The 57,663-nt window shown below is 40.2% G+C and carries 38 protein-coding genes (1 of these 38 cut by a window edge); 11 read left to right on the top strand and 27 right to left on the bottom strand.

The window, feature by feature from the left end:
• Positions 1-193: 193 nt before the first annotated feature.
• Positions 194-6,736, top strand: coding sequence for a polyketide synthase (locus GO621_RS12710; RefSeq protein ID WP_157567584.1), 6,543 nt, complete (start codon positions 194-196; stop codon positions 6,734-6,736).
• A 2-nt stretch (positions 6,737-6,738) separates the two neighbouring features.
• Positions 6,739-10,779, top strand: coding sequence for a non-ribosomal peptide synthetase (locus GO621_RS12705; RefSeq protein ID WP_157567582.1), 4,041 nt, complete (start codon positions 6,739-6,741; stop codon positions 10,777-10,779).
• Positions 10,780-10,887: 108 nt separating this feature from the next.
• Here GO621_RS12705 and GO621_RS12700 read toward each other — a convergent pair whose 3' ends face one another.
• The 7 genes from GO621_RS12700 to GO621_RS12670 all read right to left on the bottom strand — a co-directional run bounded on the left by GO621_RS12700 (position 10,888) and on the right by GO621_RS12670 (position 21,689).
• On the bottom strand, positions 10,888-13,128 hold the full coding sequence (locus GO621_RS12700) for a xanthine dehydrogenase family protein molybdopterin-binding subunit (RefSeq protein WP_157567580.1): 2,241 nt from the start codon (positions 13,126-13,128) through the stop codon (positions 10,888-10,890).
• 4 nt (positions 13,129-13,132) lie between these two features.
• Positions 13,133-14,116 (bottom strand): FAD binding domain-containing protein, encoded by a 984-nt coding sequence (locus GO621_RS12695; RefSeq protein WP_157567578.1) that lies wholly within the window; start codon positions 14,114-14,116, stop codon positions 13,133-13,135.
• Positions 14,113-14,757 carry a (2Fe-2S)-binding protein gene (locus GO621_RS12690; RefSeq protein ID WP_157567576.1) on the bottom strand — a complete coding sequence of 215 codons (645 nt, stop codon included), beginning with the start codon at positions 14,755-14,757 and terminating at the stop codon, positions 14,113-14,115. Before GO621_RS12690 ends, GO621_RS12695 begins: the two co-directional genes overlap by 4 nt.
• Positions 14,758-14,850: 93 nt before the next feature.
• A complete protein-coding gene (locus GO621_RS12685; protein ID WP_157567574.1) occupies positions 14,851-15,660 on the bottom strand; it encodes a CheR family methyltransferase in 810 nt (269 codons plus the stop codon).
• A gap of 66 nt (positions 15,661-15,726) precedes the next feature.
• The gene (locus GO621_RS12680) at positions 15,727-19,332 is read right to left on the bottom strand and encodes a response regulator (RefSeq protein WP_157567573.1); all 3,606 of its coding nucleotides are present in this window, start codon (positions 19,330-19,332) and stop codon (positions 15,727-15,729) included.
• A 15-nt stretch (positions 19,333-19,347) separates the two neighbouring features.
• Positions 19,348-20,484 carry a sensor histidine kinase gene (locus GO621_RS12675; protein ID WP_157567571.1) on the bottom strand — a complete coding sequence of 379 codons (1,137 nt, stop codon included), beginning with the start codon at positions 20,482-20,484 and terminating at the stop codon, positions 19,348-19,350.
• Between the two features lie 425 nt (positions 20,485-20,909).
• A complete protein-coding gene (locus GO621_RS12670) occupies positions 20,910-21,689 on the bottom strand; it encodes a M90 family metallopeptidase (protein WP_157567569.1) in 780 nt (259 codons plus the stop codon).
• Between the two features lie 263 nt (positions 21,690-21,952).
• On the opposite strand from GO621_RS12670, the gene GO621_RS12665 reads away from it, so the two are divergent.
• Positions 21,953-22,693, top strand: coding sequence for a hypothetical protein (locus tag GO621_RS12665; RefSeq protein ID WP_157567567.1), 741 nt, complete (start codon positions 21,953-21,955; stop codon positions 22,691-22,693).
• Between the two features lie 72 nt (positions 22,694-22,765).
• Here GO621_RS12665 and GO621_RS12660 read toward each other — a convergent pair whose 3' ends face one another.
• From GO621_RS12660 to GO621_RS19230, 6 genes are all read right to left on the bottom strand, one after another.
• Positions 22,766-23,194, bottom strand: coding sequence for a VOC family protein (locus GO621_RS12660; protein ID WP_157567565.1), 429 nt, complete (start codon positions 23,192-23,194; stop codon positions 22,766-22,768).
• 1,194 nt (positions 23,195-24,388) lie between these two features.
• A complete protein-coding gene (locus GO621_RS12650; RefSeq protein ID WP_157567561.1) occupies positions 24,389-24,961 on the bottom strand; it encodes an STM3941 family protein in 573 nt (190 codons plus the stop codon).
• 1,042 nt (positions 24,962-26,003) lie between these two features.
• Positions 26,004-26,231 (bottom strand): hypothetical protein, encoded by a 228-nt coding sequence (locus GO621_RS12645; protein WP_157567560.1) that lies wholly within the window; start codon positions 26,229-26,231, stop codon positions 26,004-26,006.
• Positions 26,232-26,716: 485 nt separating this feature from the next.
• Positions 26,717-29,389, bottom strand: a complete 2,673-nt coding sequence (locus tag GO621_RS12640; RefSeq protein WP_157567552.1) for a DEAD/DEAH box helicase family protein — start codon at positions 29,387-29,389, stop codon at positions 26,717-26,719.
• 3 nt (positions 29,390-29,392) lie between these two features.
• Positions 29,393-30,937, bottom strand: a complete 1,545-nt coding sequence (locus tag GO621_RS12635; RefSeq protein WP_157567550.1) for an SIR2 family protein — start codon at positions 30,935-30,937, stop codon at positions 29,393-29,395.
• A 5-nt stretch (positions 30,938-30,942) separates the two neighbouring features.
• Entirely contained in the window at positions 30,943-33,165 is a 2,223-nt protein-coding gene (locus GO621_RS19230) for a site-specific DNA-methyltransferase (protein ID WP_157567548.1), read from the bottom strand.
• A 200-nt stretch (positions 33,166-33,365) separates the two neighbouring features.
• Here GO621_RS19230 and GO621_RS12625 point away from each other — a divergent pair, with 200 nt between their 5' ends.
• From GO621_RS12625 to GO621_RS12615, 3 genes are all read left to right on the top strand, one after another.
• On the top strand, positions 33,366-33,569 hold the full coding sequence (locus GO621_RS12625; RefSeq protein WP_157567546.1) for a hypothetical protein: 204 nt from the start codon (positions 33,366-33,368) through the stop codon (positions 33,567-33,569).
• A 660-nt stretch (positions 33,570-34,229) separates the two neighbouring features.
• Entirely contained in the window at positions 34,230-34,853 is a 624-nt protein-coding gene (locus GO621_RS12620; RefSeq protein WP_157567544.1) for a hypothetical protein, read from the top strand.
• A gap of 910 nt (positions 34,854-35,763) precedes the next feature.
• The gene (locus GO621_RS12615) at positions 35,764-37,752 is read left to right on the top strand and encodes an alpha-L-arabinofuranosidase C-terminal domain-containing protein (RefSeq protein ID WP_157567542.1); all 1,989 of its coding nucleotides are present in this window, start codon (positions 35,764-35,766) and stop codon (positions 37,750-37,752) included.
• Between the two features lie 73 nt (positions 37,753-37,825).
• On the opposite strand, the gene GO621_RS12610 is transcribed toward GO621_RS12615, so the two are convergent.
• Entirely contained in the window at positions 37,826-38,050 is a 225-nt protein-coding gene (locus GO621_RS12610) for a CDGSH iron-sulfur domain-containing protein (protein ID WP_157567541.1), read from the bottom strand.
• A 394-nt stretch (positions 38,051-38,444) separates the two neighbouring features.
• On the opposite strand from GO621_RS12610, the gene GO621_RS12605 reads away from it, so the two are divergent.
• On the top strand, positions 38,445-40,088 hold the full coding sequence (locus tag GO621_RS12605; RefSeq protein WP_157567539.1) for an ATP-binding protein: 1,644 nt from the start codon (positions 38,445-38,447) through the stop codon (positions 40,086-40,088).
• A 318-nt stretch (positions 40,089-40,406) separates the two neighbouring features.
• Here GO621_RS12605 and GO621_RS12600 read toward each other — a convergent pair whose 3' ends face one another.
• Positions 40,407-40,844, bottom strand: coding sequence for a VOC family protein (locus GO621_RS12600; protein ID WP_157567537.1), 438 nt, complete (start codon positions 40,842-40,844; stop codon positions 40,407-40,409).
• 410 nt (positions 40,845-41,254) lie between these two features.
• On the opposite strand from GO621_RS12600, the gene GO621_RS12595 reads away from it, so the two are divergent.
• Both GO621_RS12595 and GO621_RS12590 read left to right on the top strand, forming a co-directional pair.
• Positions 41,255-43,273, top strand: coding sequence for an ATP-binding protein (locus tag GO621_RS12595; protein ID WP_157567535.1), 2,019 nt, complete (start codon positions 41,255-41,257; stop codon positions 43,271-43,273).
• 281 nt (positions 43,274-43,554) lie between these two features.
• Positions 43,555-43,956, top strand: a complete 402-nt coding sequence (locus GO621_RS12590; protein WP_157567533.1) for a GlcG/HbpS family heme-binding protein — start codon at positions 43,555-43,557, stop codon at positions 43,954-43,956.
• 435 nt (positions 43,957-44,391) lie between these two features.
• On the opposite strand, the gene GO621_RS12585 is transcribed toward GO621_RS12590, so the two are convergent.
• Both GO621_RS12585 and GO621_RS12580 read right to left on the bottom strand, forming a co-directional pair.
• Entirely contained in the window at positions 44,392-44,760 is a 369-nt protein-coding gene (locus GO621_RS12585) for a single-stranded DNA-binding protein (protein ID WP_157567531.1), read from the bottom strand.
• A 92-nt stretch (positions 44,761-44,852) separates the two neighbouring features.
• Positions 44,853-45,254 (bottom strand): response regulator, encoded by a 402-nt coding sequence (locus GO621_RS12580; RefSeq protein ID WP_157567529.1) that lies wholly within the window; start codon positions 45,252-45,254, stop codon positions 44,853-44,855.
• A gap of 372 nt (positions 45,255-45,626) precedes the next feature.
• On the opposite strand from GO621_RS12580, the gene GO621_RS12575 reads away from it, so the two are divergent.
• Complete coding sequence (locus tag GO621_RS12575; protein WP_157567527.1) at positions 45,627-45,791, top strand: hypothetical protein; 165 nt, start codon at positions 45,627-45,629, stop codon at positions 45,789-45,791.
• Positions 45,792-45,952: 161 nt separating this feature from the next.
• Here the strand turns inward: GO621_RS12575 and GO621_RS12570 are convergent, their stop codons facing one another.
• A complete protein-coding gene (locus tag GO621_RS12570) occupies positions 45,953-46,606 on the bottom strand; it encodes a response regulator (RefSeq protein WP_157567526.1) in 654 nt (217 codons plus the stop codon).
• A 270-nt stretch (positions 46,607-46,876) separates the two neighbouring features.
• Between GO621_RS12570 and GO621_RS12565 the strand changes: the two genes are divergently transcribed.
• A complete protein-coding gene (locus GO621_RS12565; RefSeq protein ID WP_157567525.1) occupies positions 46,877-47,770 on the top strand; it encodes an alpha/beta hydrolase in 894 nt (297 codons plus the stop codon).
• A 73-nt stretch (positions 47,771-47,843) separates the two neighbouring features.
• Here GO621_RS12565 and GO621_RS12560 read toward each other — a convergent pair whose 3' ends face one another.
• From GO621_RS12560 to GO621_RS12520, 9 genes are all read right to left on the bottom strand, one after another.
• Entirely contained in the window at positions 47,844-49,364 is a 1,521-nt protein-coding gene (locus GO621_RS12560) for a TolB family protein (protein ID WP_157567524.1), read from the bottom strand.
• 223 nt (positions 49,365-49,587) lie between these two features.
• A complete protein-coding gene (locus GO621_RS12555; protein ID WP_157567523.1) occupies positions 49,588-50,472 on the bottom strand; it encodes a sugar phosphate isomerase/epimerase family protein in 885 nt (294 codons plus the stop codon).
• 141 nt (positions 50,473-50,613) lie between these two features.
• Entirely contained in the window at positions 50,614-51,405 is a 792-nt protein-coding gene (locus GO621_RS12550) for an NIPSNAP family protein (RefSeq protein ID WP_157567522.1), read from the bottom strand.
• A 58-nt stretch (positions 51,406-51,463) separates the two neighbouring features.
• Complete coding sequence (locus tag GO621_RS12545; RefSeq protein ID WP_157567521.1) at positions 51,464-53,182, bottom strand: GMC oxidoreductase; 1,719 nt, start codon at positions 53,180-53,182, stop codon at positions 51,464-51,466.
• Complete coding sequence (locus GO621_RS12540) at positions 53,175-53,732, bottom strand: gluconate 2-dehydrogenase subunit 3 family protein (protein WP_157567519.1); 558 nt, start codon at positions 53,730-53,732, stop codon at positions 53,175-53,177. The genes GO621_RS12545 and GO621_RS12540 overlap by 8 nt, the downstream gene beginning before the upstream one ends.
• Positions 53,733-53,835: 103 nt before the next feature.
• Positions 53,836-54,633 (bottom strand): 3-keto-disaccharide hydrolase, encoded by a 798-nt coding sequence (locus tag GO621_RS12535; RefSeq protein ID WP_232335650.1) that lies wholly within the window; start codon positions 54,631-54,633, stop codon positions 53,836-53,838.
• 9 nt (positions 54,634-54,642) lie between these two features.
• Positions 54,643-55,518 carry a sugar phosphate isomerase/epimerase family protein gene (locus GO621_RS12530; protein ID WP_157567517.1) on the bottom strand — a complete coding sequence of 292 codons (876 nt, stop codon included), beginning with the start codon at positions 55,516-55,518 and terminating at the stop codon, positions 54,643-54,645.
• Positions 55,519-55,554: 36 nt separating this feature from the next.
• Entirely contained in the window at positions 55,555-56,436 is an 882-nt protein-coding gene (locus tag GO621_RS12525; protein WP_157567515.1) for a hydroxypyruvate isomerase family protein, read from the bottom strand.
• Between the two features lie 11 nt (positions 56,437-56,447).
• On the bottom strand, positions 56,448-57,663 hold the 3' portion of the coding sequence (locus GO621_RS12520; RefSeq protein WP_157567513.1) for a nucleoside permease. 47 nt of this gene lie beyond the right edge of the window; the window shows 1,216 of its 1,263 coding nt (coding positions 48-1,263); its start codon lies off the right edge, out of view — the gene reads right to left on this strand; its stop codon occupies positions 56,448-56,450.

The raw sequence follows: 57,663 nt of genomic DNA, 5'->3' as shown, positions 1-57,663 counted from the left end.
TCAGCTTTTATTGGAAACCTAATTTCCCCCTAAATAAGTTTAAACAACCTCAATGTTTAAATGTTTCCCTCAACAATATCCAACTAAAAATAATAACCAAAAAAAGAAGCTGTACGTATAAGAAAACCTATAGGTGCATTAGTTGAAAACTAAATAGCATGGCCGGCAAAGCAATAATTTCGCTATAGCAATTATGGGTTATAAAAATATTCATTTTATTCATCAGCTTTTTCAGCAACAAGTACAACAAACACCAAATGCAGTTGCTGTTTCTATGGCTGGCAAACAGCTTACCTATCAGCAATTAGAGGAATCGTCTAATTTGCTGGCAGGCTTTATAGCTGAGCAGGCATTTTCTTCCGGCCTCATTTCCATCAGCACTACCCGTTCGCTGGAAATGATTGTTGGTGTTCTGGCTATTTTAAAAGCCGGAAAAGCCTATTTGCCTTTAGATCCGAATTACCCAAAAGACAGGTTACAACAACTTGTCTCAGATTCGGGAACACAGTTTTGCCTGGCACCAAAAAATGAAAAAGGTTTTTTTGAAAAACTCGGGCTTCGTTCTATTCAGCCCGAAGAAAAATCGGCAGTAAACTTATCTGATATTAATCCCGGCGATTTAGCTTATGTGCTTTACACTTCCGGTTCTACCGGTGCGCCAAAAGGTGTTTGTATGGGCCACGCTTCGCTGGTTAATTTAATTACCTGGCAAAAACAGCATTCGGTTGCCGCGGAAGATTCACGTACTTTACAATTTGCGCCTTTAAGTTTTGATGTTTCTTTTCAGGAGATTTTTGCTACGCTTTGTACTGGCGGGCATTTAGTGCTGTTGACAGATAACGAACGGCTTAATCCAAATTTACTGTTGCAATTCCTTCAGGACAAGCAAATAAACCGTCTGTTTTTACCTTTTGTTGCTTTACAATATTTAACGGAAGCTGCGGTTTCCGGCAAAATTTTTCCGCCTTTTTTACAGGAAGTGATGACTGCCGGAGAACAGTTAAAAATTACGCCGCAAATCAGGCAGTTTTTTAACTCTTTGCCCGGCTGTGTTTTGTTTAACCAGTACGGGCCAACAGAATGCCACGTGGTAACACAATTAAAGTTAGCCGAAGATCCGCAAAACTGGCCTTCTTTACCTTCTATCGGAACAGCTATTGACGAGGTAGAAGTTTTGATTCTGGATGAAGAATTAAATCAAGTTGCAGATGGCGAAACTGGCGAACTTTGTTTAAGTGGAAAATGCATTGCAGAAGGTTATCTCAATCAGCCAGAACTTAATCAGGAAAAATTTCCAATCATAAATCATCCGGTAAAAGAAGCATTGCGCATTTACCGTACCGGCGACCTGGCCAGAATTCAGCCGAACAAAGAGATTGAGTTTTTGGGACGGATAGACCATCAGATAAAAATTAGAGGTTACCGGATTGAGCCGGGAGAAATAGAAACACTGCTTAACCAATCAGCAGCAGTTAAACAATCGGTTGTGGTTGCGTGGGAAGATGTTCCGGGTTTAACCAGGTTAGTTGCTTATCTGGTTGCTTCCGGAAACCAGCAGGATACAACAGTTTTAAGGCAAATCATAGCCCAAAAACTTCCTGATTACATGATGCCTGCTGCTTTTATCTGGCTAAAAGAACTACCATTTACCAGCAGCGGTAAAGTTGATAAAAAGCTTTTGCCAAAACCAGATTTTAAACGGCCGGAACTAACATCATTTTACAAAGCACCTTCAACAGAAACCGAAAAAAGAATTGCAGCCAACTGGGAAGCTTTATTACAACTGAACGAAATAGGCACAGAAGATAGCTTTTTTGAACTTGGCGGAAACTCGTTACTGGCTTTAAAAAGCATTGCTGCTTTAAAAGAGCAATGGCAATACCAGTTGCCGGTAGCAAAACTTTATCAATTTCCAACCATCAGCGGCATTGCTAAATATTTTTCAGGTGGAGATACTTCCATCATAACACAAAAAAACACCGGTAAAAGAAGCATTGGCCGGGAGGTTGCTGTAATTGGAATGGCTTGCCGTTTTCCCGGGGCAAACAATATAGGTGAGTTTTGGGAGATTCTGAAAAACGGCAAAGAAACCACCAGTTTTTTTACGGATGATGAACTCGATCCGGCTATTCCTTCAACTTTAAAAAATAATCCTGATTATGTTAAAGCCAGAGGTTTAATTGATCATGCTGATGAGTTTGATGCTTCCTTTTTTGGCATCAACCCAAAAGCTGCTGAATTGATGGACCCGCAACAAAGGGTTTTCCTGGAATTAGCGCGCGAAGTGCTGGAAACAACCGGACATTTGCCGGAAAAATTTTCAGGAACAACTGGTGTTTTTGCAGGATCAGGAAACAACAGCTATTATCAAAATAACGTATTTACAAATACAGAAAAGGTTGAAAATGTAGGCACTTTCCAGGTAATGGCTTTGAACGAAAAAGATTACATTGCCAGCAGGACCGCTTACGAACTGAATTTAAAAGGACCGGCAGTTAGCGTTTATGCTGCCTGTTCTACTGGTTTGTTAGCGATAACACAGGCAGCAGAAAGTATCCGAAATGGTCAATGTTCTGTTGCTGTAGCCGGAGCATCTGCCATAACTTCTCCTTTAAAAAGCGGAAGTTTATATCAGGAAGGCGCGATGTTTAGCAAAGACGGACATTGTCGCCCTTTTGATGCTAACGCACAGGGAACCGTTTTTAGCGATGGCGCAGGCGTGGTACTTTTAAAAAGCCTGGAAGATGCAGAGCGTGACGGCGATACTATTTTTGCAGTGCTAAAAGGAGCAGGCGTAAATAACGATGGCTCCGGCAAAAGCAGTTTTACAGCACCAAGTGCAGAAGGACAGGCAAATGCAATTGCAATGGCATTGGCCAATGCACAAGTTGACGCAGCTTCTATTTCCTATATTGAAACACACGGAACAGCAACGCCAATTGGCGATCCGATAGAAATAGAAGGTTTAAAACTGGCTTTCGGAAAGCAAACTGATCTGCAATTTTGTGCAATTGGTTCTGTAAAAAGCAATTTTGGCCATTTAACGGCGGCTGCCGGCGTTGCTGGGTTTATCAAAACTGCTTTGGCTTTGCATTATCAGCAAATTCCGGCTTCTATTAATTATAATCGGCCTAACCCGAATATCGATTTTGAGCATAGTCCGTTTTTTGTAAATACAGAATTAAAAAATTGGCAGGTAAAAGAAGCACGCTTTGCAGGCATAAGTTCTTTTGGTGTTGGCGGAACAAATGTGCATGTAATTATGCAGGAATATCTGCAAACGCCAATTGAAGAAACAGCACCAAAACCAGCTTGTTTAATCACTTGGTCGGCCAAAACAGAAGACAGTTTACAAAATTATACAAAAAGTTTAATTGATTATATCGATAAGTATCCGGAAACTGCTGCTGCAGATATTGCTTACACGCTTCATCATACCCGGCAGGATTTTAATTTCCGTGATTTTTTAGTTGTTTCTGATGTACAGGATTTGCAGGAGAAACTGGAACTCGCAGCTGTAAAACCTGCACAAAAAAACCTTCAAAATAACCGGTTAAAAGTAGCATTTCTGTTTCCGGGACAAGGTTCTCAATCTGTTAACATGAACCTGGAATTATATCAGCAGGAAAGTGTTTTCCGGGATGCAGTTGATGAATGCGCCATTTGGCTGAAACAGGAATTAGGCGAAGATATCCGAAATATTATTTATCCTGATTCTTCCGGCCCTGCCTCCGCAGAAAAACTAAAACAAACTTTATATGCCCAGCCTGCTGTTTTTACCATGCAATATGCAATGGCTAAATTATGGTTAAGCTGGGGATTGCAGCCTGAAAGTGTAGCCGGGCACAGTTTGGGCGAGTTTATGGCAGCACATTTAGCAGGGGTTTTTAGCCTGGAAGATGCCTTAAAATTAGTAGTTGCACGTTGTAAACTAATGCAGGTTTTGCCTGGCGGAAGTATGCTTGCGGTCAAAATCTCCCAACAAAAACTGGAAAAAATTTTACCAGCAAGCCTATCTATCGCAGCAGTTAACAGCCGGGATATTATGGTTGTATCTGGGGAAGATGAAGCTATTGCTTCTTTTAGCACCCAATTAAATGAGCAGGAAATTCCGGGCCGATTGCTGGAAAACAAACATGCTTTCCACTCTGCCTTGATGAATCCGATCCTGAAACCGTTTGAAGCAGTGGTAAAAACCATCGCTTTAAATCCTCCTAAAACACCAATAGTTTCTACCGTTACCGGAACCTGGCTTAAACCGGAAGAAGCAACATCTGCAGGTTACTGGTCGGCTCATATCCGCAATACGGTTTTATTTGCTGATGCTGTAGATACTTTGCTCATTGATCAGCATAACTTCCTGATTGGCGTTGGTCCCGGCAATGCTTTAGCGCCTTTAGTTCGGCAGCAATGTGTAAACAAAAATGCAATGTTTGCCAGTGCAGTAGCACCAACCGGAGAAAAAGAATCTGTATACGCCGGAATGCTGAAAGTGCTTGGACAATTATGGGCAGAAGGTTTTAAACCAGATTGGAAAGCCTTTTACAGCGGGCAAATCAGAAGAAAGCTCCAGCTTCCGCCTTACGCTTACGATTATAAAAAGTGCTGGGCAAACCCAATTTCTACAGCATTTAAAACTGATGCTGGGCCATTATTACAACAGGAAAATATTAAAGCACAAAAAATTCAACCTGAACAACCTAAAGTAATGAAAATAAATAAGTTATCAGAACAAATTAAAACCATTCTTTATGATGCTTCGGGAATTGAACTGCAGGAAATGCAGCCGGATTGCACATTTATAGAAATGGGCTTTGATTCGCTTTTGCTTACACAAATCTCGCTTTCATTAACTAAAAAATTTAATGTACCTGTTTCTTTCCGTAATCTGAACGAGCAGTTTGATACGATAGAATTACTGGCTGCCTATTTAGAAACAAAGCTGCCAAAAGAAGCTTTTCAGGAAGAAGTAGTTCAGCAGATGCCAAGTTTTTCTGTTCCAATTCAATCCACAAATTCTGGCCAGGACAATTCTGTTTTAAACTTATTAGCTCAGCAAATCCAACTGATTTCCCAGCAAATAAATTTATTGCAGGATGATAAAAAAACAGGGATAAAAGAAGTATTTGTTGCTGCGGAACAGAAACCTGTTGAGCTGCAATTATCTGCAGAAGAAGCAGCAGAAATTAAAAAACCATTTGGCGCAACGGCACGCATCCAAAAAGAAAAAGAAGAACTTAGTGTGCTGCAACGGGATTTTTTAAAGAACCTCATCAAACAATACAATCAAAAAACAGCAAAAAGTAAAGCCCAAGCTCAGGAAAACCGTGCTTTTATGGCCGATCCGCGTGTTGTTTCCGGGTTTAGTCCTGCTACTAAAGAAATTGTTTATCCACTTGTAGTTAATAAATCCAAAGGTAGCCATTTATGGGATGTAGATGGCAATGAGTATATTGATGCTTTGAATGGTTTCGGCAGTAATTTTTTAGGTTATCAGCCTGATTTCGTCAAAAAAGCTTTACAGGAACAATTAGAAAACGGATATGAAATCGGTCCGCAACATCAACTTGCAGGAGAAGTAAGCCAGCTTATTTGCGAATTTACCGGTGCAGATCGTGCTGCTTTATGCAATACCGGTTCTGAAGCTGTTTTAGGTGCGATGCGTATTGCCCGGACCGTTACAGGCCGCCCGCTCATTGTTGCTTTTTCGGGTTCTTATCATGGGATTGTTGATGAAGTAATTGTTCGCGGAACAAAAAAACTGAAGTCTTTTCCGGCAGCACCAGGAATTATGCCGGAAGCAGTTCAAAACATGCTGATCCTGGATTACGGAACAGATGAATCTTTAAAAATTATTAAAGAAAGGGTACACGAACTGGCTGCTGTTTTGGTAGAACCGGTACAAAGCCGAAGGCCGGAATTTCAGCCAATAGAATTTTTAAAAGAACTACGGCAAATTACCGAAGAAGCAGGCACGCCATTAATTTTTGATGAGGTAATTACCGGTTTCCGGATGCATCCGGGCGGCGCGCAGGCTTTGTTTGGCATAAAAGCAGATTTGGGAACGTATGGAAAAGTAATTGGCGGCGGATTATCAATTGGTGTAATTGCAGGCAAAAAACTTTTAATGGATGCGCTTGACGGAGGTTTCTGGCAATACGGAGACGATTCTACACCCGAAGCCGGCGTTACTTATTTTGCCGGAACTTTTGTACGCCATCCGCTAACGCTGGCTGCTACTAAAGCCACTTTAAACTACTTAAAAGAACAAGGCCCGGACTTACAAAAAAAGATCAATGCCGAAACCAGCAGGCTGGCAGAAGCAATGAACAAAACTTGTAACGAACATCAGTTGCCCATCTACATTGCAAGTTTTGGTTCTTTATGGAAGATTAAATTTAAACACGAATACAAACATAACGAACTGCTGTTTACCCTGATGCGAATGAAAGGAATCCATATCTGGGATAATTTTCCTTGTTTTTTAACCCAGGCACATACAAAGGAAGAAGTAAACCGCATAGCTAAAATTTTTGAAGAAAGTGCATTAGAACTGGCGGCAGCAGGTTTTTTAGGATTTAACGAAACCAGGAACCAACTGCAAAAAAGTATGGTAAAAGAAGCACCGCCAATTCCGGGTGCAAGGCTTGGAAAAGATAAAAATGGAAACACGGCCTGGTTTATAGCACACCCGGAACATAAAGACAAATTTTTGCAGGTTAAACAAAATAATTGAATTTGAACACAGCTACAGAACCTTACTATTTAGAACCGGTTGATTTCGATCCTTTTTCAGGGCCCGAAATTGAATTGTCTATTCCCCTGGCAAAACCGCAGGAAGAAATCTGGCTTTCCTGCAAGCTTGGTGGTGATGATGCCAACCGTTGTTATAACGAATCTGTTTCTTTAAACGTGAAAGGCTGCCTGGACCAAAACTCACTGCAGCTTGCTTTACAGGATTTGATCCTTCGGCACCAATCTTTACGCAGTAATTTTAAAAGCGATGGAACTGAAATTTTAATTTACAGAAGCTATCCTTTAAATCTTATTTACAAGGATTTATCCAATCAAAAAGAGCAAGAACAGCAAGTATTTATAAAACAGTTTTTGCAGCAGGAAGCCCAACAGGTTTACGATTTAGAAAACGGTCCGCTGTTTCGTACTACGCTTTTCAAACTTGCTCCGCAGGAACATTATTTTACGTTTAGTGCGCACCATATTATTTGTGATGGCTGGTCGTTAGGGATTCTGTTACAGGATTTAAGCAAACTTTACGTTGCTTACCAGCAAGGGCGAGAACCCAAATTGACGGAAGTGCCGCAAATGAGCAACTACATTAACGAACAGTTGCAGTTTTCGGGATCCAAAGCTTATCAGCAAACCAAACAGTTTTGGTTAAACCAATTTGACGGAAAAATACCTGTTACAGAATTACCGACAGATTATCCCCGGCCTGCTTCCCGAACTTATAAAAGTCAGCGTGACGATTTTAAATTAAGTCCTGAACTTACCTCGGCCATAAAAAAAACAGGCGCTAAAAAAGGTTGTAGTTTTGTTGTCACACTGCTTTCGGCTTTTGAAGTTTTGCTGCATAAAATAAACGGACAGGAAGAAGTAGTGCTCGGGCTTCCGGCAGCCGGGCAGGCAGCAAGTGGTTATTATGGCCTGACCGGACATTGTGTAAACTTACTTCCTATAAAAAGTGTGCTAAAAGAAGCATCAACTTTTAACACCTATCTCAAACAACGAAAAACAGAAATCCTGGATGCACTGGAACATCAGCAATTAAGTTTAGGCAGCCTGCTTAAACTGCTTCAGTTTCCTCGTGATCCTTCCCGTATTCCGCTTGCGCCCATTGTATTTAACATGGATATGAATATGGACGATGGCGTTAAGTTTGAAAGCTTAACCCATCGTTTGCATTACAATCCGCGCGCTTACGAAACTTTTGAGATATTTTTAAACGCAAGCGGATCAGAACAGGAATTAACGCTGGAATGGTCATACAATACCCAACTTTTTAAAGCAGGAACTATCCGCTGGATGATGGAAAGCTTTGAAATGCTGTTACAGGTTATTTCACAGGAACCTGATCGTTCAATCAGCAGTATCAGCCTTCCCTCGAAAAACGTTTTAAGCAAACAGTTAAAAAAATGGAACAATACGTTTGCGGTTTATCCGAAAGAAGCGCTTCCGGTATTAATCAGCCAAAGCCTAAAAAAGCATGCGGTAAAAACATCAATCCACTTTCATCATACTTCTATCACCAACGGCGAACTGTTGTCAAAATCCAACCAACTGGCCGCTTTGCTCCTTAAAAAAGGCATCAGGCAAGGCGATTTAGTTGGTGTAGCATTAGACCGTTCGATAGAAATGGTATTAACCATATTGGCTGTAATGAAAACAGGTGCGGCTTATATTCCGCTTGATCCTACTTATCCGAAGGAACGCATCAATTACATGCTGGAGGATTCTGAAGCCAAACTATTACTCGTTAATCAGAAATATAAAGGACAGTTTGTATCTCCTGCAGAAGAAATGCTGCTGGAAGAGATATTACCACAATTAAATCAGTTTTCGGCAGAAGAACCAAATGTAGAAATTAAAGGTTCAGATCTGGCTTACGTGTTATATACTTCTGGTTCAACCGGTAAACCAAAAGGCGTTCTGATAGAGCATCATAACATTGTTAATTTGCTAAACAGTATCCGGAAATGGCCGGGTATTTCTGCTGAAGACCGGATGCTGGCCATCTCGACTATTTCTTTTGATATTGCCGGGCTGGAACTTTTTCTGCCATTAATTTGCGGTGCGGAAATGGTTTTGGCAGATACAAAAACCGCAAAAAATGGTGACGAATTATTAAAGCTGATAAAAGCAGCTAAAGTAAGTTTGATACAGGCCACTCCGGCTACCTTTCGTTTGTTAATTGCTTCCGGATGGAAAGAAAAATTACCTGTACGGATTTTTTGCTGCGGAGAAGCTTTGCAGCCTGATCTGGCTAAAAATTTAACTACTTTATGTTCCGGTTTATGGAATATGTATGGCCCTACCGAAACAACCATTTACTCTACCGGAAAACATATTAATACGGATGAGCTGATTACTATTGGCCGCCCTATTGATAACACACAAATTTACATTCTGGATGAACATTTAGGCCTGCTTCCGGAAGGTGAAATCGGCGAAATATTTATTACAGGAGATGGCGTTGCAAGAGGTTATTTAAACCAGCCCGGCTTAACAGCAACGCGTTTTCCTGATGATATTTTTAGCGGTGTTTCCGGTAAAAAAATGTACCGTACCGGAGATGTTGGACGCTTTTTATCAAATGGTGAAATTGAGTTTTTAGGACGTGCAGACCATCAGGTTAAAATAAGAGGCCATCGGGTAGAATTGGGCGAAATAGAAGCCCGGCTTTCTTATCAGGAACACATCACTCAGGTTGTAGCAATAGCGCGCGAAGACCAGCCCGGGAACCAGCAACTGGTAGCTTATGTTGTTGCGCCTCATGTAAAAAAATACGACGAAAAGCAATGGATACATCAATGGAAATCTGCCTTAAAAGAAGTACTGCCCCCTTTTATGATACCGGCACAAATTGTAATCCTGCCTGCATTACCGCTAACGCCAAATAATAAAATAGACCGGCAGGCTTTACCTAAACCTAATGCTTTGCCAGGTACGGCAGTACCAACTGAAACTATTTCTGGTTTTATTGCACCGAGAACAGATGTAGAAAAATTAGTATCAGATATCTGGTGCGAGGTTCTCGGGCTTCCTGCCATTAGTATTTACGATAACTTTTTTGAGATCGGCGGACATTCGCTTACAGCAGTTAAGATTATGAATTTGCTGGAAAAAGAAACCGGACAACGTTTGCCACTTGCATCGCTATTTGAATCTTCCACCATCGAATCATTGTCACTACTGCTGCAAATGGATGGAAAATCTATTACATGGGATTCCCTGGTCCCTATCAGGCCAAAAGGCAGCAAAGCACCGCTTTATATGGTTCATGGCGCCGGACTAAATGTTTTGTTATTCAATACTTTAGCTACTTACATGGATCCCGATCAGCCTGTTTACGGCTTACAAGCAAAAGGTTTAAACGGCATTGATGAGCCTTTAGATAAGCTGGAAGATATAGCTGCACATTATGTAAGCGAGATCATCAAACATAATCCAAACGGGCCGTATATGTTGGCCGGTTATTCTTTAGGCGGAACGATTGCTTACGAAATGGCAAAGCAACTGCAGGAATTAGGCAAAGAAGTAAAAATGCTGGCACTTTTTGATTCTTATGCAGATCAAACCAAGTACATTCATCCTTTGCCTGTACGGCTACTTCATAAAATCTGGAATTATAACTGTCGTTTTCTATATACGTTCGTGCTGCTGGCCAAAAATCCGGTTAGCACTTACAAGTATAAAACCCTGATGATCAAAAGAAAAGTAACCAAATTTTACTGGAAAATAAACCCGGCCAAAGGCAAAGACCAGGTTGGTTTTTTTGGTTATGCTAACGAGATTGACAGGATGAACCAAAATGCTGCTGCACATTATCATATTACACCTTATAATGGAACTATTGATCTTTTCCGTGCCAAAGTGAGGACGTATTATATGGAAGACCCTAAATACCTGGGATGGGACAAATTTGCTTTAAAAGGAGTCCGCATTCACGAAATCCCCGGAGACCATAATTATATTTTTGCTCCTCCAAACGATAAAGAATTTGCACAAGTATTGCAAAATTGTTTAAACCAATCCGCCTAACTAAGATGCGGATTGGTTTACATGCTTCTTTTACCGGATAAAAATTATTGTTTTAATCCTCTTTCGAAACTAATTAATGTAGCTGATTACAAACTGCTTTTCAGCTTCTTAAATCAGTTTATCTGGCGTAATAGGTAGATCCCTTACGCGTTTTCCGGTTGCATGGAATACCGCATTTGCAACTGCTGCTGCCATTCCGATCAGCGATATTTCCCCTACGCCTTTTGATCCCATCGGGTTGATGTACGGATCTTTTTTATCGATAAAAACAGCATCGATATGCGGAATATCAGCATGGACCGGAACATGGTAATCGGCAAAGTTGTTGTTTACGTACCGGCCAAAACGGTTATCCATAATGGCTTCTTCCATTAAAGCCATGCCGATACCGCCGATTGCCCCGCCAATAACCTGGCTTCCTGCTGTTTTTTGGTTGATGATTTTACCGGCATCTGCGCAGCTTACTACTCTTTTTACCCTGACTTGTCCGGTTGCCGGATGCACATGCACTTCAACAAAATGCACCGAAAAAGAGTAAAACGAATATTTTTGCCGCTCTGCTCCCGCCCTCGATTCTTCTGTTGCATCCAATGAAGGCAGGCTGTGCTTTTTCAAAACATCAGTATAGGATATATTAATAGATTGATCTTTCGAAGATATTTTTCCATTCTCAAAAACCAGGTCTGCCGGTTTTACCGCAGCAGATTCTCCTTGTCCGGCAGCTAATGCAGCCAGTTTTTGTTTTAAGGAAACGCAAACGGCAGTAACGGCGGAACCAACTGTAGAAACGGTGGAAGAACCGCCCTGGCTCGGTGCTTTCGGAAAAGAAGAATTACCTAACTGGAATTTTATTTTATCCGCAGGGACCTGTAATACATCTGATGCTATTTGTACCATTGCCGTTGCTGTTCCCGGCCCAATATCTGTTGTGGCGCATTGAATAGTGTAAGTACCATCAGCCGACATTTGGATGCTTGCCGTAGCCGCACTCCTGCCGGCAGAAAAACTTCCTGTTCCCATACCATAACCTACCAGCATCCCATCTTCTGATTGCATGGAACGAGGTTTAGGGTTACGTTTAAACCAGCCAATGCGTTGGGCTGCTTCCTGATAACATTCTTTTAAATACTTGCTCGACCACGGCAGGTTTCGTTCCGGATCAATATCAGCATGATTTCGCAAGCGTAATTCAATCGGGTCTAAGTTTAACTGATACGCCAGCTCGTCCATCGCACAATCCAAGGCAAAAGCACCGGAAGCTTCTCCAGGACCACGCATCCAGGTTGGCGTGCTTACGTTTAAAGGTAAAATTTTATAACTAGTATTTACATTTGGACAGGCATAGAGAAATTTTGAAACGTTGACCGTTCCTTCCGTAAATTCTTCATAAGCAGATGTTTGTCCGATAACTTCATGGCTGATCCCAACTAATTTACCATCAGCAGTTGCACCCAGACTAACTTTTTGCCAGGTATAAGGGCGATAACCTACCATCGTAAACATTTGCTCGCGGTTAACGACTAATTTTACCGGACGGCCAACTTTTTGTGCTGCCATAACCGCTGCAATTTCGTGCGGCCAGGTACGTAAAGCATTGCCAAAAGCACCGCCAACATAAGTGGCAACAACCTGTACATTTTCCGCAGGAATTTTAAATGCCTGTGCAATAGTTCCCTGTGCCCCTTTTAACGATTGTGTTTTATCATAAACAGTAACTTTATCCGCAGCATCCCAAACCGCAATAATAGATTGCAGCTCCATAGGGTTATGCACTTCTGTCGGGATTACATACTCAGCTTCTATTTTTACCGGCGCTTTTTTGTAAGCATCAACTTCTCCGCGAACATAATCGCCGGTAGAATTTCTGTTTTTTGCCTGAGCAGGATAATCTGCATGGCTTACATTTCCATCAAAATCTGTTTGAAAATCTGCTTTCTGATATTGTGCACTTATTTGTCCTGCTGCAAACTGTGCCCTTTCCAACGTATCAGCCACAACCAAAGCAATTGGCTGGCCATAAAACATAATGATGTCATCCGAAAAAATACGTAAAGGTTGTCCTTTCGTTGTCGCTCCTTTTGCCGGGTTTGACCCTTCTGAATAACCCGGAATTTTTGGTGCATTGAAATGAGAGATCACCGCTAAAACACCTGGCGCACGTTCTGCTTTTTTAGTATCTAAACTTTGAATTTTACCGCTTGCAATAGTGCTGGTTGCCAAAACGCCATAAGTTAATTTCGGTATCGGAAACTCTGCCGAATAGCGGGCCGCACCGGTAACTTTCAATCTTCCGTCAACCCGATCCATTGCTTCAACAGCTTCCAAATTAAAAAAATCTTGCTTTTTCATAAATTTATGCTGTTGCTGATGCTGTTTTTAATGCCTGAATTATTGTATTAGGTGCCATTTTCAGTTTGAAGGAGTTGTATTTAAAACCTTTTGCGCCTTGCATCGCTATTTCGGCAGCGTGTTTAAAGGTTTCTTCGGATGCAGGTTTTCCAACTAAAGCTTTTTCGGCTTCGGTTAATCTCCAGGGTTTATGCGCAACGCCGCCCATGGCAAGCCGTGCTTCTTTTATCGTACCATTTTTGATGTTGAGGGCAGCCGCAACAGAAACCAGTGCAAAAGCATAAGAAGCACGGTCTCGCACTTTTAAATAATGAATATTTTTGCCGAAACTATTATCAGGAATTTCTACGCCGGTAATCAGTTCATCTTTAGCCAAAGTGTTGTCTTTCTCCGGATGGTCTCCCGGTAAACGATGAAAATCCGTAAACAAAATTTTTCTATCGCCTTTCGGCCGGGAAACCAAAACCGTTGCATCAAGCGCTGCCAAAGCAACGCACATATCACTTGGGTGAACAGCAATACACTGCTGGCTAAAACCAAAAATAGCATGCATCCGGTTTATTCCTTCCAAAGCGCCGCAACCAGAACCAGGCTGGCGTTTATTGCAGGGCAGATCGGTATTGTAAAAGTAATAACAGCGCGTACGCTGCATCATGTTGCCGCCTACGGTTGCTACGTTTCTTAACTGTGCAGAAGCTCCGGCATTTAATGCCATTGCCAATAACGGCTGGTTTTGCAGCACTAATTTATTATCGGCAACGCCGCTGTTGGTTGCCAATGCACCGATATATAAAGAATTTGCCTGCTTTTTTATTTCAGCAAGCGGAAGATTATTAATATCGATCAGCTTTTGCGGGGCAGTAACGCCGTTCTTCATCAGATCGATCAGGTTTGTCCCGCCGGCAATAAATTTAGCAGAAGGGTCTTTTGCTAATGTAGCAACTGCTGTTTTACTGCTTACAGCCCTTACATATTGAAACTGGTTCATACTTTTTGTCCTCCGTTCTTCACTTCTGTAATGGCATCTACAATATTCGGATAAGCACCGCAACGACAAATGTTTCCGCTCATATATTCCCTGATCTCTGCTTCAGAACCTGCATGTCCTTCACGGATACAAGCAACTGCCGACATGATTTGTCCCGGCGTACAATAACCGCACTGGAAACCATCGTGTTTAATAAATGCTTCCTGCATGGGGTGCAATTGTATTCCGTTTGCCAAACCTTCTATCGTGGTTACCTTTTTGCCTTCGTGCATTACGGCTAATGTTAAACACGAATTCTGGCGCCTGCCATTTATATGGACCGTACATGCACCGCACTGACCATGATCGCAGCCCTTTTTTGTTCCGGTGAGCTGAAGTTGTTCGCGCAGCAGATCCAGCAGAGTAACCCGCGGCTCAACAGATAAGCTGTGTTTAACGCCATTTACTTCCAGCTTTAGCGGTACTTTTTCAAAAACTGCAGCAAGTTTTTCGTCTATTTCATTTTCGGCAGCAGTTACCAAACTAACCGGCGTTAGCGCAACTGCTGTTAAAACAGAAATTTTTTTAAGGAAATCGCGACGGCTTGAACCTGTATTTTCATTCGGATTATCTTCCGGCGCAGCACATTGATCTTTCTCCATAAATATTGAATTTTTCTCACCTTAAAACTACTCTTTTTATCAGCAAAAAAAAGAAAGTAAACGTGTGATTTTTTTGTGATAGTTAATTTTTAATCAGCGCTTTTGCCAGATTTTTTCTTTCTGGTTTAACTTCTGGTAATAATGGTTCAGGCGCGTAAACTGAAGCGTTTCTTTACTTCCCAATCCTAAAAAACCGTTTGTTTCTAAACTGTTATCAAACAGTGTAAATACGCGCTGTTGCAGTTCCTGGTTAAAGTAAATGAGCACATTTCTGCAAATAATTAATTGGAAGTTGTTAAAAGAAGTATCGGCAGCCAGGTTATGTGTAGAAAAAACAATCCGCTTTTTTAACTGATCGTCCAGCTTCACTAAATCATAATGGGCGGTATAATAATCAGAGAAATTTGCTATGCCGCCCGCATGCATGTAATTTTCAGTATAATGCTTCATGGTATCTTGCTGATAAATACCTGCTGCGGCTACTTTTAATACTTTAGGGTTAATGTCTGTAGCGTACACTACAGATTTTTGCAACAGTTGCAGTTCTTTCAGGATAATAGCAAGGGAATACGCTTCTTCTCCGGTAGAGCAGCCTGCATGCCAGATGCGGATAAGCGGACAATTGTTTAAAACTGGTAAAACCTCATTCCTCAGCGTTAAAAAAAAAGAAGGGTCCCGGAACATTTCTGTTACCGGAACTGTAATTTCAGCAATAAACCAGTCTAAATATTCGGGATTGTGGATGAGCAGGTAACGAAAAGCGGTAAACCCTGAAAATGACCGAAGTTTGAAAAGCCGGTTAATGCGCCTGTAAAGTGTTGGTTTAGCATAACCGGTAAAATCGTAACCGTAAATGTCGATCAGATCGGTTAATAACAGCGAAATTTCCTCTTCATTCAGCAAAATGATCTTTTTTGAACCGGTAAAAGAAGCAGCAACATTTTGCCATGCTTCTTTTACCGCCTGTTTTTATTTAATGGCCTGGTCGTAAAGCCAAACACGCAGGAGGGAAATTAGTTGATCAATATCTACTGGTTTTGAAATATAATCCGAAGCGCCGGCTTTTATACATGCATCGCGGTCCTGGGGCATTACTTTGGCAGTTACGGCAATAACAGGCAGATTTTTAAAGTCAGGATGCTGCCTGATCTTGCTGATACTTTCGTAACCATCCATTTCCGGCATCATCATATCCATTAAAACAATATCTACGCGGTGCTGCTCCAGTTGTTCAAAAGCTTCGCGGCCATTGGTAGCTGTAACGATATTCATTTTATATTTTTCAAGGGATTTGGTGAGCGAAAAGATGTTCCGAACATCATCATCGGCAATTAAGACTGTTTTATTTTTAAGTACTTCCGTAAGTGCCCCCGATTTTTTAAATATTTCGCCATTTGCAGCTACAGCCGTTTCCTTTTTTTCCATAATGTGCAGAAAAAGGGCAACTTCATCCAGTACGCGCTGGTACGACTGTGCTGTTTTTACCACGATAGAATCTGCAAAACGCATGATCCGGCTTTCTTCAGCTAATGAAAGATGTTTACCGGTAAAAACAATAATCGGAATACGGTCAAGGCCAGGCTGCAGGGTAATAACTTCCAACGAATCGTAAATAGCTTTGCCCGAAACGCCCATGTCCATAATTACACAGTCTACTTCCCTTTTTTGTAGTGTATCAATACTGCGGTTGATGTTCCCGGAGATTTCTGAAGTGATACTAAATGATTCCAGAAAATAAGAAAGCGCTTTGGCATGCTGCTCGTTATCTTCCACAATCAACACTTTTTTCGGGCTTCTGCGCATGGCATCCTCCAGTTTCTCAAACAAACCTTTCATCTGCTCAATGGCAAGTGGTTTATTGATAAAATCAATTGCCCCTTTTAGCAGGCTTTCTTTTTTTACTTCCAGTGATGACATGATGTGCACCGGGATATGCCTGGTAGAAGGGTTACTTTTCAGCTCTTCCATCACTTCCCAGCCATCTTTAACCGGCAATTGTATATCCAGCAAAACAGCGTCGGGCTTGTACTGCTGTACCATTTCTATGCCTTGGTCGCCGCGTACGGCAACCAGGCCTTTGTAACCCTTTTCGTGGGTAAACTTTAATAAAGCATTGGCAAAAACCGTATCATCTTCAATAATCAGGATTACTTTATCATTTTCTTTCAGTTTATCCCGGTCGTCTTTAATCTCTGTAGGAATTAAAGTTGATAAATGTTTAACCCGTCCGTTGCTGCCAGCCGGTGCTTCTTTTACCGGCAATTTTTGTGTAGCTGCCGGTGCCGGATAAGTTACTGCTTCAGATTCCAGTCCTGCAGGTTTTCCTTTTGGAACAGATAAAATAAACTCGCTTCCTTTGCCTGGTTCGCTAATTACACGGATTTCTCCCTGCAACAGTTCTGCCAGTTTACGGCTGATGGAAAGGCCTAAACCTGTGCCACCGTAATTTCTCCTGGTAGAGCCATCTGCCTGGCGGAAAGGTTCAAAAATAAGCTCTTGGTCCTTAGCAGAAATACCGATACCACTATCGGCAACAGCAAAACGGATAAAACCATTACCTTCCGCTTCAATTTTCAGGCTAACTTCACCTTTAGTGGTAAATTTAAGGGCATTTGAAAGCAGGTTCTTTAAGATCTGCTCTAATTTAGGCTTGTCGGTTTCGATCCTGTCTGGTAAAGCAGGACTAACCGACATATTTAAAGTTAGTTTTTTTTCTTTTGCTACCGGCGCAAACAACGCCTGCATCTCAGAAACTACTTCACTAATCGGGATCTTTTCGTACTCCGCGTCCATTTTACCGGCTTCAATCTTCGATAAGTCCAGGATTTCGTCAATCAGGTTAAGCAAGCCTTTTCCTGAATTTAAAATTACTTCGGCAGATTCTACCTGCTCGCCAGATAAGTTTCCTTCATCATTTTCATGCAAATACCTGGAAAGCAACAAAATAGAATTTAATGGCGTGCGCAGTTCGTGCGACATGTTGGCCAGAAACTCCGATTTGTACTGTGTAGTAATTTCCAGTTCTTCGGCCTTGCGCTGTATTTCCTGGTTGCGCTCTATAATCATCTGGTTGCGCTCTTCCAGCAAGTGGCTGCGCTCTTCCAGTACCTGGTTAGATTGTTCCAGTTCTTCCTGCTGTACGCGCAGTTCTTCATCAGATTGCTGTAACTTTTGCGTGTAAGCTTCCAGTTCGCTGTTCATGTTTTCGAGTTCGCGCTGCCGTTTGCTTAATTCTTCGGCTTGCTGTTGCGTTTGCTGTAGCAATAACTGCAATTCCTGATGGTTTTTAGCAGTATGCAAGGCAATACCGATGTTTTCGACTACTCGTTCTAAAAATTGGATGCTGAGATCAGGATAATTTTCCAGTGAGGCAAGTTCAATCACGCCAAAAATAGCTCCTTCATAAGAAACAGGAACGGCCACAATATGTGCAGGCTTAATTTCGCCGCTGGCATAACTAATGGCAATACTGTTTTTATCGATGTTTTTTAACTGAATGATTTTTTTACTGGTTGCACATTGTCCGGTTATCCCTTCGCCAACCTTAATTTCCTGCAAATGGCCGGCAGCTAAAGCATAACCGCTTTGCAACTGCAATACATCATTTTCCAAGGTATAAAAAGCGCCGACATTACTTTGTGTATATTGAACCAGAAAGTTGAGTATTTGTGAAGTTAGAGTTTTTAAATCTTTCTGGCCCAGCATCTTATCATTGAGGTTACTAATACCGCTTTGCAGCTTTTCATTTGCTTCGAGGTTACTGAAAGCGTAAGCAAGCGACTCAGCCATTTTATTTAAAGAAAGCGATACTCCGCCCAGGCTGTCCTGTTCATCATCGCTTACGCGGATCTGGTAATCGCCGTTAGAAATTTTATTGGCAACCTGATGGACCAGGCTAAGCCTTTTGGCCATTGCTTCATCTTTATGCTCTAAATCCTGGCGAAGTTTTATGTTTTCATGGTATTTTCCGCGAAGCTTAAAATAATAGATCAAAGAAACCAGTAAAGACAACAGGGCAGCGAAAACAATAATCAGCGGGGTAAGGGCCGTTAGCGAACGTTGGAGGCTGGATGATTCTGATAAAATCCTACGCTCCTGGTTTTCCAATTTGCTCACCTCGCTCCGCAGGAAATCCATTTCTTCCTTGCCCTTTTTAAGTTGCCCTAAACTGATACTTTTACCTGCCCGTTTATCATTAATTAATGATTGCAAAGAGTTTAACCTGTTTGCAATTACATTTTTTAAGTGATTGATATGCTGCTGCATATCCCGATCATTGGCTGTAAGCCGGCTTACTTCTTTTATCGCACTAAAAACTTTTTGATCGGAGCCATTATAAGGCTGCAGAAAAATTTCATCACCCGAAAGCAGAAAACCTCTTTGTCCGGTTTCTGCATCTTTCATGGTCGAAATAATGTTTTCGAGCTTTAAAATAACAAGATTACTTTGATCAACCTTTTCGGCATTATCTAAAAGGTTACGGATGCTGATATAAGAAGCGATCGAGCTGATCAGGACAAGCAGCAGGGACAATCCGAACCCTAATTGTAAATCGCGGCTAATTTTGGTTTTCATAAAACCGATAAGTAGTTAAGATTTTAAAGTTTGTTCCTGGTTATGATAAACAGGAAGCGTAAAATAAAAGGACGAACCTTTGCCCGGCTCGCTGTCAACCCCGTAACGGCCGTGGTGCCTTTTGATGATTTCGGCACAGATATACAAGCCCATCCCCAGGCCCTGGAAACGGTTGGACGATTCTTCTACCCGGTAAAATTTGGTAAAAAGCTGTTCCTGTTTATCTTTCGGGATACCAATTCCGGAATCGGTCACATTAATCATTACTTCATCGCATGACAACAAAGAAACATCGAACAATATTTCTGTTGAAAACGGCGAGTATTTGATGGCGTTGGTTAAGTAGTTCAGGATAACCTGTTCAATACGGATCTGATCGCCATAAACTTTTGCGCCTGCCTCTCCGGTCTTGATAATGCTATGGCTGGGGAAAGTCTGGCGGATAATATCGACCGCATTATCAATAATCGGGTCGATCTCGTACACCCGGTTCTTAAATTCAAGTTTGCCGCTTGCAATTTTAGACGTGTCCAGCAAATCATCGATCAAAATGTTCAGCTTTTCTAACTGCTGGCGGGTACGCTCCAGGTATTTTTTGGCATCTTCTTTCAGGTCGCGGTCAACCGAACGGTCTACCATCTGCATATACCCTTTAATAGAAGTTAAAGGCGTTTTGAGTTCGTGGCTGGCCATGGTAATAAACTCATCCTTAGTTCGTTCTGCCTGTTTCCTGAACTCGATTTCTTCTACCAGGACCTGCTGCATATTTTGCAGTGCACAAGTTTGTTCGTACAGTTTAATAAAGGTTTTTACTTTAAGCACCAATACGTCCGGGTCAAAAGGCTTTATCAAATAATCGCGGCCGCCGGAAGCATAACCTTTGCTGATAAACTGTTTGTTTACGTTTACGGCAGAGAGAAAAATAATAGGAATGTCCTTGGTTTTGCTGTAACCGGAAATAGATTCGGCCACTTCAAAGCCATCTAACCCGGGCATTTGCACATCCAGGATAATCAAATCATAATTATTTTTCAGGACTTTTTTTAATGCTTCTTCCCCTGATAATGCAGAATCTACTTCAAACTGGTGTTTTTCGAGTATCCTTCTTAGAGCAATTATATTTTCAGGCCTATCATCAACTATTAATATCATTCAGTCAGTCGTGAGAAATAAGGCTAAATTAAAAACATATTTTCTTATTATGGAAGAAAATGCTTGTAATTGGTTTTAAAATCATTGTATGTTCAAATTTTACAAATGCCTGCTTTAGTTTTTGCTGTTGGTTTTTAGCAATGCTTCTTTTATCGGGTAAAAAACAAGGCCATCACCTTTACTCCTTTAAATAAAGGGACCCGCAATGTTTCTTACTAAAATAAAATTCAATCCTATCAATACTAAAATTAGAACCCGAAAGATAGGCGTTATATTGCCCCTCTTGAGAAGGTTTACGAGTGCCTTTCGTAAACAAGCTATTCGTTCCAGGTGCTTCCCGTTCAGGTTGAAACCATGCTTCTTTTACCGGCATAAAATCACAGACAAGCATCAGCAGCAAAGGCAGTAATAATAAAGTTTCGGGTTCAATCAGCAGGCTCCTGCATGAATATCCTGCTGAGCATTTCGTACAGTTGCGGGTGTTTTTGTTTCAGCTTTTCGGGCTTTTCAAAAAAGTATTCGGCAGCAACTGCAAAAAACTCAGCTTCGTTGGTCATGGCATAAGGGTCAATATCAGATTTTCCGTTTTCTATCTTTCTGATCTCTTCATGTACCAGTTTTAACCAGGGGCGCGAAAATCCATCAGGCAAAAGATGTTCCGGCAAACCATCCGTTGCACCGTCTTCCTTATCTAAAAGGTGTACAAACTCATGGACCGCTGTATTTTCTTTTCCTGCGGAAGCAGAAAAACCTTTCCGCAAAGCTGCCCTCGAGAGGATCATTTGTCCGTTCATAAACCCGCTGCCTACCAGGCCTGCTATTTCCCTATTGCCGCCTTCAAACTTAAAATCGTTGTTAAAGGTATCGGGGTATAAAATAACATTGCTCAACTGCGGGTACTTCCATTCTTTAAAACCAAAAATCGGGATCAGCGCACTTGCTGCAATTAAAACGCAGTCCAGGTCTTCCAGTTCCAAACCCACACCTTCTATGCGCGTGTTCTGCAAAAACTCTTCTACCTTTAACACAAAGCGCTGCTGGTCTTCGGGTTTTAACTGCTGATAAAAGTGTACGTGCTGTTCAAGCAACAAACGGTATTTTTCTTGCTGCCCAAGGTCTGGACTATGCTTGATGAATGGCTTTTTGAAGATAAAATAGCCGATCAGGAATATAATGACAAGTGCCGCAAGCAGGTAAAATATCATAACGGTTTTTATAGGATAAAAGAAGCATACTTCTGTTTATATTTTACCAATAAGGATTATGAGATAGATTTGTTCAAAGAAATGAGGCAAAATAACAAGAAATAATCTTTCTGCTTTCCTGCACATTTTTCCTCAACAAGCTAAAAACAATCGATCTGTATCTCCTTAAAAGTCATTGTAATTTCAATTAACCATAAGCCGGGGTTTTTATGATTATGTCGGATGAAAATAGTATTAGCTTTAAAGCAGAAATTTTTTTATCCATGAAAAGAGCCTTTACTTATATTTTTATGGCGGCCATTGTTGTTTTGTTTACCGCTGGCTGCAATTCGTCATCCAATAACCAGCAAACTAAGAAAGCGCCCAAAAGACAACCGGTTAACTATGCCAATTACGTGATCGAAATTATTACTTACAAGACCAAAAAAGGTGTGCAGCAGGCAGAATATACCCGCCTGGATTCTATTGTACAGCAAAGATACACGCAAAAGCAACCCGGTTACATCAGTAAAGAAAGCGGGATCGACCAGCAGGGCAACTGGCTGGTGGTATTGTCATGGGACAATGCTGCCCATGCCGATGCCGACCAGCAGGCCTTTATTAAAAACCCACTATGGAACGGTGTGCAGAAAATTATTGACACGGCAACGATAGACCGCAAACGCTTTTTTGTGAAAGACGACCAGAGCAATTCTTTAAAAGATGTGAAACCGTATGTAATTGAACTGGCTACTTTTAAAGAGAAAAAACAGGTGCAGCGCGATACTTTTGAAAAACGCGACCAGCAGGTGGATGCCGATTACATCAGCAGGCAAACGGGTTATATTACCCGCCGTACCGGTATTGCCGAGGATGGCGAACGCCTGATGATGATCTACTGGAAAACACTGGCGGATGCCGACGCCGGGATGAAAGAGTTTTTAAAAGAACAGTCTGTGCAGGACTATTATAAAATGATTGATTGGAAAACAGTGGAAATGAAACGTTTTCAAGCGGTTAACTAAACAGTGGTTTTGTATTCCATAAATGTTCTACCACTTGTAACTACTAACAGCCGGAATTTTTCTTGCTGACCGCTATTTGGCAAACAATTGGCCCATATCTTTAAAGGCTTTAAATTCTAAAGCATTCCCCGAAGGGTCCAGGAAAAACATGGTTGCCTGCTCTCCGGGTTTTCCTTTAAAACGGATGCCAGGTTCAATCATAAACTGAATATGTTGCGCTCTTAGCCGCGCTTCCAGTGCCTGCCATTCCTCCCACTCCAGCACTACACCATAATGCGGAACAGGAACATCATGCCCGTCAACCGGGCTAACATGGGTTTTTATTTCTCCCGCCGGCCTGGGTTTTAAATGGATAACCAACTGATGGCCATACAAATTAAAGTCGGTCCAAAGTTCATCGCTCCGTCCTTCGCTGCATGCCAATACTTCCCGGTAAAACTTTCTTGCCTCTTCCAGGTCGTAAACGGGTATGGCAATATGGAAGGGGGTTAATTTATTCATGGTCTTTTAACGGCTAAATCAAAAATTGTTATTTGCGAATGCTGTTGTGCTATGTACCGCTATTATGCACATTTTTCTTTTGGTGGAGGCGGTCCAGGGATTGCCCTGAATTTTTCTTTGGATAAACAGGTTTTGTCTTAGTAGTTCTTTTGGCTTGACATAAAAGGACCAAAAATCAAGCATTTCGGATCGCCTCCGCGGCATTCAGCCCCTCCCGCCTGCGTGGCTTCCGGCTTGGTGATGACCTTTCCAACGGACATAATTCTTTTTAATTCACCATTTCTTACACTTTTCAGAGCGGCTTGCAAGGTAACCACCCAGGTGCGCAGGGCTGGACGGACACCCGGAGGTGATTTGTCCGTTCTTGATTTTTTGGTTCTTTTTCATCAAGGAAAAAGAACGAAAAGAAGGGCGAAGCCCGTTTGAATACAATAATATGTTATAAAAGAAGCATTATTTTTTTGGCAAACCTGCGGTTGCTGCTGTTATGTTCTTTTTGCTTGAACAAAAAGAACCAAAAATTCAAGAATGCCGGATCGCCTCCGGGCGGCATTCAGCCCTCGCTCCTGCGTGGCTACCTTGCAGTTCAATAACTCGATCAATACCGAAGCAGCCAGTCGTCGCCCTGGCGTGGGAAGGCCTGACAAAACGCCCGGAGGGACCGGGTTTGTCTTGATTTCGTTGGTTCTTTTTCATCAAGGAAAAAGAACGAAAAGAAGGGCGAAAGCCCGATTAGATACAAAATATTAAGCTATAAAAGAAGCATCGCTTCATTTAGCAAACCTGCGGTTGCTGGCTTTATGTTCTTTTTGCTTGAACAAAAAGAACCAAAAATTCAAGAATGCCGGATCGCCTCCGGGCGGCATTCAACCCCTCGCTCCTGCGTGGCTACCTTGCAGTTCAATAAGTTAGTCAATACCAAAGCAGCTGGTCGTCGCCCGCCATGTGTAATTGCAGTTCAATAACTCGATCAATACCGAAGCAGCCGGTCGTCACCGTGGCGCGGAAAGGCCCGACAAAACGCCCGGAGGGATCGGGTTTGTCTTGATTTTGTTGGTTCTTTTTGGTCAAGCAAAAAGAACATATTGCAAGCAAGCAGGATCGCTTCCGGGCTGCATTTATCACTTCCACCGGGCAATAGCCTTTCCCCTGCACTATCATCTTGATAAAAACAGCGGCAATTCATTAATCCTCTTACACGGCATCGAAAACCAGGCTATGATGCTGTTCCCAGTTACTTTTTAATACATCATGCAGTTTTTGCGTCGTACATTTTAAATCATTGGTGGTGATGCCCAGGGGCGTGCCATAGCGCTGGTAGTTAAATAAGGAAGCCTTCCGCTTTAAGAAATTACTATGCCGTTGGATGTACTCGTCGGGGTTAACCACATAAAGCATGATCAGTTTCTGCCGGCTTACTTCTACTATATCTATATGGGTAATGTCGTCCCATTTAATCAACCCTGAAGAAATCCCGCTGGAGTGGTCCGTAATGCCATTCGCATCAATAATGATCCCCGGGATCTTTTGAAACAGCTTAAGTAGTATAGCTACGGTGCAGATGCCAAAGAACAGGATCGAAGCAAAGCCTATCATTAATAAAAACATCCGGTTGATGGGGAATGTAGGAACCGCTTTCAAGGCTTTGCTAACTAACCAGATCCCTGTTCCTACAAAGCATAGTGCGCCCAGTAATATCAAGGTCAGTTTGAATTTACTTAACGGGAATTCGATAAATTTTTGGTTTAGGTAAGGGTTAGCATCCATAACATAAGGAATTAGTTGATGAAAAGCAGAACATCTAAATATAAGATTATTGGATTGAATCCTGCAAAAGAATTATTCCACAAAATGTTAACTTTTTTACTTTCATCGAAGATTATCGGTTTCTTACTGGTCGGGATTTGCAATCCCGTCCTCTGAACTAAGGATTTCCAATCCTTTTATTATCCATCATTAAACACAAACCTTAACTTCTAAATGGGTTGAAATATCCAAATCCTGACTGGTTAAAAGCATCTTTGTTTGTTAAACAGGATCATAGATCCTAAGCCCAAAGGACGGGATTACAAATCCCGAACAGTAGAGGGCGAAAGCCCGATTGAATACAATAATTTATGTTATAAAAGAAGTACGATTTTTTTTAGCAAACCTTACGGTTGCTGGCTTTATGTTCTTTTTGCTTGAACAAAAAGAACCAAAAATTCAAGAATGCCGGATCGCCTCCGGGCGGCATTCAGCCCCTCGCTCCTGGGTGGCTACCTTGCAAGTTCAATATACTTGATCAATACCGAAGCAGCCGGTCGTCGCCCTGGCGCGGAAAGGCCTGACAAAACGCCCGGAGGGTTCGGGTTTGTCTTGACTTTTTGGTTCTTTTTGGTCAAGCAAAAAGAACGTATTGCAAGCAAGCGAAGGTTTGCTTAAAAAATATATATTAAGCGGGCGAAAGCCCGATTGGATACAAATAATTAAGCTATAAAAGAAGCATCGCTTCATTAAGCAAACCTACGGTTGCTGCTGTTACGTTCTTTTGTCTTGATACAAAAGAACCAAAAAATCAAGAATGCCGGATCGCCTCCGGGCGGCATTCAGCCCCTCGCTCCTGCGTGGCTACCTTGCAATTTCCCTTTCTTTCGGTTAAGCTTTACTGTTGAATGCTTCTTTTACCGGTTGTTTTTGGTGTGCCGCACTGTCATCCCGAACCGCAGGGAGGGATCTTCTTTCAAATTATAATATGCCGTCAGAACGATGGCCGTCCTACTTCCCCTCTTGAGAGGGGTGTGTTCTTTAGCAAACCTGCAAGCCGCTACTAATAAGAACCTGCTTTCGTTTCAGCATTTAGAAATACGGCTTGCGTTGCCTTAGCGCCTTCACCATCTATATAATTACCTAAATACCATTCCTTTTTAGGGTTTTCTTCAATTGATATTAAAGAAATTTTTTTAATGGTATCATAGCCATCTTCATAGCCTTCTGTTATTACTAAGGCATCTTGTGGGAGTGTCTGTAGTTTTTGTATCAGTTGCGAAACGGTCATGGTATTACAAATTACTTTTATGTTTTAAATTAACCGTCTTTTTAGTTTAAACCAAAATTAAAGGAGCTTACAACGGAAATAGAATCTCCGCCCTACTCATTACGAATGAGTTGCTCTACCGAAAAAAGACATACCTGCCTTTCTATAATTAATTGTACCCTGAGACAGACGGTTTAGAAAACCGTTGCCCTATCCAGTTCAGCTTTTAAAAGACAAGTTTAAAGGATAACAATAATATATTGTGGTTTATTTAAACACCTGTTTAATTGAGTTGTCTTACTGGTCGGGATTTGCAATCCCGTCCTCTGAACCAAGGATTTCCAATCCTTTTATTATCCACCATTAAACACAAACCTTAACTTCTAAATGGGTTGAAATATCCAGATCCTGATCGGTAAAAAGCATCTTTGTTTGTAAAACAGGATCACAGATCCTAAGCCCAAAGGACGGGATTACAAATCCCGACCAAGTAGAAAATCATCGTATCATTTAAAACCCGCTACCAGCTCCTTAAACGAATAAAGCTTTTTAGCTCTATACTTTTCTTCCTCAACATATAACCAATTAAAATTAACTCGGTCTTGAACTATATTTATATCCTCGCACCATTGTTTTAACCTTTGTATTTTTAAAGGCACGTCTAAATCGGCGTTGCCTTTAGTTTCTATAATCCAAATTCGTTTTTCAGTTTCTTTTACAATAAAGTCTGGATAGTAATTAGAAATTCCACCGTTAGCATTTTGGTAATCTATTTTAAAGCCTAATCCAAAGTAATTTTTTACAAAAGATATTATATCGGTACAATTATCCAAGTAAGCCGCAAACTCCAATTCTAAATAGCTATCACCAATTATCTTATTGAAAACAGATTTTTTAGGAAGTATATAACTTTGATCATTAGTAACAAAAGGACGGCACTTTCCAACTTTAATAAAACCATTAATTTCTGCTTCTCCTTTATCCAGAATAGTTAGTTGGTTAATTGCTTTAAAAAAGGTTTCCAGAATAGTTCTTGTGGATGCTGTTGCTGAAAGATTACGAACCGTATTTAAATCATCAACAATTACTAATTGTCCAAAAAGAAGATTTTGTATAAAATACTTAACTTTTTCATAAAGAACATCATATCCGCTAATTAAACGAAGTTCCCGCATAATTGCCCTTGTAAAAAAGCCTATTACATTTTGTGGATCAATAGAAAAACGGGATTCTAATTGAGTCGTATGGGTTATATAATCTTCTGCTATATCTCTAAATATAATTTCTCTTTGCTCTGCTTCCGTATAGTTTTTATAAAGCAAAGTTTGAAAAGAAAATGTATCAGGATTTAATGCTGATAGGTTTTTGTATTCTCTAAAAATTCTCGGCGTAAGTATAGGTATTTCGATTTCCAGTTTTTCTATATCCTTTTGCGGATTTTCCTGATCTACCTCAATAACTAACGGTGCTTTTGGTTTTGTGCCGTTACCCATTCCGGTACGTTCCAGTTCAACACCTTCGCTTTTTATTGATTCAACAAAATCCATAAAAGCATCTGTTCCAATTACGCTTACATATTCTGTTACATCTTGTCCGCGATACATTCTGCGTAATCCTCTACCTAAAGTTTGTTCTGGCAAAATATTACTTTTAGAACTATAAGCGCGAAGCCCTACAATAGTAGTTACATTTTTAACGTCCCATCCTTCTTTTAGCATCAAAACAGAAACAATTGCTTTGTAAGGACTTTCGATGCTATCTATTTCATTTGCCTGTTTTCGTAAAAGTTCTAACTCGTCTCTGTTTTTGCTGGTTACCGTTTCTGTTATTTCGCCGCTTTTATTGGTGTGAATAGTTAATACTGCTCCTTTTAATTCAGGATATGCGTTTTCTAAAAATTCTGCTACTTCATCACAGTTTTTAGTGTCATCAGTCATGATGAATAAAATAGCTTTCTTGTTAAGCTTGATGTGTTCGTCGTAAGCTTTTTTCCATTCCAAATAACCTAAATGCAGGTAATCTTCATAACGTTCTGAAAAACGTGAACTTTGCTTTTCACTTAATTTGGCACGACTTGCCAAATCTGGCAAAACCGGATGTTTAACAACATCTTGGGCTATAGCTTCTACCAGCGGATAGTCTGCAATGGTTTGTACAAAGATAGAACCATTGTTATGCCTTGGAGTAGCCGTTACATCAATTTGAATGGACAGCTTTGAACCTTTTTGCAACAGTTGATTATGTATATCCTGAATAGATTTAAACCAGGCTAACTTTGGATTGTGCACATGATGTGCTTCATCGTTTAAGATTGCAATTTCATCAATTTCTCTTACAATTTTACCCAAGTCAACTTGCGATTCATTTGTTTTGGTTACCGGTTTTGCCCCTAAAAAGTAAGATGTTGTATCTTCATCAATAAAAGAAGCATCCTGATCGTTGCTTTCATAAACACGGTGTATGTTTGTTAAAAAGATGTTTCCTGTTTTATTTACAATTCTTATTTCGTCTTGGATATGCAGAGAAAGTTGGAAATCGTCCTGCCAATTCTGTCCATTAAAACCATTATCGGGGATTACCGGGTCTTCAAAAAATATCTTTAAGCCATCAAAGTCATTGCGGATACGATCAAGCACGATAATGTTAGGTGCAATAACCAAAAAGTTGCGTGCTAAGGTAGAGTTAGGTTCATACAATTTGTGAAAATAAGACCAAGCCAATGCCAAACTTAACAACTTGGTTTTGCCGCTACCTGTAGCCATCTTCACAACATACCGCTGCCAGGTTTCATCAAACATTCCAGCAGAAACAGAACCGTGAGAATCAAAGCGTAACAAATCATATTTATCTTTCGCTTTTACAACATCATACAAGTAAATAATAGTTTCTATGCCTTCCCGCTGGGCAAAGTAATATTCAAAACAATTTACCATTCCATCAAAGCCTGGAATTAAATGTTCTGTTTTAAACCACCAGTTTAATAATGCGATACTAGTTTCTGTAGCGCCTGCATAGTTTTCATCCCGCCATATTTTAACTTTCTTTCTTAAACTATCTACTAAGGGCGGCATTAAATGATCGTAACGCTGCTCACGCAGAGTTTCTTCTGCGGGAAACCAGCGCAGTTTAGGATCAAGGATTTTGTGAGGGTCTTTTGGAAAACTTGGATGCAGAGCCATCTATTAACTGTATTTTAGAATATCATATAAACAAATAGCTTTTCGAAAATCTGTCTTGTTATAGTACTTATCAAAATTATCGTTTAAAAAGCTTTGCAGTGTGATAAGGTTAATTTTAGAATGATCAAGTAAATGCAGATATATTAAAACATGTGAAATGTCTTCGTTCTTGATTAAATCATCCAGATCGTTATATAGATTTACTTTTGGTTTGTGTGCTACGTATCCTGACCCTGGCATTAACTTGTTGAAATTAATTTTTTTTAGCCTACTTAAAACAATGTCAGAGAAAGATGGATATTGCGTTTTTAAATCATTTAGCGAGGTAACACCAGTTGCTTTTAGGTATTTATATATTGGAAAATACTCTATATTCCCTATTATTTGAGAATAAGTTGAAGTAAGTAACTTGTCTGCAACATACAAGTTGCTATCAGAAAGAATATCTGTCAATATATCTTTTGGTGATATACTTCGATAACCATAATCATGTACAATATCGGCAACGCCAAATCCAAAAGCTGCTTGTATGTTATCAAGCTTGCTATAGTCGATGTTGTTAACATCAATGTACATTTTATCACCAGGTTTGTTGCTTACTACAAACTCATAAAACATATCCTTTAGTCTGACTAATAGTTTTGTTGGTATTGTCTGTTCCATTTTTTGCAATGCAGTATAAATGGCACTAAAATCTTTTGTTTTAATGTGTTTTATAGGCAGAAAAATACCATTACCTATAGGTAGAGTTCCATCCATAAATGTTGGATCTATAATGCTATCGTCATATTCAACAAATATTAATCGATCTTTAAATTTATCATAATTCTCTTTTTGTATGCATTGAAATACTGAATTTATGATATTTAGAATGTTAGGATCACTTAATGAATAACCCAAAAATACAATGGGATGTTCAACAAAAATGGTAAGCAATTTTGCTGTTAAATATGCATTACGATTATTGTAGTCAACATAATCTCTACTAGTCAACACTAAAGAATCAGGTTTGGAACTACACCCGTGAATTTTAAATATTTCCCCAAAATTTAATGTTTCTGCAAACATCATTTCTTGTCCTATATATGTTTTAAAATCAATAAAAATCTCTTCTAAAAAACAATCCCAATTTGTTGTAATTACTCCTGCGACTTTTATTTTTTTTAACTCTTCAATTTCATCTATTAAATGTTTTGGCAAAAGTGATTTTGTACCTATATAATTGGATATTACATATTTTAACGGAGTATCCTTATTACCCCATTTGAGTATTTCGTCAGAAATATAAGGATATTGAGTTTTGTAATCCAATTCATAAAAACTTTCGTAAAATGCATCACTTATAAGCCTACCCAGAAGCGGGTAATCTTTATTTGATTCTGTTAAGTAATATGGAAAAGGTCGTGGTAAATTAATTTGTTTACAAACATTCTCTAAAAGGTCTTGCCAATTTTCCATACCGATGTAACGTCTGGAAAACCCGGAACCGACAAAAAGGTATGGCAAATTACCAACATCCGTTAAATGCTTTACAAGTTCATCTACCATAAGTTTTAAATTGAGATTTCTATTACTTTCATCGTATCATTTCCAAAAATATCCACAACCTTAACTGCAACCTTATATCTACCACGTTTTCCATATTCAAAAGCAGCAGAAGTTAAATCCAGTTTGCGGTCTTTTTTTGTTCGAAAACTTTGCCATTCATTTTCAAAAACATAGTCCCCTGTCCAAACTTCTTCGTATTCATCCATTAACATTTGAGTTGGGGGTATGCTGCCATCTAAACGTATTTGAGGTGCAGGCGTACGATTGATGCGGATAAGTTCTTTTTTATTTTCAAAGTTAAAATCAACGCTCCAGTAATCAATCCAGTCCGTCCAGATTTTAGTTAATTGTTCGCGTTGGGTGATTCCATTTTTGTCTTTAATAACTTTTACTATTTGTCCGGCATCTACTACAATTTTGCTGCCTCCGGGTTTTAAAGCTGCTTCTGCATGGGCAATAGAATCCTGATTGTAGAAAACAGAAAAATCTGTAAGCTGTATGCTTACTTTTTTTTCCAGAACAATTGGTTTTACTTCTATAAATGAAACATCATGAAAAACTACCTGATTACGGTCTATTGCCCGTTTATCAAATACATCTCGTGGAATATATTTTAGCATTAGGTCAATGCCTTTGCTTTTAGCTTCTTCCTGTACTTGCGGAAACAAACCCATTTCGAACTCAAAAGCTAAAATATCTGCTTTAGTAATGTATTTCTGTCGGCATTCGTTAATCACTTCCTCTACATATAAACGTGTAACCGGGAGGTTAACCGGGCCAATGGCAACCAAACGGTTTTGCTTTTTACCATGAAAAGTATTAAAGTTTGCAACAGGTTCTGCTTTATAAGCATGTAGAATTAATTGAATAAAATGCTTTTCCTTTTCAGCTAATTGTCGTTGCTTTTCTGCATCACGCAAGTTTGGATTGATACCTACGTAATGCTGGCGTTCATATTTGCCTAAATTTAAAATTTCAAAAGCTCGGTAGTCTTTACCTGTATTTTTTAATTCGCGTTGAACACCAATTAAACGTTTACGAGTGGTATGAATAGCAAATTTGCCTAAATCACTGCCCATCCATTTACGTCCAAGTTTTTCGGCAACAGCTAAAGTTGTACCCGAACCGCAAAAGAAATCAGCTATTAAATCACCTTTTTTAGAAGATGATTCAATAACTCTATATAATAAATTTTCAGGTTTTTGAGTTGGGTAATCTAATCTTTCGACAGCTTGTGAATTTATAAAATTAATTTCCCAAACATCAGGAGCAATGGTTTCGCCTACATTCACATTTACAACTCTGGCGTAATCATTTAGTTTTATTTGTCCTTTTTCTATAGCGGTATTAACTTTTTCTTGGTTATATACAAGTAATTGAGCTTGTCTTTTTCCTTCAATCATAACAGAGTTTCTATCCCATCCTTTTTCATGTTTAATCTTTTGACCCTCTGTTGATTCTACATACATTGGATTAATTTTGATGTCATTTCCCTTGCTATAAAATAGGATATTATCATGCATCTTTTGAAATGTGCTACTTGCTGCTGTCCATCTTCTGTAATACCAAATAATTTCATTGCGATAATATTCTTTTCCAAAAATTTCATCTAGGATCAAACGCATGTAACTATTAACTCGCCAATCACAATGAACATAAATACTCCCATCAGCAGCTAATAAATCCCGCATTAAACTTAAACGTTCATAAATCATAGCAATAAAGCTATCCGCACCTTTGCCCCAGGTATCACGATAAGCCAATTCTTCTAAAACAGAAGGTTCTTTGGTAAATTCATTATCACCAATTTCAATATCAATGCTAAAATCAGCGCCAACATCAAAAGGAGGGTCTATATAGATCAGTTTTATACCGCCTTGTGCTTCAATTTCCTTGCGCAACGGGCCATTTTTTAAACTGCTTAAAATAAGTTTGTTATCGCCCCAAATCAGTTTGTTTGTCCAGCCTTTTAATTGCCTGCCACGCATATCGGTCTCAAACAGGCTAAAGTTTTCTCCCCCGGCTACTTTTTCCTTTCGTGGCTCATCTACCTGTTCAATGGTCTGAAAAGGCAGTACAATATTGCATACTTCATTGGTTTTGCCGTTCCAGGTTAGTTCTACTTCTTTGTTGTCTTCAAATAATAAAAATCGGTAATGGTTTGGTAAAGGTTTTCCGGCTTCTAATAAATTGGTTATATCTCGTATTTCGTTATCGGTTAGCTTCATTAAAAATCAAAAGAAATAAAAAGGAAAAATAAGTAACGTAAATGGATTTATGAGTTAATGTTAATAAATAACGTATTTAATTTTATCTGACCCGGGATATACTTCACTATCACGTAACCTAACTATCTGATTACCCGTAAGAAGTACGAATAATACACCTAATTATATTTAACCTTTAACCCCACTTAAACTTAACCGTTATGCAACCTGCTGTAAAGAAATCACCTTTATTGTTTGTTACCTGGCAACATTTACATATACTTACCCAGCAATGCGAAACCACCTGCCGACTGGAGCTATCGCGTTATTGCAGCAAATATGGCGTGGAGCGGCTGCACATTTACCAGCTTTGCGAAGAGTACCATTTAACCCGTGAGCAACTGTATTTCCACCTGAACATGTAGTTTTGGGTAAACCTGTTACCTATACCCAATGCCCTTCTGCCCTGCCGAAGGGCATTTCTTGTTTTCATGCTTTTTTTAGCATACAAAACTTATAGAAACAGTTGCGGAAGCCAAAGCAGGAAGTGCATAGATGTCCGACACAACGAAAAAATGCTTTTATGGTGCACTGGTGAGCAAAGGTTTAATAAACAAGCCTAAAAACCCAAAGGAATAGCCGGAAACCTGCTGGTAAAAGCCAGAACCCTTTAAGGATATGATAAAGTACTTAAAGGAAAAGCCAGAATACTTAAAGGAAATGCCAAAGTACCTGTAGGAAAAGCCAGAATACTTAAAGGAAACGCCAAAGTATTTAAAGGAAATGTCAAAACACCTGAAGGAAATGCCAAAGTACTTTAAGGAAACAGGCTTTTACTTAAAGGAAAAAGCCTGTTTCCCTACGGATTTTCGCATGGTTTTACAGGAAACAAGGCTAAACGGTAAAAACAGACAGGAAAACCTAAAAACGGTGTTTCCGGGTAAAGTCTGGTAAAAAACAGTAATGTTTTTAAAGGATGGGTAAAAGCCGGTAAATGCTGCAATACACGTTTTTTGCTTTGTAAAAGCAGCACTATTTTCGTTTCAGCAGCCCGGAAATGGTTCTGTGGCGATAAAAAAAATAACATGAAAAAGAATGTTACCCTGATTAAAGATTACTCGAAACTAACCGATTCTAACCTCGATTTGAAAGGCGGAAAAATTATTGCCAGCCTGACAAACAACACCGACTTTCCGGCCACTGTTCCTACCCTGCATGATTTTACAACGGTTAAAAACAGCTATTCTCAAAACCTGGTTGCAGCTTCCAGCGGCGACCGTGCCGCTATCGCCATGAAAAACCAGGAGAAGGATTCGTTGCTTGGCGCCATGCGGATGCTGGCCATTAATCTGGAAGGGCTATCATTAGGCAACCAGGCCAAACTTGCCGGAACCGGTTTTGACCTTGCCGCTACCGGCAGCAGCGTACCGGCAATGGCTGCACCAACAGGTTATACACTTGCCGACGGTTTAAACACCGGCGAACTGAAATCGACCGTAAAAGGTGTTGCCCAGGCCATTATGTACAGTCACGAATATTCGCTGGCCCAGCCAGACGAGAACACCACCTGGACTACCTGGGTTACCACTACCGTTTCCTACACCTTTACCGGACTGCCCAGCGGGACCCGTGTTTATGCCCGCGTTGGTGCCATTGGCCGCAAAGACCAGTTGGCGTATTCGGATGTGCTGTCGCGGATTGTGCAATGATCGCCATTTGTGAAACAGTAGTGGGGGCTTCAAAAGCCATTGCTACTGTTTTTATCAAGTGTTTTATAATCAAAATTAGTACAGCTTAATATACAAACTCTACCGGGTATCCGCTCAAGTGCAGAAAGGCCAGAACAAATGCCCAGAGGGATGGGGTTGTCAGGCCTTTCCGCGCCAGGGCGACGAACTGGCGCTTTGGTATTGACTAACTTATTGAACTTGCAAGGTAGCCACCCAGGAGCGAGGGGCTGAATGCCGCCCGGAGGCGATCCGAAATGCTTGATCTTTTGGTTCTTTTGCATCAAGGCAAAAGAACGTAAGAAAAGGGCGAAGGCCCGCTTAATATATATTTTTTAAGCAAACCTGCGGCTTGCTTGCAATACGTTCTTTTTGCTTGACCAAAAAGAACCAAAAAGTCAAGACAAACCCGATCCCTCCGGGCGTTTTGTCAGGCCTTTCCGCGCCAGGGTGACGACCGGCTGCTTCGATATGACTAAGTTATTGAATTGCAATTACACCTGACGGGCGACAACCTGGCGCTTCGGTATTGATCAAGTTGTTGAACTGCAAGGTATACACCCGGGCGGGAGGGGCTGAATGCCGCCCGGAGGCGATCCGGCATTCTTGAATTTTTGGTTCTTTTTGTTCAAGCAAAAAGAACATAAAGCCAGCAACCGCAGGTTTGCTAAATGAAGCAATGCTTCTTTTATAGCTTAATAATTTGTATCCAATCGGGCTTTCACCCGCTTAATATATATTTTTTAAGCAAACCCCCGGCTTCCTTGCAATACATTCTTTTTGCTTGACCAAAAAGAACCAAAAAGTCATTATAATTTGTTTTACCTTGACAGAAACCTTATAATTGTCAATACGACAATTTAGCCAATTCTAACTGAAATTACTTTCCCGCATGAAGAAACTAACGCTCCCCTCCCTTGTATTCGGCTGCCTTTTTATGTTTAAAGGTTTAGAAGCACAAAACCCTAAATTAACGGTAAACCTGAATAAAGCTACTGCAAACGTAAGCCCGAAACTATATGGGCTGATGACCGAAGAGATCAATTACTCCTACGATGGCGGCCTGTATGCAGAACTGGTAAGAAACCGTGTTTTTAAGGATAACCCGAGAGAGCCGGAACATTGGACAGTGGTAGAAAAAACAGGTGGTAAAGGAAGCATTAAGCTGGATAACAGCACGCCGCTTAATCCTGCCCTTACCACTTCTTTAAGGCTTGAGGTAGAGAACGATAGCGGCAGCACCGGTATTGCCAACGAGGGCTACTGGGGCATCCCCGTAAAACCGCAAACTACTTATAAAGCTTCTTTTTACGCAAGGGCCGCCACGGAAAATGCTGCGCCTTTAACGGTAAGCATCGAAAGCACTACCGGCCCGGCTACTTATGCTGCTGCGCCGGTTACGTTAAGCGGCCACGGTTGGAAAAAGTATGAGGTAACCTTGCAAACCAAGGCCGGTATCCAGCCCACTGCTGCTGCCCGCCTGGTTATTTCCACTTCTAAAAAAGGCACTTACTGGTTTAACCTGGTCTCCTTGTTCCCGCCTACATACCATAACCGTGCAAACGGCAACCGGACAGATATAATGGATTTGCTTGCCGGCATGAAACCTGCTTTTCTGCGTTTCCCCGGCGGCAATTACCTGGAAGGCGATCTGTTTGCTACCCGTTTCCCCTGGAAGAACACTTTAGGCGGACTGGAAAACCGGCCCGGCCACCAGGGCCCCTGGGGTTACCGCTCTTCCGACGGCTTAGGCTTATTAGAGTTTTTGGAGTGGTGCGAAGACCTGAAAATGGAGCCTTTGCTGGCTGTTTATGCTGGTTATACCTTAAAAGGCGACCACATGGAGGCAGGGCCGTTTTTAAAACCTTTTGTGGATGAAGCTTTGGAAGAAATTGAATATGTAACAGGCGATGTAAATACCAAATGGGGAGCAGAACGTGCCAAAGACGGCCATCCTGCCCCTTTTAAACTGACTTATATTGAGATTGGCAATGAAGATGGCTTTGACCGCTCGGGCAGTTACGAAGCCCGTTATACCCAGTTCTGCGATGCCATCCGGGCTAAGTACCCGCAATTGCAACTGATCTCTACAGTAGGTGGTAAAGACGGCCTGGGTTCCCGGTTTAAAGTTACTACCCGCCGTCCGGATGTGTTCGACGAGCATTATTACCGCACGGCATGGGAAATGGAAGAAGATGCCAGCCATTACGATAACTACGACCGCAAAGACCCGAAAATATTTGTAGGCGAATGGGCCACGCGCGAAGGCTTTCCAACTACCAATATGAACGCTGCTTTAGGTGATGCCGCCTGGATGACGGGCATGGAACGCAACTCAGACCATGTGATCATGTCGTGCTATGCGCCGCTGTTTGTAAACGTTAACCCCGGCGGGATGCAATGGAAATCGGACCTGATCGGTTATAATGCCTTAAACAGTTATGGTTCTCCCTCCTATTATGCGCAAAAGATGTTCAGCACTTATTTAGGTGATAAAATAGTTACTGTAACCGGTGAGAATATACCCACGCAAACCCGCAGCCCGAACAAAAAGGACAGCACAGCCGGAAGGATGCCTAAACCTATCCCTTCTTTGTTTTATGTTGCTACCAGAAATACCCAAACAGGTGTGCTTTACCTGAAAGTGGTGAATGCTTCGGACAAGGCGCAAACTGTTGCCATAGACCTGGCAGGCGCCGGGAAAGTAGCCGGAGAAGGAACGCTGACGGTATTAAAAAGCAGTAAACCGGAGGATACCAACACGATAGAGGAGCCGAAAAAGATTATACCCGTTAATCGGAAGATCAAAGGCCTGAGCAAAATGTTCAGCAGGGTTTTTGAGCCTTATTCCATTAGTGTCCTGCAATTGCAGATCAAATAAAGGCGATTGCAGGGGCGATTGAAGCATTGCCCCTGCAACCACCTTTTTGGACCGGGCGGTTCATCGATTATTACTACACCTTCCGCGGCGGTAAATCAAACGCTATTGCATTGTGTTCAAAATGCCCTTTGTGCGAGCCATCGCAAAAGGGTTTATTAGCGGATAAACCGCAGCGGCAAACCGAAACAATGGTGCGCCCCTGCAAACCGTAATTGTTGCCCTGCATATCCACGATCTCGAAATCGCCTTCTATTTTTACTGAACCATTGTTGTTGATGGTTAATTTTGTTGCTGCCATAGTTATTTTTTTCGGGGGCAAAGGTAAGTATTGCTGCGAAGCCAGAAAAGGCATAGCCGGGCTTTGCTGCAATACAAACTGATTCTAAATAGAAACAATATTTATTTTTTTGCACCAATAATATTTATTATTAAAAAGGAGTTTGTTTATTTTACCTTTAATTTTCCATGCTTCTTTTATACAGGTAAATTTTTATTGTTACTGGTTTTCAGGTTGTGCAAGTACATCGGCCTGTTGTTTTTTAGGTGATAAAAGAAGCATCAACCCATTTGGACTAATGTAATATGCTGCACCGATTTCCTGTAAACCACTTCATTTTTAAATATTATAGTACATTTAATTACTTCTTATATTTTCAGATACATCCTTTTTCTTAGCCTTTAATAAAACCTGTATGTTAGATGAAGTAGTAACCACAGCACTTTTGAGCGAATTGGGTTACCTGATTGTTTGCATTGATAAAAATAGCCGGGTTGTAAAAACTTACGGCGATACCACTAAATACTTCCTTCAAAAGAATTTTAATGATAACCTGGCCAAACTTTTACCTAAACCGTTGGATATTGCTTTTAATACGCTACGCACTACTGTTTTACAAACCCAGAAAAGGGCAGCCTCGAACGGTATTAAAATTAAACAAGGCGAAGGTGTTTTAATGATAAACCTATCTGTAAGCCCGCTATCAATTAATAACCAGGAGCAGCAATTGCTGATGGTTACCTTTGCTGAAGATAAAGCCGCAGCACCACAAGGGCAGGAAGATTTTGTGTTTGATGAAAAAATATACAGGGACCAGCACACACTGCACCTGGAAGCGGAACTGAAGGAGCTGAAACATAAGCTTCATTTAGCAGCGGAAAAAACCGCCGCTTCTCACGAGAACCTGCAATTTTCTAACGAGGAAATGCAAGCGGTAAATGATAAACTGCATACCATCAATCTGGATTATCAGTTAAAAAACAAAGAGCTGCTGGAACTGAACGATGATTTGAATAATTATTTCAGGAGCAACATTAACGGCCAGTTATTTATTAACAAGGATATGCTGCTGATGAAGTTTTCGCCAAGTGCCGTAAAACTGATTAATCTGATTGAAAGTGATATTGGCAGCCCGATCGGTAACATTACCACCAATATTAAGTTTGAAACGCTGACAGAAGATATTAAAAAGGTACTGCAGGAAGACTGTACGGTTACCAAAGAAATAGAAGCTATTGACGGTAAATGGTACCAGGTAATAACTATGCCTTATTTGCAGCAGCCCGACAATGCCATTAAGGGCGCTATCCTGACTTTTAACGACATTACAGAACTTAAAAGGACACAGGTAGAGCTGGATAAAAAGAACAAGGGCCTGCAGCGCGTAAATGCCGACCTGAATAATTTTGTGCATACCGTTTCCCACGATTTGTTAGGGCCTTTAAGCAATATAGAAGGTTGTGTGGCGGTAATCCATAAAATGGAAGTTCAGGATGAGCAGCTTAATAAATTTTTAGCGATCATTAATTCTTCGGTCAAGAAATTTCGCCTGCTCATTAAAGACATTGCTACCATCGCCAAAATAGAAAGCGAAATGCTGGCCATGGAAATGGTTGACCTGGAAGAAATGATGGGCACTATAGAATGGAGCCTGGACAATAAGATTAAATCATCAGGCGCAGTAATCCATAAAAACTTTGAGGTTAAGCAGATCCTTTTTTCGAAAAAGAACTTAAGGAGCATTGTGTATAACCTGGTTTCCAATGCTATTAAGTTTAAAAGCGAAGGACCGCCGGTAATCTATATCCGTACGGCTACCATTAGCGGCGAAATAGTGCTAACGGTACAGGATAACGGCATAGGGATCCCTTCCGACGGCATCGACCGGATTTTTGATATGTACGGCAGGTTGCACCGCGACGTGGAAGGTTACGGTATTGGCCTGTACCTTGCAAAAAAGATCATCCATGCGGCAAGCGGCAACATCACCGTAGAAAGTGAGCCCGGCAAAGGCAGTATGTTTAGTATCTACTTTAAAGCCGGCCCGAAGCAGGGTTAAAGATTGTTCTGCTTAGCTTTGCAAATGCAGCCATTTCTTTTTAATGTTCCAATTGTTATTACAAATTGTATTTGGGGGAGACGAAAGGCAGGCCCCTTATTGCTGCTGAATTTAACCTTTGTATTAATTTACCTGCTAAAAGAAGCATTGTCCTTTTTTGCGCCCGGTTTAAAACAACATTACCTTTAGAGGCAACCTGAAATAGAATGCTTCTTTTAGCAGCATAAAACGAATAGCAATAATGTTATGAACGATTATTCTGGTTTATAGCGTTATCCTTTTAACTTACAAAACCAATTTTTTGCGTTAGCTTCATTGTTATTGCTTGTTGGGGTTAAAGGTAATCTTCCAATAAATTCCGAATTTATCGGCAAGCATTCCATAATGTGTACTCCAAAATGTTTGGGTTATCGGCATTATTATTTTTCCTCCTACCGCCAGGCCATTAAATATGCGATAGGCTTCTTCCTCATTATCCGTACTGATGTAAAGATAAAAGTTGTTCAAAAATACCGTTTTTGACTGTTCGTGTGTTTCTAAACTATCGCAACCCATTAAAAGGGTTTCTGCATTAAGTTGTAAGGTGGCATGCATTATTTTTTCATCTTGTGCCATCGGAAACCATTGTTTGTCGCCCTGGGGTACATCTTTATAGCGCCCCATAAATAAAATATTGCCGCCAAAAATTACTTTATAAAAATTGAATGCCTCTTCACAATTATCTTTAAAAACCAGGTAAGGGTTTAAGGTCATCATAATTTTTGATCTTTATGTTTTATGACTGTCCGTAACTTGTACTATTAAATAATGTTTAAATTTAGTAGAAAAAGGGGACAAGATTCACTAATTGACCTATAAGGTTTTGAAAACCTTATAAGTCTGTTAGTGAATGGTTAACATTTTTTAGGTGATAAAAGAAGCATCAGCCTAAAAAATCAAAATTTAATGACCAGGATTTTTAGCTGATAAAAGAAGCATCGGCCCAAAAAAAGAAGGCCAGAAAAAAGTTTAAACAACTTCAGTATAAACATATTCATTTGTGAAATTGGCCTAAAGAATGGTTTTAATAATTAGCAGGTGTTCTATTACCAAAACTGATACTCCCGGGTTTACCAATTTTACGATTAAAGCTTATCTTTAGCATTCCAAAAACAACCCTATTCAATATGCCTCCACCTGTTAGCCAGCAGCAACTCTCCTACCATCCATATTTAGAAGGGGGTGGCGAAATGGGGCAATTAACCCGTGGGTTTGATTGGTCTTCAACCGTAATTGGTACTCCGGAAAACTGGTCGCAAAGCCTGCTTACTACCGTTAGCATTATCCTTAATTCTAAGTTCCCGATGTTTTTATGGTGGGGCCCAGAATTGATCCAGTTTTATAACGATGCTTACCGGCCCAGTTTTGGAAACGACGGAAAACATCCAACAGCTTTAGGCCAAAAGGGAGCAGCATGCTGGCCGGAAATATGGCCTGTTATCAAACCTTTAATAGACCAGGTGATGGCTGGCGGAGAAGCTGTTTGGCATGAAGACCAATTGATACCGATTTACCGAAACAACAAACTCGAAGATGTTTACTGGACTTTTAATTACAGCCGCGTAAATAACGAAACCGGAAAACCAGGCGGCGTACTGGTAATTTGCACAGAAACCACCAAACAGATAAAAGCCTATAACGATTTAAGCAGGGCTAAACAGGCTTTGGAAATGGCGCAGGCAGAATCTGAAAGCCAGCGGGACAGGTTAAAAAGGTTTTTTATGCAGGCCCCTGCCGGGATCTGTATCCTTAACGGGCCCGATCTGGTTTTCGAGTTGGTTAATCCTTCTTATCAGGAACTTTTACCAGGCCGCAATCTGTTAGGCAAGCCTATTTTAGAAGGCCTGCCAGAAATTAAAGAAAATGTGTGGGGTATATTGCAGGATGTTTATCATAACGACAAAAGTTTTGAAGGGAACGGGGTACATGTACCGTTGGCAAGATATATAGGCGGGCCAATAGAAGACCGTTACTTTAATTTTATTTACCAGCCCAGGCACAATGCAGAAGGTTTGGTAGATGGCATATTGGTTTTTGTTTTCGAGGTAACAGAAATGATAAACGCTAAAAACAAACTCGAAAAAGAACAGCATAAGTTACAGATGGCCATGATAGCGGCTGATTTAGGTACGTTTGACCGAGACCTGGAAAAAGGCACATTGGAATGGGATGAGCGTTGCCGGGCCCTTTTCGGGATAAGCCACCAGGAGGCCGTTACTTTTGAAGATGATTTTTTAAATGCCATCCACCCTGAAGATACCGGGCGGGTAAAAGATTTTATCAATAAAGTATTTATTAAAACGGTTAGCAACGGCGATTACGATATTCAATTTCGGACGATCGGAAAAGAAGATCAAAAGCTCCGTTGGATACGCTCCATGGGCAAAGCCACTTTTGATGGACAGGATAAGCCCGTCCGTTTTACCGGAACGGTCCTGGACATTACCGAGCAGAAACTGAACGAGATCCGCAAGAACGATTTTATTGCGATGGTTAGCCACGAACTTAAAACACCGCTTACTACAGTAAAAGCCTATGTGCAGATGTTAATGGCCAAATCGAAAAAAAATGAAGACGATTTTACTTTAGCTGCGCTGAACAAGGTAAACAAGCAGGTAAAAAAGATGACCGGGATGATTAACGGTTTTCTTGACATCTCCCGCTTAGAAACCGGAAAAATACATCTCAATAAAACTTACTTCCTGCTCCATGACCTGCTGAAGGAAACGGTTGAAGAATTGGCTTCCGCTACCCAAAGCCATACTATTTCTTTCATGGCTTGCGAAACCATCAACTTATATGCCGATGCTGAAAAGATCAGGCAGGTGATCAATAATTTAATCAGCAATGCTATCAAATATTCGCCCAAAGGAAAGCTTATCGAAATTGCCTGCCAGCAAATTGATGGTATGGCACAGGTAAGTATAAAAGATGAAGGTATGGGTATTAAACAGCAGGATAAGGAAAAACTGTTCGAACGTTTTTACCGTGTAGAAAACGCGCATACAAGCACCATATCCGGTTTTGGTATTGGTTTGTACCTTTCTGCCGAAATTATCCAGCACCATGCAGGAAAGATATGGGTGGAAAGCGAAATTGGTAAAGGCTCTACCTTTTACTTCAGCCTTCCAATTTATCCAAGATAAACCTACTGACTAAATTTTACCGGCATAAAAGAAGCATTCTGCATCAGTGTTGAAGCGACTGTATCTGGTAAAAAGTCATAAATGCATTGCAAATAAAGTATTGGAAATAAACAGGGGCAGAATTGCTTTTAGTGTTTTTAAAAGGATTAATAGGAACAGGAAATAAATTGTTTGTTTATACATTTTTACATGCATGTTTATAAAAAAGCAAGTTTTTCTTATTAAAAACAAAGGTGTAAAGCAGGTGTTGGATTTGGATAAAAACCAATAACAAAACCAACATGAACATTACCTTGGCCCAGGCAGAAGCAGCGATAGTTGCCGCCAAACAGAAAGCAGCAGAATTAAAAACTAAAATGAACATTTGCGTAGTAGATGCAGGCAGCAACCTGGTAGCATTTGTACGAATGGATGGCGCCTGGATCGGTTCTGTAGATATTGCGCAGAAGAAAGCAAAAACAGCGGCCTGGTTTATGATGAATACTTCGGCTTTAAGCCCTTTGGTACAACCCGGCAAACCCCTGTTCAACATAGAACATTCTAATAGCGGACTAATTACTTTTCCGGGAGGTGTAGTAATTAACAATGCGGCAGGCCAGATAATTGGTGCCATTGGCGTATCTGGAGATACGGTAGAAAACGACCATGAAGTTGCAACTGCCGGAGCTGTTGCCGTAAAATAATTACAAGCCTTAATTTAGGCTATGCTTCTTTTATCACCTGATAATTGGGCGCTAATTTTTATGCGATAAAAGAAGTATAGCAATTATAGGAATGTAACAACTTTACATTTATAGAACATGGTATGTTATATAAATGATACAATTTTAATTGTCGGGATTTTCTAAAGGTAGTTTTAAATCAAATTCAGCAATAAAAACTGTTGAAGTTAACAAACAAAGCATTCCGAAAGCAAAAAAGAAAACGTAAACTTTAAGGTTGATATTATAAGTAAAAGCAGGAAACTTGTAATATCAGTTTACTTATTTACGGTTAAAATTTCAGATGAAAATAAAAGTTTGCTTATAAAACGACAATTAGAAGATTACCGGCCCATCATTAACAAAATGTTGGACATTGCAAAAACCAATCTTTCACATCAACCTTTTGCTTCAATTTTAAATATTCTGCAAAACAGTTTCAGGTTCAGGAACAGCACTTAAAACCTGAAACTTGGTTACAATAATTTCCAGTTTATATTTTTTTATCTGCTGTTCATCATAAAAGCTCCGGGTTTGTATTTTACCTTCTACATGAAGCAAATATCCTTTTTGTAATTGCCGGCTATTTGTAGCGGCAACATCTTTAGGTATTTTAATATTATGCCACTCTACCAATTCAAAATCTTCACCATTCTTTTTGATGATCTCTTTTGTTACCAAAGGAAAACATAAAACTTCGGGCTGATCTGTAAAATTATGCAATTTTGGTTCTTTACCTATATTGCCTACAAGGAATACCTTGTTTATACCTGAATTTGTAAACATAACGTACCAGAAAGTAAGGGTTTGTATTCGATAAATTATATTGCTTATAACTAATTCAATATTAAAAGTAATTATTAATCTTAGGTTAAGTATTAGTACCCGTTTAGTTGGGTATTAATACGCATTTTGGGAATACTGCTAATCAATTCATTTACTTTATCCATCAGAACAGATAAATTAAATGGTTTAGCAATAAATGCATTACAGCCGTAGTGGCCCAGCGATTGAAAAACTTTGGGATAAGCAGAAATAATAATAACCGGAAGCTTGCAAGTAACCGGATAATTTTTAACCCTGCGGCAATGTTCGCCACCATTTACGCCATCTAAAATATAATCAATGATCAAAAGATCTGGCTTGTGTTGTTTAACAAGCGGTAATATATCGTCTGTCCCTTCAAAAGTTTTCACCTCAAAACCTTCATACCTTAATACTTCTTCCATCACCTCTAAAATTCGTGGATCATTGTCCAGCACTAATACTTTTTTCAGCATTACTTTTTAAATTAGGGTTAAAACTGATTTCAAATATTTTTTAATTTGATATACTTAGTTCTATTGTTAAACCTGTTTTATTAAGAAACACTTAAAAGGCTTAGAAAATTTTGAGGTAAGGGTTTCTTTTCTACAGACTTTATTGGATCGATACAGATAGGTTGTGATGAATAATATTGTTGTGGTTTCGGAATTAAGAAGCCTGATAAACTTTTTTTAGGCCCGCTTTCATTTTCTTAACAGTTAATGATACAAAACTGCTAAAAGTATTTTTAACCGCCAGACGTATAAATACTTTAGCATTAATGAATTAATACCTGTTTTAACTTAAAAATAAAACCCAATAGAAGATTAAAGCTGAGGCAGCAAAAAATGTTTAAACTTGGATACCCGGACCAGCATCATTGTAAAAACATAAACCAAACCTATGTAAAAAAAGAGCAGGCACACGCCCATCTTTTCAGGAGTTTAATCTTTTTAGCTGAAGCTTTTTTTAAAGAAATAGGAATGGATGGCAAATATATTTTTATGCCATAAAAGAAGCATCAAACAAAAGTACAAGCAGAAAAACGGTAACAATTTTAACATTAAATAATCTGTTTCAAACTTGCAAGTCTGGCACAATTATTAAAAAAAGAATTTGCCGGATTGGAAAAATAATTAGATAGAAACATCAAAATAAACAGAACTTAAACTGATTAACTAATTAAGCCCCCTAAAATAGCATAACGAATAAGTGCAGCTGTGTTTCTGCTGCCGGTTTTATCAATTAAATTCTGTCGATGCCCTTCAACCGTACGTTTACTTGTATATAATTTATCGGCAATTTCCAAATTTGTATAACCTTCTGCAATTAAACTTAATACTTCTATTTCACGTTTAGAAATATCTACATCTGCAAGTTCATCCGGAATTACAACATCTTGTTTCTTAATTAGTTTATCAAGCATCCGTAAAGAAAGTTCATGACAAACATATCTTTCGTTATTTCTGCAAACATGTAACAAAGCATAAATTAGTTCTGTTGCGGTAACATTTTTTAAAATATAACCAATCGCACCGGCTTTAAACGCTTCTACAACATATTTTTCATGATCGAGCATAGAAAGGACGAGCAGCTTTACTTTAGGAAATTTGTTTTTAACCTGGGCAGCCAATTCTATTCCAGTCATCTGGGGCATATTAATATCGGTTAAAATAATATCCGGGTCTAAGCCATTCTCTAATAAGTCTAATGCTTGCCTGCCATTAGTAGCTTCGGCAACCACTTGTAACTCATTTTCTTTTTCTAAAAGAGATTTAATGCCGTTACGGACCACATTGTGGTCCTCCGTTAATAAAACACTGATCATGCTGTTATACAATTGGATTTTTAAAAATCAATAAAAAAGCAAACCGAGTAGAATATATAATTACGTTTCTTTTTTAAATAGCAAATTAACAGGTTTTTATCTTAATTTTTTGCCATTAAAAGAAGTATATCTTACCAAATAAGGCATTATAATTTAATTCTGATTTTAAAGAAAATAAAGCCTATTTTACCTTGAAAAATTTAATCCGCTCAGGTTTGTTAAAAACTATTTTATTGCTTGTACATTTATCTTAAACCTAATAAACGCAATATGCTCAGATTATTATTTCCCCTCAAACTTGCTGCACCTGGTTTACTGCTGTTTCTTTTAACAATAAAGGCACCTGCACAAACCCAGCCGCAAGTAATCCCGCTTTGGCCAAAAGGTGCGCCGGGTTTTGAAAGCAGGCGCAACATTCCGGAAGAAGCTAAAGATTACTGGGTAAAAAATATAAATAACCCTTCTGTTACTGCTTTTCTGCCTCCAAAAGAAAAAGCTACCGGTGCAGCCGTAATTATTTGCCCCGGCGGCGGACACAGTTTATTAGTATATACTGCAGAAGGCGTAGAACCAGCCCGGTTTTTAAACAGTTTAGGTATTGCTGCTTTTGTATTGAAGTACCGGTTAGGCCGCGAAGAAAACTCGCCGTACAGTGTGGATATTCATCCAAAACAGGATGCTTACCGTGCAATGCGGCTGGTAAGAAGCCGGGCAAAAGAATTTGGTTTGGATACTAACCGGATTGGCATGCTTGGCTTTTCTGCCGGTGGCGAAGTAGCAGACATGATTGCTTTTGCACCCGGAAAAGGAAACCCGAAAGCGCTTGACCCGATTGACCGCTTAAACGGCCGTCCTGATTTTTTAATGCTGGTTTATCCGGGGCCTAAATATATTCCGGAAACTATTCCATCCGATGCACCTCCTGTTTTTTTAACGGCTGCCAATGATGATGCCTGCTGTTCCATCAGTATTATCCAATTGCTTGAACGTTACCGTGCTGCTAAAGTACCTGTAGAAATGCACTTGTTTGCGCATGGTGACCATGGCTTTAATATGGGCAACCGTTCTAAATTAAAATCGATCAATACATGGCCGCAACGCATGGCCGACTGGCTTTCTGATACACACATTTTACAGCCTGTTACCACAACAAGTAAACCATAATTTTTATTGAAACAACAAAGGCGGCCAAATCTGGCCGCCTTTGTTGTTGATACTATTTTTACCAGCAAAAAATTTACTTGCTCATATCGCTGTTGCTAATGAAAGCAATATGCTTGCTATCAGGCGACCAGGAAGGTGTGTTGATAGAACCTTGCCCGCCATAAATATAAGCCAGCACTTTTGGCGTTCCTTGCCCGCTAATGGGCAACATCCGGATATAAACATGTTTGTAAGGCGGATGAATGCCAGGTTCTACTTCTGTTTTTAGAAAAGATAAAAACACCATGGATTTTCCGTCCGGAGAAATATGTGCAAACCAGTTATCATAATCGTCTTTGGTTACCTGCTCCTGTTCGCTGCCGTCGGGTTTCATCCGCCAAATCTGCATCAAGCCAGAACGAACAGAATTAAAGTAGATATATTTGCCATCGGGCGTGTATTCTGGCCCGTCATCTAAACCTTTTTCAGTAGTTAACCTAACTTCTTTTCCGCCGGTTGCAGGTACTTTATATACGTCAAATTCGCCGTCCCTTTCTCCGCAGAAAACCAAGCTTTTGCCATCCGGCGACCAGCCATGCAGGTAAGAAGGCCCTTTGGGTGTAATTTGTTTTGGTGTTCCGCCAGTAACCGGAACCGTGTAAACAATAGACCCGCCCAAAGTATTTACCGAACTGCTTAGGCCGAGCATTTTTCCATCAAAAGAAAGAACATGGTCGTTATTGTTGTTTTTAACGTCGCCCGTGTTTAACAATTTAGGCTGACGGTTAGCCAGGTCAAAGTTGTACAGTAAGCCTTTGCTATCGTTAAAAATAAGGCTTTTACCGTCTTTAGTCCAGTTAGGTGCCTGGATAGAATAAGGAACAGTATAAATGATCTCCCGGTTTCCGGTTGCTATTTCCATTAGTTCGAGGTTACTGCCCAAAGTCATTTGTGTCCGTTGATCGGCATTTCCTGCAAACGGAACGGTAATACGAACATCACGGAAAATACCCGTTTCGGCAACATCAGCATTGTGTGAACCAACAAATAACCCAACATAAACGTCATCGCCTAAATCTAAATCGGATACTTCTTCAGTAACAAAAGGTTCGCCGTATTTTGCTACGCGCATGGTGTAAGTATTGCCTTTTCTTTCTAACTGGATAATGTTGGCATGGTTAATTTTAGATTTTATTTCTTCGGTTGTTGCACCTGCTGTCCTTCTGAATTGCAAAGAAGTTAAACCGTCGCCATGTTCTACCGCGTTAATTTGTGCCGAATTTCCGTCTAAACTTTTACGTACCATCCAGCCAACTTTCCGGTGTTCTTCTACCCCGTTCCAGCCCGCAAATTCTGCTTTGGTGTAGAGTATAAAATCGCCTTTCATTTTCTTCCATACATAATGGAATTCATCATGATCGAACCAAATATTATAACCGGCACCAGAAATAACATACTGCTGCGTTTGCGGGATAAAAGTACCCGAACCAGGTTTTACATTTTTGCCAACATCGGCCTGCCCGTCAAATATTCCAATTTTTTGTGCTGATGCAGCATAAGACAACAGCGATACCAGCACCGGTAAAGCTGTTTTAAATAGATGCTTTGTTTTCATACTGTTTTTTATCGGTAAAAAAGCCTGCCATTTTATTATGTTTAACAACAGGGGCCAAAGGATTTAATTTTGAAGTTGTGTAGGGTTTTCTCTTTTGATGCTTCTTTTATGGCATAAAAATGTTTATTATAAGCCTCGGCCCCTCTCCAAAGGAGAGGGAAGCCACTGGCAGACTTGTCTAAACAATAGAAAGGCGGCAAAAAGGCTTACCTTCTAATACTTTTTACACCAGGTTTTTTTTGATGTAGTTAATACTTTGGGCGATGCTGTTAAACGGATCGCCGGGGGTTTTATCCTGTTCTACAAAAAAATATTGTAAACCGGCTTTATCGGCATATTTAAATATTTTTTTAAAATCGATAGAACCATTTCCAACTTCTGTAAAATTATGTTCCGGCGTTTTGTCCATATCTTTTACATGCCATAGTGGAAAACGGCCCGGATGCTGGTTGATGATAGCAATTGGGTCCTGCCCTGCTTTGCTTACCCAGTAAATATCCATTTCCATTTTTACCAGGTTTTTGTCTGTATCATCCAGCAATATTTCATAAGGGTATTTGCCGCCCTGTTTATCAAACTCAAAAGCATGGTTATGGTAACAAAGCTGGATACCGGCTTTTTTACACCTTTCGCCTGCTTTGTTAAACTGTTCTGCTATTTGTTTGTAATGGTCTAACCCTCCGCGTTCTGATTCTGCCAAAAAAGCACAAACCATGTATTTGATACCAACAGCGGCAGCATCATCCACGGCTTTGTCCCAGTCTGTCATTAACGTTCCTTTTACGGTTTCGCCATTTGCTTTTTCCTCGCCTAAGCGATAATGGCTGCTTAACATTACCAATCCATTTTGTTTTAGCAAGCGCGAAAATGCTGGCGCTTCCATCCCATAAAACTTTTGCGTGCCGGTATAAGTTGCACCCTCTACAGAATTGTATCCAATTTTAGCTACACGTGCCAATGTACCGGCAGGATCGCTTTGCATAGCATCCCGCACCGTATATAATTGCAGGCCAATGTATTTATGGTTGTAATTTAGTAAACTTGGTGCTACTAACAAACTGGCAGAATAAACAGCAGAAGATTTGATAAACGAACGTCTGGTAGTCATGATTTAAGTATTAAAATGGTTTATTGATTGGTTAGCATCAAAGGAAATGCTTTTCAATTATAGAAATTTAAGCTTGTATATATAAACACAAATACTGCTTTTACCAGTACAAAATTAGCATGGTAAAAACAGTATGAACACTTATATTTGAGAGTAAGGAGCCGGAACAAGAAACGTGGAGGTAATGCGGGAAACATTTTTTTTGTCTGAATATTCGGGCATGGAACTGATCCTTTTCCAATCCGGATCGCTGCCAAAGGCCTTCCATTTAGCATCGTGGTCTTCCATGTTGTCAAACGTAATTAGGTAAGTTAAATTCGGCCGCATCTCTCCAATCAAAGTTTCCGCAAAAAATACCGGTTTAAAATTGAGCCTTTTAAATATGGCTGCTTCTCCCGCCTCGTTAAACATCTCGATCTTCTTTTTCCCGGTGAGTTCGCTTGCGCTTTCATATCGTCTCAATTCAAAAAAACGTTCCTTTTTTTCAGGTGCCATTAGTTTTGGGGTAGATGCAAAAGCCTGCAAAAGGGAACTTTCTATCCGGTCGTAAGCCGGGCCTGTTGCCTGCGCTTGCAAATATGCCGCACCTGCTTTTTGATAAGTTGCATCTTTTAATAAATTATCCTGAACTTTTAAAAAAGCTTCTAAAGAGGCAAAAGGTATCAGCACAAAAATGCGCGTTTGCCCTTCCGGTTTCATTTCTGTAAACACACCGATATTTTTGCTTCCTAATTTATTTAATGCCGGAATGGCTGCCTGCTGAAAATAATCTTCCACCAGTTTTTGCTGGGCCTGGTCTTTCAGTTTATAAACCCTCAACTCATAAAATTCGGTAGCTGTTTTTTTCTGAGCATCTACATCTGCAACAGCCGATAAAACATTAGCTGTTAATCCTGCAGTTACAGCAGTTTTAATAAAAGAGCTTCTTTTCAAGATTTTAGTTTTTAATTGATGTTACTTTATTAATCAAATTATCGGCATAAAAGAAGCATCAGGCCAGTTCCTTCCGGTTTAACTGGTCAACAGCATAATCAGCAGCGCGGGCAGTTAAAGCCATATAAGTAAGCGAAGGGTTTTGTGATGAAGTGGAAGTCATGCAGGCGCCATCCGTTACAAAAACATTTTTGCATTCGTGCAACTGGTTCCATTTATTTAGCAGGGAGGTTTTTGGGTCTTTGCCCATTCTTACGCCGCCCATTTCATGAATATCTAAACCAGGTGCCTGATGCGAATCACTGATCTTGATATTTGTAAAACCAGCCTTGGTGTACATTTCTGTAAACTGTTCAAAGAAATCTTTCACCATTTTTTCATCATTGTCATCATAAGCGATAGAAATATCAAGCAGCGGCATTCCCCAATCGTCTTTCCGGTTTTTATCCAATCTTACAAAGTTTGTTTCTTTTGGGATTGTTTCCCCCATCATGTGCGACCCAACTTTCCAGGGCGATAATTGCGGATGCAGCATGTTTTCTTTAAAACTGCTGCCAACGCCTTTTGAATCGGCAATAGAACTTCTGTAAGAACCAAAACCTGCTGCGTAGCCGCGCAAAAAGTCCGTTTCCTGTTTATAAACATTTCTGAAACGCGGCATGTAACCTCCGCCTGCGGGGTTTCTGCCATCTATTGTCAGATCTTTAAACCCATCGTATTCTGCATTAATCCTTGCCCGATAGTTATGAAAAGCAACGTATTTGCCTAACAAACCGCTATCATTACCTAAACCATTTGGAAAACGGTTTGAAGTTGAATTGAGCAACAATAAATTAGTATTGATGGCGGCTGCGTTTACAAAAATAATTTTAGCATAGTACTCTGTTGTTTCTTTAGTGTGGGCATCAATCACCCTTACACCTGTGGCTTTGCCTTTTTGTTCATCGTAAATTATAGCTTGCACAACTGCGTTAGTACGCATGGTTAAATTACCCGATTTTTCTGCCCATGGAATAGTTGACGAATTTGCGCTAAAATATCCACCAAACGGGCAACCGCGCTGGCATAAAACCCGGTTCTGGCATTGGCCTCTGCCCTGATCGTAATGAATTTTGTTGGGTTTTGATAAATGCGCACAACGGGCACTGATAACATGCCTGTTTTTATAGTTAGCGTTTACTTGTTTTTTAAAGTAATCTTCCACACAACTAAGCGGATAAGCTGGTAAAAATTCGCCGTCAGGCAAATTATCAATACCATCGCGGTTTCCCGAAATACCGGCAAACTTTTCTACATAACTATACCAGGGAGCAATATCTTTATAACGGATAGGCCAATCTACAGCAAAACCATCACGTGCAGGCCCTTCAAAATCAAAATCGCTCCAGCGTTGTGTTTGCCTTGCCCAAAGCAATGATTTTCCTCCAACCTGATAGCCGCGGATCCAATCAAAAGGTTTAGTTTGAACATAAGGATGGTCTGTATCTTTTACAAAAAAATGTTCCGCATCTTCACGGAAAGCATAACACCTGCTTACAGAAGGGTTTGCTTCGCGAATATCCAGCGGAATTTCTCCGCGATGTTCAAATTCCCAGGGATATTTGTTTGTAGTTGGATAATCTTTAATATGCTTTACATCCCGGCCCCGTTCTATCATTAACGTTTTAAGTCCTTTTCCGGTCAGTTCTTTTGCTGCCCAGCCACCGCTCATTCCAGAACCAATTACAATAGCATCAAAAGTTTGTGTCTTAATGCTGTCTATATTAAGATTAGCCATTTTTAGCGTGATTTTTTAAATTTTTAACAGGAAAATAACCATTGTACCTTCCCGGAACCAGTTCGTAAGGAAGTTTTGTTGTCATAACATATTTAGACATGCCGTAACCCTGCACCGTTAACTGCTTTTGCATCTGGTAAAAAGCTGTTAAAGCAGGTTCTGTCTGCTTGTTTTGCTCTATGCTGAGCAATACATCTTCCCGTTGTTTTGGTGTACATTCAGCAAAAGAATGTTTATAACGTGCTTTTGTAAAATCTTCCAGTTGCGCCAATCCTTTTATAAAATTGTCCTGGTCTTTTTTATTATGGCAATCGTCCATCATCTTCAATACAAACTGATGCACATTTAAAGCCTTAGCACCGGGAGAATCTGTTTGCGGAATGATCGTTTCGGCAACATTTGCAACCAGTTTTTCCTGCGCAGCGTTAATGTGCATTTTATTTAGCTTGATCGAAACCTTTCCGTCCTCATGCTTTAAACACGAAGGAAAAAGAAAAACACCACTGGCTAAAATGGTCATGTTTTTAATAGCAGATCGCCTGTTCATCATCTGTGTACTTTAAGTTTTTATGTTGTTTAGCTGTTTCAGGCTGAAGAATAAGAAGCGGGCATAAACCTCATGCTTCTTTTACCGGCCTAAAATTTACCTGCATTTACAATTCCCTCACCCAAATATTACGATAGCTAATTGGTTCACTTTTATCACCATGGGCTTGCAATTTAATAGGTGCGCCGCCACTGTAAGCTTTGTAAACCGGCTGGCCAACATAAAGCGTTTCTCCTTTTAAAACAATATGGTTTTGCACCAATACGCCATTAAATATAACCGTTACAGTTGCAGGTGTATTAACAGAACCGTCTGTTTTAAAAGTTGGCGCCTGCCAGATTACATCGTACGTTTGCCACTCGCCTGGTTTTTTGTTTGCGTTTACCAGCGGAATAAATTGTTTATAGATACTGCCTGCCTGCCCGTTTACATAAGTTTTGTTGTTGTACGAATCCAGGATTTGCAGTTCGTAACCTGCATCGCCTTTTCCGGTAGAAGCTAAAAAAACACCGCTGTTTCCACGAAGCTGGCCTTCACCGGTAATATTTGTTGGGATTTTCCACTCCACATGCAACTGGTAATTGCTAAATTTTCTCTTCGTTTCAATATTTCCCGTTCCTTTTTTAACCGTAAAATAATCGCCTTCCACAGTCCAGTCAGCCGGTTTACTATTATCTTCCGTAGAAACCCATTGGTTAAGGTTGCCTTTGCTAAACAAGATGATCGCGTCTGAAGGCGGATCGGTATTGGTTTTTCCGGGAGTTACTACAGGCGGAACAGGTTCGTAAAACTCGGTATCTTCATGTTTTGCAGTTTGTTGTGCATTGGCCATAAAAAAACCCCCTGCTAAAATGGTTGTCAACAAAATAGATTTACGCATATTTTTTGCAGATAAAAGAAGCATGAACTAAATTTATTTAAGCAGTTCGTTTTTGATGTAAGTTGAGCTTTGGGCGATGCTTTGATAAGGATCGATATTGGTAAAATTTTCCTGTTCCATAAAAATATGCTTCAACCCTGAAACTTGTGCCAAAGCAAAAATCTTTTTGAAATCAATGCTGCCGCTGCCAATCTCGGTATTTAATTCAGGCTTGGTTTTATCCATATCCTTAATGTGCCACATTGGAAAACGGCCGGGATATGCTTTAATTAACTTTTCTGGGTCTTGGCCTGCGCGTACAACCCAATAAATATCCATTTCAAAACTCACTAATTTTGGATCGGTTTCTTTTAGCAAAACATCATACAACATGGTTCCATCAATTGGCTTAAATTCAAAATCATGATTATGATAAGCTAATTTTAAACCTGATTGCTTACAAAGTTCTGCTGCCTTGTTCATATTTGATGCAAGCTTTTTAAAGTCGTCCACCGATTTGCGCATATCTGCACCTAAATAAGGAACGGTTAAATAACTTTGGCCTGCTGTTTTAGCAACTTCAATATAAGTTTTCAGGTCATCACTGCTTCCGCCATTTAAAAACGGATCAATCCCGTAATGGCCACTTGGCGTAACCATTCCATTGTCTGCTAAAGTTTGTTTAAACTCTTTCGGGCTTAAACCAAAAAATCCTTTTTCTTTATCGTAACCAAAAGTTTCCAGTTCCTGATAGCCAGCTTTTGCAGCTTTTGCAATTACTCCTTTTATATCTTTACCAATTTCATCGCGTAAGCTATACAATTGCAAGCCAACTTTATAAGCAGGTTTGGCAAAAAGTAAATCTGGCTGAAGCCACAGGGCAGCAGCAGCAAAACTGGTTTGTGCTAAAAAACTTCTTCTTGTTGTCATTCTTGGTCAATAGGTTTTATAATTGGAAACTGGAACTTACACATCACATATTTCAATTGCTTTTTTTAGCGATGCAATTTTATCTTTTTGCTTCGGAATAAACTCCTGGGCCACATAACCTTTAAAGCCGGTTTTTACAATTGCCCGCATAATAGCCGGATAATATAATTCCTGAGTATCATCAATCTCATTTCTGCCCGGCACGCCGCCAGTATGGTAATGCGCAATGTATTGATGATAATCTGTAATATTTCTGATGATATCGCCTTCGTCAATTTGCATGTGGTAAATATCGAACAGCAATTTAAAATTTTCAGAACCCATTCTTTTAGCTAATTCTCCGCCCCATGAAGTACGGTCGCACTGGTAATCTTTATGGTTAATTTTACTGTTTAGCAGTTCCATTACCAGCACCACTTTGTGTTTTTCGGCCAGGCCAATTACTTTTTTTAAACCTTCTACACAATTGTTCCAGCCGGTTTCGTTATCCATACCTTCCCTGCTTCCGCTGAAACAGATCAGGTTTTTGTATCCGGCTTTTGCAACCAGCGGAATCATCTCAGAATAATTCTTCACCAAAGTTTCGTGGTATTTTTTATTGTTGAAACCTTCCGTCAAACTAATCTCGGCACCGTTGCACATGGGTGAATCCATTCCATGGTTTTTCAGGATTGGCCATTCTTTTGGACCGATCAGATCGATTCCTTTAATACCGATTTTTTTTGCCTGTATGCAAAGTTCATCCAACGATAAATCATTATAGCACCAACGGCAAACCGAATGATTGATGTTTCCTTTAAGTGCTAAGGGTTCCATTTTTAGTGTGGTAAAAGAAGCAATTGTACTGCCGGCAGCAACAGTTGCTGTACCGGCAAGTAAGTTTTTGATAGCAGAACGGCGGTTTTGTTTTGATGCCATAATTTTATCGGTTAAACATCTAAACGCATATCTTTTTGCTCGTCGAGGTTCAAAGCAGGATCAGTTGCCATGCTGTTTTTATCCCTAAAAAATAAGAGGAACAAAACCATAACTACTGCGGCTATTCCTGCCGGTATCAGCCAAATGGTTTGCCAGTTATGGGCTGTTTCTGATGTTTTATATTGATCAACAATACGTCCGGCAATTAAAGAACCAATCAGCATTCCGACACCATAAGTAGCTAAAGTAATAAAACCCTGGGCGGCACTTTTAAAACGTTCTCCTGCCAGGTTATCCGTATAAATTTGTCCGGTAACGAAGAAGAAATCATAACAAACGCCATGTAAAACAATACCTAAAATTAGCATCCAGTAATTGGAATTGGCATCGCCATAGGCAAACAAAACGTAGCGTAAAGCCCAGGCCAGCATTCCTACAGCAAGCATTTTTTTAACACCTAACCTTACAAAAAAGAAAGGGATCATCACCATAAATAATATTTCTGATACCTGCCCAAGTGATTGCGTTACCGTTGTTGCCTGCATGCCTTTTTCCTGGAAAAAAGGATTGGCAAAACCATAATAGAATGCAAGCGGAATACAAATGGCTATAGAAGCAATAAAAAAAATGAGATAAGAACTGTTTTTAAGCAAACGGATAGCATCCAAACCTAAAATTTCGCCAATAGTTGTACTTTCCCCACGTTTAACAGGAGGTGTTGAAGGCAGCGTAAAACTGAATAAACCAAGCACAACAGATGCAATAGCAGCCATTTTAAAAGTGTTTACCAATGCTGCTTCTCCGCCTTGTTTGTCCCAGTTTAACCAACTGATTAATGCTCCTGCCACGATCCATCCAATAGTTCCTAATACCCGGATTGGCGGAAATTCTTTACTTGGGTTTTGCATTTGCCGGAAAGAAACAGAATTAACCAATGCCAGCGTTGGCATGTACAGAATCATGTAAACTAAAATAACCGGGTAAAAAGAACTGAAATTTGTTGCTGTTGATGCCCACCAAAGCAGCGCCCCGCCTAATAAATGCAAAACACCCAGGATTTTTTGTGCGGAGAAAAACTTATCGGCAATTAAACCGATAATAAACGGCGCAACAATAGCGCCGATGGATTGTGTGGTAACAGCCGCACCGACTTCTATTCCGGATGTTTTTAAGTCTTTTAATAGATATGTTCCTAAAGTTACAAACCATCCGCCCCAGATAAAAAAT

Origin of the sequence: Mucilaginibacter arboris (genome assembly GCF_009754915.1) — a bacterium.
In the GTDB taxonomy this organism is placed as follows: domain Bacteria; phylum Bacteroidota; class Bacteroidia; order Sphingobacteriales; family Sphingobacteriaceae; genus Mucilaginibacter_A; species Mucilaginibacter_A arboris.
The sequence above is the reverse complement of the archived record's forward strand: the minus strand, read 5'-3'. Positions and strand labels throughout refer to the sequence as shown.

What these genes read in the sequence shown, in the direction of transcription:
- GO621_RS12710 (WP_157567584.1), top strand. Translation starts at nt 194, where the DNA reads ATGGGTTATAAAAATATTCATTTTATTCATCAGCTTTTTCAGCAACAA.
- GO621_RS12700 (WP_157567580.1), bottom strand. Translation starts at nt 13,128, where the DNA reads ATGAAAAAGCAAGATTTTTTTAATTTGGAAGCTGTTGAAGCAATGGAT.
- GO621_RS12695 (WP_157567578.1), bottom strand. Translation starts at nt 14,116, where the DNA reads ATGAACCAGTTTCAATATGTAAGGGCTGTAAGCAGTAAAACAGCAGTT.
- GO621_RS12690 (WP_157567576.1), bottom strand. Translation starts at nt 14,757, where the DNA reads ATGGAGAAAGATCAATGTGCTGCGCCGGAAGATAATCCGAATGAAAAT.
- GO621_RS12680 (WP_157567573.1), bottom strand. Translation starts at nt 19,332, where the DNA reads ATGAAAACCAAAATTAGCCGCGATTTACAATTAGGGTTCGGATTGTCC.
- GO621_RS12675 (WP_157567571.1), bottom strand. Translation starts at nt 20,484, where the DNA reads ATGATATTAATAGTTGATGATAGGCCTGAAAATATAATTGCTCTAAGA.
- GO621_RS12670 (WP_157567569.1), bottom strand. Translation starts at nt 21,689, where the DNA reads ATGATATTTTACCTGCTTGCGGCACTTGTCATTATATTCCTGATCGGC.
- GO621_RS12665 (WP_157567567.1), top strand. Translation starts at nt 21,953, where the DNA reads ATGAAAAGAGCCTTTACTTATATTTTTATGGCGGCCATTGTTGTTTTG.
- GO621_RS12660 (WP_157567565.1), bottom strand. Translation starts at nt 23,194, where the DNA reads ATGAATAAATTAACCCCCTTCCATATTGCCATACCCGTTTACGACCTG.
- GO621_RS12650 (WP_157567561.1), bottom strand. Translation starts at nt 24,961, where the DNA reads ATGGATGCTAACCCTTACCTAAACCAAAAATTTATCGAATTCCCGTTA.
- GO621_RS12645 (WP_157567560.1), bottom strand. Translation starts at nt 26,231, where the DNA reads ATGACCGTTTCGCAACTGATACAAAAACTACAGACACTCCCACAAGAT.
- GO621_RS12640 (WP_157567552.1), bottom strand. Translation starts at nt 29,389, where the DNA reads ATGGCTCTGCATCCAAGTTTTCCAAAAGACCCTCACAAAATCCTTGAT.
- GO621_RS12635 (WP_157567550.1), bottom strand. Translation starts at nt 30,937, where the DNA reads ATGGTAGATGAACTTGTAAAGCATTTAACGGATGTTGGTAATTTGCCA.
- GO621_RS19230 (WP_157567548.1), bottom strand. Translation starts at nt 33,165, where the DNA reads ATGAAGCTAACCGATAACGAAATACGAGATATAACCAATTTATTAGAA.
- GO621_RS12625 (WP_157567546.1), top strand. Translation starts at nt 33,366, where the DNA reads ATGCAACCTGCTGTAAAGAAATCACCTTTATTGTTTGTTACCTGGCAA.
- GO621_RS12620 (WP_157567544.1), top strand. Translation starts at nt 34,230, where the DNA reads ATGAAAAAGAATGTTACCCTGATTAAAGATTACTCGAAACTAACCGAT.
- GO621_RS12615 (WP_157567542.1), top strand. Translation starts at nt 35,764, where the DNA reads ATGAAGAAACTAACGCTCCCCTCCCTTGTATTCGGCTGCCTTTTTATG.
- GO621_RS12610 (WP_157567541.1), bottom strand. Translation starts at nt 38,050, where the DNA reads ATGGCAGCAACAAAATTAACCATCAACAACAATGGTTCAGTAAAAATA.
- GO621_RS12605 (WP_157567539.1), top strand. Translation starts at nt 38,445, where the DNA reads ATGTTAGATGAAGTAGTAACCACAGCACTTTTGAGCGAATTGGGTTAC.
- GO621_RS12600 (WP_157567537.1), bottom strand. Translation starts at nt 40,844, where the DNA reads ATGATGACCTTAAACCCTTACCTGGTTTTTAAAGATAATTGTGAAGAG.
- GO621_RS12595 (WP_157567535.1), top strand. Translation starts at nt 41,255, where the DNA reads ATGCCTCCACCTGTTAGCCAGCAGCAACTCTCCTACCATCCATATTTA.
- GO621_RS12590 (WP_157567533.1), top strand. Translation starts at nt 43,555, where the DNA reads ATGAACATTACCTTGGCCCAGGCAGAAGCAGCGATAGTTGCCGCCAAA.
- GO621_RS12585 (WP_157567531.1), bottom strand. Translation starts at nt 44,760, where the DNA reads ATGTTTACAAATTCAGGTATAAACAAGGTATTCCTTGTAGGCAATATA.
- GO621_RS12580 (WP_157567529.1), bottom strand. Translation starts at nt 45,254, where the DNA reads ATGCTGAAAAAAGTATTAGTGCTGGACAATGATCCACGAATTTTAGAG.
- GO621_RS12575 (WP_157567527.1), top strand. Translation starts at nt 45,627, where the DNA reads ATGTTTAAACTTGGATACCCGGACCAGCATCATTGTAAAAACATAAAC.
- GO621_RS12570 (WP_157567526.1), bottom strand. Translation starts at nt 46,606, where the DNA reads ATGATCAGTGTTTTATTAACGGAGGACCACAATGTGGTCCGTAACGGC.
- GO621_RS12565 (WP_157567525.1), top strand. Translation starts at nt 46,877, where the DNA reads ATGCTCAGATTATTATTTCCCCTCAAACTTGCTGCACCTGGTTTACTG.
- GO621_RS12560 (WP_157567524.1), bottom strand. Translation starts at nt 49,364, where the DNA reads ATGAAAACAAAGCATCTATTTAAAACAGCTTTACCGGTGCTGGTATCG.
- GO621_RS12555 (WP_157567523.1), bottom strand. Translation starts at nt 50,472, where the DNA reads ATGACTACCAGACGTTCGTTTATCAAATCTTCTGCTGTTTATTCTGCC.
- GO621_RS12545 (WP_157567521.1), bottom strand. Translation starts at nt 53,182, where the DNA reads ATGGCTAATCTTAATATAGACAGCATTAAGACACAAACTTTTGATGCT.
- GO621_RS12540 (WP_157567519.1), bottom strand. Translation starts at nt 53,732, where the DNA reads ATGATGAACAGGCGATCTGCTATTAAAAACATGACCATTTTAGCCAGT.
- GO621_RS12535 (WP_232335650.1), bottom strand. Translation starts at nt 54,633, where the DNA reads ATGCTTCTTTTATCTGCAAAAAATATGCGTAAATCTATTTTGTTGACA.
- GO621_RS12530 (WP_157567517.1), bottom strand. Translation starts at nt 55,518, where the DNA reads ATGACAACAAGAAGAAGTTTTTTAGCACAAACCAGTTTTGCTGCTGCT.
- GO621_RS12525 (WP_157567515.1), bottom strand. Translation starts at nt 56,436, where the DNA reads ATGGCATCAAAACAAAACCGCCGTTCTGCTATCAAAAACTTACTTGCC.